50 protein-coding genes and 1 tRNA gene (2 of these 51 running past the window's edge) are annotated in these 57,671 nt (G+C 71.2%); 39 read left to right on the top strand and 12 right to left on the bottom strand.

All coding sequences use genetic code 11. The features are described 5' to 3' along the window. Positions 1-1,321 carry the 3' portion of a M3 family metallopeptidase gene (locus tag HF995_RS09405; protein ID WP_168447503.1) on the top strand. 764 nt of this gene lie to the left of the window's left edge, so 1,321 of the gene's 2,085 nt are visible here — the last part of the coding sequence; the start codon falls outside the window, past its left edge; it ends in the stop codon at positions 1,319-1,321. Between the two features lie 43 nt (positions 1,322-1,364). After that, positions 1,365-2,711 (top strand): M20/M25/M40 family metallo-hydrolase, encoded by a 1,347-nt coding sequence (locus tag HF995_RS09400; protein ID WP_168447502.1) that lies wholly within the window; start codon positions 1,365-1,367, stop codon positions 2,709-2,711. Positions 2,712-2,744: 33 nt separating this feature from the next. Here the strand turns inward: HF995_RS09400 and HF995_RS09395 are convergent, their stop codons facing one another. Beyond that, positions 2,745-2,981 carry a DUF5703 family protein gene (locus HF995_RS09395; RefSeq protein WP_168447501.1) on the bottom strand — a complete coding sequence of 79 codons (237 nt, stop codon included), beginning with the start codon at positions 2,979-2,981 and terminating at the stop codon, positions 2,745-2,747. Between the two features lie 92 nt (positions 2,982-3,073). Here HF995_RS09395 and HF995_RS09390 point away from each other — a divergent pair, with 92 nt between their 5' ends. Further along, positions 3,074-3,424 (top strand): primosomal protein, encoded by a 351-nt coding sequence (locus tag HF995_RS09390; RefSeq protein WP_168447500.1) that lies wholly within the window; start codon positions 3,074-3,076, stop codon positions 3,422-3,424. Position 3,425: 1 nt separating this feature from the next. Here HF995_RS09390 and HF995_RS09385 read toward each other — a convergent pair whose 3' ends face one another. Beyond that, positions 3,426-4,388 carry an aldo/keto reductase gene (locus HF995_RS09385; RefSeq protein ID WP_168447499.1) on the bottom strand — a complete coding sequence of 321 codons (963 nt, stop codon included), beginning with the start codon at positions 4,386-4,388 and terminating at the stop codon, positions 3,426-3,428. A gap of 137 nt (positions 4,389-4,525) precedes the next feature. Between HF995_RS09385 and HF995_RS09380 the strand changes: the two genes are divergently transcribed. Next, a complete protein-coding gene (locus tag HF995_RS09380) occupies positions 4,526-5,392 on the top strand; it encodes an undecaprenyl-diphosphate phosphatase (RefSeq protein WP_168447498.1) in 867 nt (288 codons plus the stop codon). Between the two features lie 51 nt (positions 5,393-5,443). Continuing rightward, positions 5,444-6,724 (top strand): cysteine--1-D-myo-inosityl 2-amino-2-deoxy-alpha-D-glucopyranoside ligase, encoded by a 1,281-nt coding sequence (mshC, locus tag HF995_RS09375; RefSeq protein WP_168447497.1) that lies wholly within the window; start codon positions 5,444-5,446, stop codon positions 6,722-6,724. A gap of 45 nt (positions 6,725-6,769) precedes the next feature. On the opposite strand, the gene HF995_RS09370 is transcribed toward mshC, so the two are convergent. Together HF995_RS09370 and HF995_RS09365 are read right to left on the bottom strand one after the other, a co-directional pair. Next, positions 6,770-7,717 (bottom strand): LLM class F420-dependent oxidoreductase, encoded by a 948-nt coding sequence (locus HF995_RS09370; protein ID WP_168447496.1) that lies wholly within the window; start codon positions 7,715-7,717, stop codon positions 6,770-6,772. Between the two features lie 44 nt (positions 7,718-7,761). Next, entirely contained in the window at positions 7,762-8,727 is a 966-nt protein-coding gene (locus HF995_RS09365; protein WP_434060853.1) for a PAC2 family protein, read from the bottom strand. Positions 8,728-8,895: 168 nt separating this feature from the next. Here HF995_RS09365 and HF995_RS09360 point away from each other — a divergent pair, with 168 nt between their 5' ends. Next, positions 8,896-9,630 carry an HAD family hydrolase gene (locus tag HF995_RS09360; protein WP_168447494.1) on the top strand — a complete coding sequence of 245 codons (735 nt, stop codon included), beginning with the start codon at positions 8,896-8,898 and terminating at the stop codon, positions 9,628-9,630. A 10-nt stretch (positions 9,631-9,640) separates the two neighbouring features. Here HF995_RS09360 and HF995_RS09355 read toward each other — a convergent pair whose 3' ends face one another. Beyond that, a complete protein-coding gene (locus HF995_RS09355) occupies positions 9,641-10,540 on the bottom strand; it encodes a RecB family exonuclease (RefSeq protein WP_168447493.1) in 900 nt (299 codons plus the stop codon). A gap of 52 nt (positions 10,541-10,592) precedes the next feature. Between HF995_RS09355 and HF995_RS09350 the strand changes: the two genes are divergently transcribed. The 10 genes from HF995_RS09350 (at position 10,593) to hisF (ending at position 21,248) form a co-directional block, all read left to right on the top strand. Next, complete coding sequence (locus tag HF995_RS09350; RefSeq protein WP_168447492.1) at positions 10,593-11,807, top strand: site-2 protease family protein; 1,215 nt, start codon at positions 10,593-10,595, stop codon at positions 11,805-11,807. A gap of 37 nt (positions 11,808-11,844) precedes the next feature. Continuing rightward, entirely contained in the window at positions 11,845-12,963 is a 1,119-nt protein-coding gene (locus tag HF995_RS09345) for a tRNA (adenine-N1)-methyltransferase (protein ID WP_210727279.1), read from the top strand. A 67-nt stretch (positions 12,964-13,030) separates the two neighbouring features. Next, positions 13,031-14,689, top strand: coding sequence for a proteasome ATPase (arc, locus tag HF995_RS09340; protein ID WP_168447491.1), 1,659 nt, complete (start codon positions 13,031-13,033; stop codon positions 14,687-14,689). Positions 14,690-14,728: 39 nt separating this feature from the next. Then, a complete protein-coding gene (gene dop / locus HF995_RS09335) occupies positions 14,729-16,339 on the top strand; it encodes a depupylase/deamidase Dop (protein WP_168447619.1) in 1,611 nt (536 codons plus the stop codon). Between the two features lie 77 nt (positions 16,340-16,416). Beyond that, positions 16,417-16,608, top strand: coding sequence for a ubiquitin-like protein Pup (locus HF995_RS09330; RefSeq protein ID WP_098457008.1), 192 nt, complete (start codon positions 16,417-16,419; stop codon positions 16,606-16,608). 7 nt (positions 16,609-16,615) lie between these two features. Next, positions 16,616-17,443, top strand: a complete 828-nt coding sequence (gene prcB, locus HF995_RS09325; protein ID WP_168447490.1) for a proteasome subunit beta — start codon at positions 16,616-16,618, stop codon at positions 17,441-17,443. Next, complete coding sequence (prcA, locus tag HF995_RS09320) at positions 17,440-18,132, top strand: proteasome subunit alpha (RefSeq protein WP_168447489.1); 693 nt, start codon at positions 17,440-17,442, stop codon at positions 18,130-18,132. The genes prcB and prcA overlap by 4 nt, the downstream gene beginning before the upstream one ends. Beyond that, on the top strand, positions 18,129-19,505 hold the full coding sequence (gene pafA, locus HF995_RS09315; RefSeq protein WP_168447488.1) for a Pup--protein ligase: 1,377 nt from the start codon (positions 18,129-18,131) through the stop codon (positions 19,503-19,505). Before prcA ends, pafA begins: the two co-directional genes overlap by 4 nt. A gap of 8 nt (positions 19,506-19,513) precedes the next feature. After that, positions 19,514-20,464: an FKBP-type peptidyl-prolyl cis-trans isomerase gene (locus HF995_RS14135; protein ID WP_168447487.1), complete on the top strand. Its 951-nt coding sequence runs from the start codon at positions 19,514-19,516 to the stop codon at positions 20,462-20,464. A 13-nt stretch (positions 20,465-20,477) separates the two neighbouring features. Next, positions 20,478-21,248, top strand: a complete 771-nt coding sequence (hisF, locus tag HF995_RS09305; RefSeq protein WP_168447486.1) for an imidazole glycerol phosphate synthase subunit HisF — start codon at positions 20,478-20,480, stop codon at positions 21,246-21,248. Between the two features lie 6 nt (positions 21,249-21,254). Here hisF and HF995_RS09300 read toward each other — a convergent pair whose 3' ends face one another. Next, positions 21,255-21,953 carry a TIGR03085 family metal-binding protein gene (locus HF995_RS09300; protein ID WP_168447485.1) on the bottom strand — a complete coding sequence of 233 codons (699 nt, stop codon included), beginning with the start codon at positions 21,951-21,953 and terminating at the stop codon, positions 21,255-21,257. Between the two features lie 67 nt (positions 21,954-22,020). Between HF995_RS09300 and HF995_RS09295 the strand changes: the two genes are divergently transcribed. The 15 genes from HF995_RS09295 (at position 22,021) to pyk (ending at position 41,791) form a co-directional block, all read left to right on the top strand. Next, entirely contained in the window at positions 22,021-23,865 is a 1,845-nt protein-coding gene (locus HF995_RS09295) for an ABC transporter ATP-binding protein (RefSeq protein WP_286189425.1), read from the top strand. Then, positions 23,862-25,715: an ABC transporter ATP-binding protein gene (locus HF995_RS09290; protein ID WP_350308819.1), complete on the top strand. Its 1,854-nt coding sequence runs from the start codon at positions 23,862-23,864 to the stop codon at positions 25,713-25,715. Before HF995_RS09295 ends, HF995_RS09290 begins: the two co-directional genes overlap by 4 nt. 25 nt (positions 25,716-25,740) lie before the next feature. Next, positions 25,741-26,163: a phosphoribosyl-AMP cyclohydrolase gene (gene hisI, locus HF995_RS09285; protein ID WP_168447484.1), complete on the top strand. Its 423-nt coding sequence runs from the start codon at positions 25,741-25,743 to the stop codon at positions 26,161-26,163. Next, the gene (locus HF995_RS09280; protein ID WP_168447483.1) at positions 26,160-27,746 is read left to right on the top strand and encodes an anthranilate synthase component I; all 1,587 of its coding nucleotides are present in this window, start codon (positions 26,160-26,162) and stop codon (positions 27,744-27,746) included. Before hisI ends, HF995_RS09280 begins: the two co-directional genes overlap by 4 nt. Continuing rightward, the gene (locus HF995_RS09275; RefSeq protein WP_168447482.1) at positions 27,743-28,324 is read left to right on the top strand and encodes a Trp biosynthesis-associated membrane protein; all 582 of its coding nucleotides are present in this window, start codon (positions 27,743-27,745) and stop codon (positions 28,322-28,324) included. The genes HF995_RS09280 and HF995_RS09275 overlap by 4 nt, the downstream gene beginning before the upstream one ends. A gap of 123 nt (positions 28,325-28,447) precedes the next feature. Continuing rightward, positions 28,448-28,705, top strand: coding sequence for an HGxxPAAW family protein (locus HF995_RS09270; protein WP_168447481.1), 258 nt, complete (start codon positions 28,448-28,450; stop codon positions 28,703-28,705). Between the two features lies 1 nt (position 28,706). Continuing rightward, on the top strand, positions 28,707-29,336 hold the full coding sequence (locus tag HF995_RS14130) for a DUF4190 domain-containing protein (RefSeq protein WP_168447480.1): 630 nt from the start codon (positions 28,707-28,709) through the stop codon (positions 29,334-29,336). Continuing rightward, positions 29,326-29,790 carry a DUF2752 domain-containing protein gene (locus HF995_RS09260; RefSeq protein WP_168447479.1) on the top strand — a complete coding sequence of 155 codons (465 nt, stop codon included), beginning with the start codon at positions 29,326-29,328 and terminating at the stop codon, positions 29,788-29,790. Before HF995_RS14130 ends, HF995_RS09260 begins: the two co-directional genes overlap by 11 nt. Before the next feature lie 131 nt (positions 29,791-29,921). After that, positions 29,922-30,749, top strand: a complete 828-nt coding sequence (gene trpC / locus HF995_RS09255; RefSeq protein ID WP_168447478.1) for an indole-3-glycerol phosphate synthase TrpC — start codon at positions 29,922-29,924, stop codon at positions 30,747-30,749. A gap of 87 nt (positions 30,750-30,836) precedes the next feature. Then, positions 30,837-32,084 carry a tryptophan synthase subunit beta gene (gene trpB, locus HF995_RS09250; protein WP_168447477.1) on the top strand — a complete coding sequence of 416 codons (1,248 nt, stop codon included), beginning with the start codon at positions 30,837-30,839 and terminating at the stop codon, positions 32,082-32,084. Next, positions 32,081-32,923 carry a tryptophan synthase subunit alpha gene (gene trpA, locus HF995_RS09245; RefSeq protein WP_168447476.1) on the top strand — a complete coding sequence of 281 codons (843 nt, stop codon included), beginning with the start codon at positions 32,081-32,083 and terminating at the stop codon, positions 32,921-32,923. Before trpB ends, trpA begins: the two co-directional genes overlap by 4 nt. Next, positions 32,920-34,059, top strand: coding sequence for a prolipoprotein diacylglyceryl transferase (gene lgt / locus HF995_RS09240; RefSeq protein ID WP_168447475.1), 1,140 nt, complete (start codon positions 32,920-32,922; stop codon positions 34,057-34,059). The genes trpA and lgt overlap by 4 nt, the downstream gene beginning before the upstream one ends. A 183-nt stretch (positions 34,060-34,242) precedes the next feature. Beyond that, on the top strand, positions 34,243-38,817 hold the full coding sequence (gltB, locus tag HF995_RS09235; RefSeq protein ID WP_168447474.1) for a glutamate synthase large subunit: 4,575 nt from the start codon (positions 34,243-34,245) through the stop codon (positions 38,815-38,817). After that, positions 38,810-40,285 (top strand): glutamate synthase subunit beta, encoded by a 1,476-nt coding sequence (locus HF995_RS09230; protein WP_168447473.1) that lies wholly within the window; start codon positions 38,810-38,812, stop codon positions 40,283-40,285. The genes gltB and HF995_RS09230 overlap by 8 nt, the downstream gene beginning before the upstream one ends. Before the next feature lie 72 nt (positions 40,286-40,357). Continuing rightward, positions 40,358-41,791: a pyruvate kinase gene (gene pyk / locus HF995_RS09225; RefSeq protein ID WP_168447472.1), complete on the top strand. Its 1,434-nt coding sequence runs from the start codon at positions 40,358-40,360 to the stop codon at positions 41,789-41,791. A gap of 58 nt (positions 41,792-41,849) precedes the next feature. On the opposite strand, the gene HF995_RS09220 is transcribed toward pyk, so the two are convergent. After that, a tRNA-Leu gene (locus HF995_RS09220) sits at positions 41,850-41,923 on the bottom strand. 138 nt (positions 41,924-42,061) lie between these two features. On the opposite strand from HF995_RS09220, the gene HF995_RS09215 reads away from it, so the two are divergent. Both HF995_RS09215 and HF995_RS09210 read left to right on the top strand, forming a co-directional pair. Continuing rightward, positions 42,062-42,736 (top strand): ANTAR domain-containing response regulator, encoded by a 675-nt coding sequence (locus tag HF995_RS09215; protein ID WP_168447471.1) that lies wholly within the window; start codon positions 42,062-42,064, stop codon positions 42,734-42,736. Between the two features lie 117 nt (positions 42,737-42,853). After that, positions 42,854-43,540, top strand: a complete 687-nt coding sequence (locus HF995_RS09210; protein WP_168447470.1) for a GNAT family N-acetyltransferase — start codon at positions 42,854-42,856, stop codon at positions 43,538-43,540. A 111-nt stretch (positions 43,541-43,651) separates the two neighbouring features. On the opposite strand, the gene HF995_RS09205 is transcribed toward HF995_RS09210, so the two are convergent. Continuing rightward, positions 43,652-44,101, bottom strand: a complete 450-nt coding sequence (locus HF995_RS09205) for a PaaI family thioesterase (RefSeq protein ID WP_168447469.1) — start codon at positions 44,099-44,101, stop codon at positions 43,652-43,654. On the opposite strand from HF995_RS09205, the gene polA reads away from it, so the two are divergent. Continuing rightward, the gene (gene polA, locus HF995_RS09200; protein ID WP_168447468.1) at positions 44,100-46,808 is read left to right on the top strand and encodes a DNA polymerase I; all 2,709 of its coding nucleotides are present in this window, start codon (positions 44,100-44,102) and stop codon (positions 46,806-46,808) included. The genes HF995_RS09205 and polA overlap by 2 nt on opposite strands. An 18-nt stretch (positions 46,809-46,826) precedes the next feature. On the opposite strand, the gene HF995_RS09195 is transcribed toward polA, so the two are convergent. Continuing rightward, on the bottom strand, positions 46,827-47,615 hold the full coding sequence (locus tag HF995_RS09195) for a class I SAM-dependent methyltransferase (protein WP_350308818.1): 789 nt from the start codon (positions 47,613-47,615) through the stop codon (positions 46,827-46,829). A 186-nt stretch (positions 47,616-47,801) separates the two neighbouring features. Between HF995_RS09195 and HF995_RS09190 the strand changes: the two genes are divergently transcribed. After that, positions 47,802-48,827 (top strand): 6-phosphofructokinase, encoded by a 1,026-nt coding sequence (locus tag HF995_RS09190; protein ID WP_168447466.1) that lies wholly within the window; start codon positions 47,802-47,804, stop codon positions 48,825-48,827. A 226-nt stretch (positions 48,828-49,053) separates the two neighbouring features. Beyond that, positions 49,054-50,526 carry a 30S ribosomal protein S1 gene (gene rpsA / locus HF995_RS09185; RefSeq protein ID WP_168447465.1) on the top strand — a complete coding sequence of 491 codons (1,473 nt, stop codon included), beginning with the start codon at positions 49,054-49,056 and terminating at the stop codon, positions 50,524-50,526. A 180-nt stretch (positions 50,527-50,706) separates the two neighbouring features. On the opposite strand, the gene HF995_RS09180 is transcribed toward rpsA, so the two are convergent. Continuing rightward, positions 50,707-52,608 carry an ABC transporter ATP-binding protein gene (locus tag HF995_RS09180; protein WP_286189422.1) on the bottom strand — a complete coding sequence of 634 codons (1,902 nt, stop codon included), beginning with the start codon at positions 52,606-52,608 and terminating at the stop codon, positions 50,707-50,709. Between the two features lie 123 nt (positions 52,609-52,731). Here HF995_RS09180 and coaE point away from each other — a divergent pair, with 123 nt between their 5' ends. From coaE to HF995_RS09165, 3 genes are all read left to right on the top strand, one after another. Then, the gene (gene coaE / locus HF995_RS09175; RefSeq protein ID WP_168447464.1) at positions 52,732-53,349 is read left to right on the top strand and encodes a dephospho-CoA kinase; all 618 of its coding nucleotides are present in this window, start codon (positions 52,732-52,734) and stop codon (positions 53,347-53,349) included. A gap of 49 nt (positions 53,350-53,398) precedes the next feature. Further along, positions 53,399-55,492 (top strand): excinuclease ABC subunit UvrB, encoded by a 2,094-nt coding sequence (uvrB, locus tag HF995_RS09170; RefSeq protein WP_168447463.1) that lies wholly within the window; start codon positions 53,399-53,401, stop codon positions 55,490-55,492. Between the two features lie 180 nt (positions 55,493-55,672). Beyond that, positions 55,673-56,692: a TerC family protein gene (locus tag HF995_RS09165; RefSeq protein WP_350308817.1), complete on the top strand. Its 1,020-nt coding sequence runs from the start codon at positions 55,673-55,675 to the stop codon at positions 56,690-56,692. Between the two features lie 58 nt (positions 56,693-56,750). Here HF995_RS09165 and HF995_RS09160 read toward each other — a convergent pair whose 3' ends face one another. Next, positions 56,751-57,029: a YciI family protein gene (locus HF995_RS09160; RefSeq protein WP_168447462.1), complete on the bottom strand. Its 279-nt coding sequence runs from the start codon at positions 57,027-57,029 to the stop codon at positions 56,751-56,753. Between the two features lie 71 nt (positions 57,030-57,100). Next, positions 57,101-57,671 carry the 3' portion of an MBL fold metallo-hydrolase gene (locus HF995_RS09155; protein ID WP_210727278.1) on the bottom strand. It continues 125 nt past the right edge of the window, so only the last 571 of its 696 coding nucleotides appear in the window; its start codon lies beyond the right edge, outside the window; its stop codon occupies positions 57,101-57,103.

The raw sequence follows: 57,671 nt of genomic DNA, 5'->3' as shown, positions 1-57,671 counted from the left end.
AGGCGCGGCAGGCGAGCACGACTCGCGGGGGCTCGTCGTCGAGATCGTGCGGCTGCGCGCGCAGCGGGCCGCGCTGCTCGGGTTCCGCGACCACGCGACGTACGTCACGCAGGTGACGACGGCGGGCACGCCGGACCGTGTGCGCGAGGTGCTCGCGCCGCTCGTCCCCGGCGCGGTCGCGAACGCTGCGGCAGAGCTCGCGGACATGCAGGGCGTGCTCGACGCCGAGCTCGGCGACGCGGCAGGCCCGCTCGCGCCGTGGGACGTGACGTGGGCGGGCGAGCGTCTGCGCCGCGAGCGTCACGCGATCGACGACGCTGCGCTGCGTCCGTACCTCGAGCTCGACCGAGTCCTCGAGCACGGGGTGTTCGCGGCAGCGACGGCGTTGTACGGGATCACGTTCCACGCACGCCCGGACCTGCACGGCTACCACCGCGAGGTGCGCGTCTGGGAGGTGCGCGCGCAGGACGGGACCGGCCTCGGGCTCTTCCTGGGCGACTTCCTCGCACGTCCGGCGAAGCAGGGCGGAGCGTGGTCGACTGCGCTCGTCGACCAGTCGCACCTGACGGGGACGCGTCCGGTCGTCCTCAACGTGCTCAACGTCGCACGGCCAGCGCCGGGGCAGCCGACCTTGATGACCTGGGACGACGTCGTCACGGCGTTCCACGAGACCGGTCACGCGCTGCACGTGCTGCTCTCCGACGTGCGCCGGCCCTCGCAGTCAGGCACGGAGGTGCCGCAGGACGTCGTCGAGGTGCCCTCGCAGGTCAACGAGACGTGGGCGTGGGAACCCGCGCTGCTGCGCAGGTACGCGGTGCACCACGCGACGGGCGAGCCGTTGCCCGACAAGACGATCGAGCGGCTGAGGGGCTCGCAGCACCACGGTCAGGGCGTCGCGACGACCGAGATGCTCGCCGCGACGTTCCTCGACCTCGCATGGCACTCGATGACCGAGAGCGAGCTGGCCCGAGCGCTCCCGGACGGGGCGGACGGCGTCGAGCGCTTCGAGCAGGCTGCGCTCGCGGCCGCGGGTCTCGACGTGCCGTGCGTGCCTCCCCGCTACCGCTCGACGTACTTCGCGCACGTGTTCGGGGGCGGCTACGACGCCGCGTACTACGCCTACCTCTGGTCGGAAGTCCTCGCCGCGGACCTCGTCGAGTGGTTCCACGAGAACGGCGGCCTGGGCCGCGAGGCGGGGGAGAGGTTCCGGCGCGGGCTGCTCGCCGTCGGCGGGTCCGTCGACCCGATGGTCGCGTTCGAACGGTTCCGCGGACGACCAGCCTCGCCCGTGGCGCTCCTCGCACGGCGAGGGCTCGCGTGACACGGACGCTCGGGCGCTGCTTGCTCCCGGTACCGTGTGACGCATGACCTCCGAGCACGTCGCACCCGCCACACCCCCTGTCGTCCCTCAGGCCGAGGACGAGGTCGTGACGATCTGCCGCGAGCTCCTGCGGATCGACACGTCCAACTACGGGGACGGCTCCGGTCCGGGTGAGCGCACGGCAGCCGAGTACGTCCAGGGCCTGCTCGAGGAGGTCGGGCTCGAGACGACGTTCTTCGAGTCGGCACCGCGCCGTGCGAGCGTCGTCGCGCGCCTCGAAGGGAGCGACCCGAGCCTGCCGGCCCTCGTGCTGCACGGCCACACCGACGTCGTTCCGGCGCACGCGCCCGACTGGACGGTCGACCCGTTCTCGGGCGAGGAGATCGACGGCATGCTGTGGGGCCGCGGCGCGGTCGACATGAAGGACATGGACGCGATGATCCTCGCGGTCGTGCGGCAGATGGTGCGCGAAGGGCGCAAGCCTGCGCGCGACGTCGTGCTCGCGTTCTTCGCGGACGAGGAGGCGGGGGGGCCGTTCGGCGCCGGCTGGGCGGTCGAGCACCGTCCCGAGCTGTTCGCCGGTGCGACCGAGGCGATCAGCGAGGTCGGCGGGTTCTCGGTCGAGCTCGGCGGACGACGCGCGTACCTCCTGCAGACAGCCGAGAAGGGGCTCGGCTGGCTCCGGCTCGTCGCGGACGGCCGTGCGGGCCACGGTTCCCAGGTCAACCCTGACAACGCCGTAGCGCACCTCGCGGGTGCGGTCTCCCGCATCGCGGCCCACCCGTGGCCGCTCACGCTCACACCGACGGTCCAGGCGCTCCTGCGCGGGGTCGCGGACCTCACGGGCCTGCGCTACGACGCCGAGGACCCGCGCGCGGTCGACACGCTCGTCGAGGCGCTCGGGTCGGCGGGCCGTTTCGTCGGGGCCACCCTGCGCAACACGGCCACGCCGACCCAGCTCGACGCCGGCTACAAGGCCAACGTGGTGCCGGGCACCGCCACCGGCGTCCTCGACACGCGCTTCCTCCCGGCCGAGCGGGACTCGATGCGTACCGTCCTCGAGGAGCTCGCCGGACCGCACGTGCGCATCGAGGTGATCCACGAGGACATCGGCCTGGAGGCACCGATCACCGGCGCGCTCGTCGACCGCATGGTCGACGCGGTCCTCGCGGAGGACCCGGGCGCCGTCGTGCTGCCCTACATGCTCTCTGCTGGCACGGACAACAAGTCGCTCGCGCGCCTCGGCATCACGGGTTACGGCTTCGCTCCGCTGCAGCTGCCGCCGGAGCTGGACTTCGCCGGCATGTTCCACGGCGTCGACGAGCGCGTGCCCGTCAGCGCGCTGCGCTTCGGCGTGCGCGTCCTCGACCGGCTCCTCACGCAGGGCTGACGCGGTCCCGGTACGGGTCTGCCGGAGCGGGCGTCAGTCGAACGCCCCCAGGGTGTTCCGGGCCCGGATGATCCGGCGGCGGAGCATGACGCGGCGCTCCCCGCCGACGTAGAGGCTCGACGTCGCGAGCTCCCAGCGGCCGTACTCGGCCTCTTCCGTGAGCATGCGTGCCGCGTCGTGGCGTGAGACGTCGCGCGCGATCGACACGATGCGGTACTCGTACTCCCCGTGGCGGGGGACCGGGGTGCGGCGGTCGGAGCGAGCGGTCATGGGCGGTTCCTCCCGGTTGACGGATCGGTCGGACGGCGGCGGGACGACCCGCCGACTGCCATTGTGCACGCGAGAGGGTTACCGTTGCTGCCATGACCGTCGAACCGCGTGCCGCCCTGGATCGTCTCGTCGCCGCCTTCGAGGCGCACCTGGGCGCGATCGTCGGCCGACGCGGAGAGGACGACCCTGCGGTCGACGAGGCGTACTACGTCCTCGCGGACGCCTTCGACGTGTACGACGAGGCGATCGCCTCGACGTACGGCGAGGCGCTCCCGTTCTACGTCGCGGAGGACGACGACGAGGATGACGACCTCGACGACGACCTGGACGACGACGACATCGACGAGGACGACCTGGACGATGCCGGGAGCGACCTCGACGACGACGAGCTCGAGAGCCTGAGCGAGGACGAGGTCGAGGAGCTCGCGAACCGCGACCGCTGAGTCAGCGCCGCTCGGGATAGCCGGTCGCGGGGGCACTGACCTCGTCGAGAGCGGCACTCACCTCAGGGGGCAGCTCGAGATCGAGGGCGGCGAGCGACGTCCGCAGCTGACCGGGCGTGCGTGCGCCGACGAGCGCGCTCGAGACGCTGGGGCGCCCACGCAGCCAGGCGAGCGACACCTCGAGGATCGAACGGCCGAGCCCGTCGGCGGCGATCGCCACGGCCTCGACGATCCCGCTCGACTCCTGGTCGAGGTACGGCTGCACGAACCCTGAGAGGTGCGTCGACGCGGCACGAGAGTCTGCGGGGATCGTGCGGCGGTACTTGCCGCTCAGCACGCCGCGGCCGAGCGGCGACCACGCCACGAGGCCGGACCCGAGCGCGAGCGCTGCGGGGACGACCTCACGCTCGACACCGCGCTCGAGCAGCGAGTACTCCATCTCCACCGCGGCCAGCTCGAGGCCGGCCTGCTCGAGGAGCGTCGCAGCGCGCGCCTGCTGCCACGCGGGATGGTTGGACAGCCCGACGTACCGGGCGCGACCTGAGTCGACGGCTCGCTGCAGCGCCGAGAGGGTCTCGTCGAGCGGGGTGCGCGGGTCGGGGTTCTGGACGAGGAACAGGTCGACGTGATCGGTGCCGAGGCGCTGCAGCGACGCGTCGAGCGAGCCGAGCACGGCGCCGCGGGACGCGTCGAGGACGTTGCCGCGCGACGTCGACCGGACGCCAGCCTTCGTGCAGAGGACGACGTCTTCGCGGCGGACCTCGGCGAGGAGGCTGCCGACGACCTCCTCGCTCGTCCCGTCGGCGTACGACGCCGACGTGTCGATGAGCGTCCCGCCCGCGTCGAGGAAGTCACGGAACTGCTCCGCGGCGTCGATCTCGTCGGTGTCCCGTCCCCATGTCATCGTCCCGAGCCCGAGCTCGGAGACGCGCATCCCGGTCGTGCCCAGCTGCCGCAGCTCCATGCGGGCAGGTTACCGGTCGCGTCCCGTCCGGGCGGTGCAGGCGCGGCGGCGTCGGCACGCGGTCGTCACACGTTCCGCACGTGACGCACTCGCGCCGCCAGGCCGCGCGCCAGCCGTGGCCCGTAGAGTGTCGGCTTGTGAATGTCTGGGAAGCGATCGTCCTCGGCCTCGTCCAGGGCCTCACCGAGTTCCTGCCCATCTCGTCGTCGGCGCACCTGCGCATCGTGGGCGAGCTGATCGGGTCCTCGGACCCGGGAGCCGCATTCACCGCGATCACGCAGATCGGCACCGAGACCGCGGTGGTCCTGTACTTCCGCAAGGACATCGCGCGGATCTGTGCGGCATGGTGGCGGGCGCTGACGGGCGCGCACGGCACGGGGTGGCGGGCCCGCCTCGGCGAGGGGGACCCGGACGCGCGGATGGCGTGGTGGATCGCGCTCGGCTCGGTGCCGATCGTCGCCGGCGGGCTCTTCCTCGAGGACGCGATCGACGCGACGTTCCGGAACCTCTACCTGACTGCCCTGACCCTCGCGGTCTTCGGCATCCTGCTCGGTGTTGCCGACCGCTTCGCGCGCCAGGAGCGGACGCTCGACACGATCGGCCCGCGGCACGCGATCCTGTTCGGTCTCGCGCAGGCGATGGCGCTCGTCCCGGGCGTGTCCCGGTCCGGCGGGACGATCACGATGGGGCGCTTGCTCGGGTACACGCGTGAGGCTGCGGCCCGCTACTCGTTCCTCCTGGCGATCCCCGCCGTGCTCGGGTCGGGTCTCTACAAGCTCGTCGGTTCGTTCGACGAGCTCGGGACGGCCGGCACGCCGGGCCTGCTGCCGATCCTGGTCGCGACCGTGATCGCGTTCGTCGTCGGCTACGCCGTCATCATCTGGTTCCTCAAGCTCGTCTCGACGCGCTCGTACCTGCCCTTCGTCATCTACCGGCTCGTGCTCGCCGTGGTCGTCGTGATCCTCCTCGGCGCGGGTGCGGTGACGGCGACGGGCGGCGTCTAGACGACTCCTCGCGGGTCCGAGACTGCGGTGTCATCCCGCTAGGCTGGGTCGGTGCACGCCTGGCCCAGACCGCAGATCCCTGTCCTTCCCGACGCTGACGGCGTGATGCCGTCGCTCGTCGACTCGTCGAGCGGCGAGCGCGTCCAGCCCGTACCGGGCGACCGTGCCGGCCTCTACGTCTGCGGCATCACGCCGTACGACGCGACGCACATCGGCCACGCCGCGACCTACGTCTCGTTCGACCTGCTGGTGCGCGCCTGGCTCGACGCGGGCCGCACGGTGACGTACGTGTCGAACGTGACCGACGTCGACGACCCGCTCCTGGAGCGTGCGAACGCGACGGGGGTCGACTGGCGCGACCTCGCGCGTGAGCAGATCGCACTGTTCGCCGCGGACATGACTGCGCTCGGCGTCGTGCCGCCGGACGTGTACCTCGGCGCGGTCGAGACCATCCCGGAGGTCGCCGCCGCCGTCGAGAAGCTCGTCGCCGCGGGCGCGGCGTACCGGGTGCCGAACGAGCCGGGTGCAGGTGGGAGCCAGCCGGAGCTGGGAGACGTCTACGCCGACCTGAGCGTCGACCCGGGTTTCGGTGACGTCGCCCGGCTCGACCGCGACACCATGACCGCGCTCTTCCGCGAGCGCGGCGGTGACCCGGCGCGCGTCGGCAAGCGTGACCCGCTCGACCCGCTGCTGTGGCGCCGAGAGCGTCCGGGCGAGCCCGCGTGGGACGGCTCGAGCCTCGGCACGGGTCGTCCGGGCTGGCACGTCGAGTGCGCGGTCATCGCGCGCGAGGGCCTCGGCGGCGAGTTCCACGTGCAGGGCGGCGGCGCCGACCTGCTCTTCCCGCACCACGAGATGAGCACGTCGCACCTGCGGCTGCTCGCGGACGGCGAGCGTGCGACGTCGCACCTGCACGTCGGCCTCGTGTCCTACCAGGGCGAGAAGATGAGCAAGTCGCGCGGCAACCTCGTGCTCGTGTCGCGCCTGCTCGAGCAGGGTGTCGACCCGATGGCGATCCGGCTCGCGCTGCTCGACCACCACTACCGTTCGGAGTGGGAGTGGTTCGACGCCGACCTCGCGCGCGCACAGGTACGTCTCGCCCGGTGGCGGGAGGCTGTGTCGGGCAACGGCGGCCCCGAGGCCGCGACGACCCTCGCTGCGATGCGTGCGGCGTTGCGCGACGACCTCGACGCCCCGGCGGCCCTGCGGACGGTCGACGCGTGGGCGGAGCGTGCGGTCACCGAGTCGAGCCGTGACGACGTGGCGGTCCACGAGGGCGCACCCGGCGTCATCGCTCGCGCGGTCAACGCGCTCCTCGGCGTCCGGATCTGACCGACGCGTGGGGCCGGGCGGGCCCGGCCCCACGCGGCAGTTGCGTCAGGCGACCTGCGGGATGATCTGCGAGGCCACGAGCTCGATGTGATCGAGGTCGTGGAGGTCGAGGACCTGGAGGTAGAGGCGCTCGACGCCTGACTCGCGCAGCGCGCCGATCGTCTCGACAGCCTCGCTCACGGTGCCGGCGACGCCGTTCTGGCGCAGCTCGTCAGGCTCGCGGCCGATCGCTGCGGCACGCGCCCTGACCTGAGCGTCGTCGGTGCCGACGCAGAGGACGAGCGCGGCAGAGCGGCACAGCGTCGACGCGTCACGGCCGGCGGCCTCGCACGCGGCGTCCACGACGTCGAACCGCTCACGGATCGTGTCCTTCGCAGGAAAGGCCTGGTTGTACTCGGTCGCGAAGCGGGCGGCGAGCGCCGGCGTCTTCGCAGGCCCACCGCCGCCGATGATGATCGGCACGCCCGCACGATCGGGCTGCAGCGGGTCGCGCTGGACAGGCTTGGGCAGGGCAGGGGAGTCCTCGAGCGTGTAGACCTCGCCCGAGTGAGAGAACGTCTCGTCGAGCGGCGTGCCCCACAGCCCGGTGAGGATCTCGAGCTGCTCGGTGAGCATCCCGAAGCGCTTGGCCGGGAACGGCAGGCCGTAGGCCGCGTGCTCGCGCGCGAACCAGCCTGCGCCGAGGCCGAGCTCGACGCGGCCGCCCGACATCTGGTCGACCTGAGCGACCTGGATCGCGAGGACGCCCGGGTGGCGGAACGTGGCGGACGTCACGAGCGTGCCGAGGCGGATCGTGCTCGTCTCGCGGGCGAGGCCGGCGAGAGTCGTCCACGAGTCCGTCGGGCCGGGAAGGCCAGAGCCGTCCCCCATCCGCAGGTAGTGGTCAGAGCGGAAGAAGGCGTCGAAGCCCAGGTCCTCGGCGGCGCGAGCCACCGCGAGCTGGTCGTCGTAGGAGGCGCCCTGCTGGGGCTCGGTGAAGATGCGGAAGTCCATGCCACCAAGCCTCGCACGAGCGGGAGAGGTCGACTGCGGGCACGTCAGCCGGTCGGCGGCGACGCTTCTCCCGGGCTGGCCTCGGGCTCGTCGGGCTCGTCGGGCCCGTCGTCATCGGAGGTTGCGGGGCCAGGGAGGGTGCCGCGGGGCGTGCCGGCGTGGCCGCCGCCGTCCTTCGAGCCAGGACGTGCGCGACGCGGGTCACCTGGCTGGTCGCCGCGCTCACGGCGCCGCAGGTACCGCTCGAACTCCCGCGCGATCGCCTCTCCGGTGGCTTCGGGCAGCTCGACCGTGTCCTTGGCCTGCTCGAGCTGCGCGACGTACTGGGCGATCTCTTCGTCCTCCTCGGCGAGCTCGTCGACGCCGTGCTCCCAGGCGCGTGCGTCGTCGAGCAGGTCACCGAGCGGGACGTGGACGCCGAGGAGGTCCTCGAGCTTGACGACGAGTGCGAGCGTCGCCTTGGGCGACGGCGGGTGCGCGACGTAGTGCGGCACGGCTGCCCACAGGGACAGGGCCCGCAGGCCGCCCTCCTGGGCGGAGTGCTGGAGCACGCCCACGATCCCGGTGGGGCCTTCGTACGCGCTCTGCTCGACGTCCAGGAGCGCCTGGACCGCAGGATCCTCGGAGGTCGCCGAGACGGGGATCGGGCGGGTGTGGGGCACGTCGGCGAGCAGGCCGCCGACGGTGATGACCGTGCGCACGCCCAGCGTGGTGGCGATGCCGAGCAGCTCCTTGCAGTACGTGCGCCAGCGCATCGACGGCTCGATGCCGTGCACGAGCACGAAGCGGCGCCCGTCGAGCTCGGCGACGCTGACCGTCGTCGTCGGCCAGGTCAGCACGCGGCGGCCGTCGTCGTCCGTCGACACCACGGGCCGGTTGACCTGGAAGTCGTGGTACTCCTCGGGGTCGAGCTCGTCGACCTTCTGGGCACCGAGGACCTCAGCGAGGTGCAGGACGGCGGAGGTCGCGGCGCTGCCCGCGTCGTTCCAGCCTTCGAACGCCGCGATCATCACGGCACCCTGGTCGGAGCCGGCCGCGCTGTCGCTGGCGGGCGACACGTCGATCTCGGGCAGCAGGCTTCCGAGATCGTCGGGGAGTTCCGGGAGGATCGGTTCGTCCATCTCTCCAGCCTAGGGGCTGCGGGCGGTCGGGCTCGCGGGATGAGGCACGATGGAGGCATGCCTTCTTCTCTTCCGCAGCAGACGTCTGCCCTCGTCGACCCCGCGACGGGGCGAGCGCTGCCCGCCGCGGTCCTGTGGGACATGGACGGGACGCTGATCGACACCGAGCCGTACTGGATCGCGGCAGAGACGGCGCTCGTCGCGGAGTCCGGCGACACGTGGACCCACGAAGACGCGCTCTCGCTCGTCGGCTCGGACCTGCTGGTGGCGGCGCGTGTGCTCCAGGAGCGCGGCGGTGTGCGGCTCGGGCGCGCGGAGATCGTCGAGCGTCTCGTCGGGTCGGTGAGCGAAGCCATGGCCCGCGAGATGCCCTGGCGGCCAGGCGCGCGCGAGGTTCTCGAGCGGCTGCGCGTCGCGGGTGTGCCGTGCGCTCTCGTGACGATGTCCTACCAGGTGCTCGCCGCGCGGCTCGTCGCGGCGGTGCCGGAGGGGACGTTCGCCGCGGTCGTCACGGGGGACCAGGTCAGCCGCGGAAAGCCGGACCCCGAGCCGTACCGCGTCGCGGCGGAGCGGCTGGGCGTGGACGCCTCGTCGTGCGTCGCGTTCGAGGACTCGCCGCCCGGGCTCGCGTCTGCGGCCGCTGCGGGTGCCCGGGTCGTCGGCGTGCAGTCGGTCGTGCCCCTGCCGCAGCGTCCGGGGCTGAGCCGGGTGCCGACGCTCGAGCCGGTCGATCTGACGATGATCGCGGCCGTGGCGGCGGGGGACGTGCTGGACCTGCTCGCCGAGGCCTGACGACGGGCGCTCAGGCGAGCCCGAGGTTGAGGCGGATCGCGCCCTCGGGGATCTCGGGCGCCTGGCCACCGAACGCTGGGCACAGGGAGCGGTGCGCGCACCAGTCGCACAGCCGCGACCTGCTCGGCGCGAAGTCCTCCGCCTCCGCGTCCCGGACGATCGACGACCAGACGGAGCGGATGCGCGTCTCGGCGCGCTCGAGGTCCTCGATCGACGGCACGGACCTGAGGACCTGGCCGTCGCCGAGGTACATGAGCTGGAGCATCGCCGGCACGGTCTGTCGTGTGCGCCACACGACGAGCCCGTAGAAGCGCATCTGGAACGCTGCCGACGCGCCGTATTGGGGTCGGGGCGACTTGCCGGTCTTGTAGTCGACGATGCGCACCGCGCCGTCGGGCGCGACGTCGACCCGGTCGACGATGCCGCGCAGGCGCGGCCCGTCCTCGAGCTCGACCTCGACGCGGAGCTCACGGGCTCGCGGCTCGAGCCGGTTCGGGTCCTCGAGCGTGAAGTAGGTGTCGAGCAGGGGACCAGCCGTGCCGAGCCAGCGCTCGGCCTCGTCGGCGTCGGCGAACATCGTCGAGTACTCGGGTCGCTCGTGCAGGAGCTTCTCCCAGGCGCCGGGCACGAGCGCGTGCGCGGCCGCGGACGTCCGCTCGCCGGCGGGAGCGTCGAAGAGGTCCTCCAGGACCGCGTGCACGAGGGTTCCCCGCGCGGCGGCCTGGCTCGGCGGCTCGGGGAGCCGGTCGACCGTCCGGAACCGGAACAGGAGAGGGCACTGCACATAGTCGTTCGTACGCGACGGCGAGAGCGGCGCCCGGCGCGTGCGTCCCGGCTCGTCGGCGGCCGCCGCGGCGCCCGGGGCGACGGCGGGATCGACAGGGGCGGCAGCCAGGATCTGTTCGGTCACCCGTCCAGGGTAGGCGGCGGGACCGACACGGCCGTCGCCCTAGGCTGTCCCTGTGGACCATGCTGACGCACGCACCCCCGCCCAGGGCCGGAGGTGGCGCGCGGGGCGCCGGCACCCCCAGGGCGTCGTCGTCGCGAACATCTCGGGAGCTCCGGTCGTCGTGGCCCCGAGCTGGGTCGTCGGTGCGGTCGTCGTCGCTTTCCTGTACGCGCCCACCGCGCGCAGGAGCCTCGCGCTCCTGCCGAGCCTCGCCTCGGACGCGGGGTCGCTCTCGAGGCTCGTGATCGTCGTCTGCGCGGCGATGGTCGTCGTCCTCTTCGGCTCGGTCCTGCTCCACGAGCTCGCCCACGCCTGGACCGCGCGACGCAGCGGGCACCGCGTCGACGCGGTGGTGCTGTCCGTGTGGGGAGGCCACACCACGTTCGAGGCACGCGACTCGACGCCCCGCAGCCACCTCCTCGTCGCCGCCTCGGGGCCGGTGACGAACCTCGTCCTGGCCGGTGCGCTCTGGCTCGGGTACCTCGCGCTCGACGGGCCCGTCACGGGTGTCCCGCACCTGGTGACGCTGCTCCTGCTGTACTCGGGTGCGTGGGCGAACCTCCTCGTCGGGGGGTTCAACCTGCTGCCCTCCCTGCCACTCGACGGCGGCATGATCCTCGAGGCCGCCGTGTGGTGGGTGACCGGGCGCCGTCATGCGGGCACGCGCGTCGCCGCGTTCCTGGGGCGTGCGCTCGCGATCGGTGTGGTCCTCCAGCTTGTCGTGCGCCCGCTGCTCTCGGATCGCGACGGCCTCGACCCGATGCTCGCGATCCTCGCGGTCATCATCGCCATGACGCTGTGGCGTGGAGCCGACGCGGGTGTCACGTCGGCCCGCCGTGCCGACCGGGTGACGCGTCTGCGTGCGTCCGACTTCGTGCGGTCTGCGGTCGCCACGTCCGTCTCGGCGACGGTCGCGTCCGCGATCGAGGTGCTCGAGCGGGCGGACGCCGACGGCGTCGTGCTCGTCGACCCGGCGGGGCGTGCGGTCGCGCACGCGACGGCGGAGGAGCTGCGCGCCGTGCCGGCGGGTCTCCGCGACCTCGAGGCGTCGTCTGCCGCGACGACGCTCGCACCTGCCCCGACGATCGACGTCACGCTCGAGGGCGCCGAGCTGTTCGCCGCCGTGCGAGCCGCGAGCGTCGCTCCCGTCATGGTCGCGACGCGAGACCGCGTCGTCGTCGGCACCGTGCGCGTGCCCGACGTGATCGCCGCGCTCGAGCGCCGCTGAGACCGGGCGGGCGAGCCGGGCCGCGCACGACCTAGACTTGCCCCTCGTGACCCAGAGCCAGCCCGCTGCGCCGAGCAGCCCCACGCCCGCCACCGACGCGTCGACCGACGCCGCCACGCGAGCCGACGCGCCGCCCGCCGTCGAGGCGCTCGTGCGACCGACGTCCGAGCACGGCCGCCCCGAGGCGACAGGTGCCGCGGTGCGCCGCGGCCCGTTCCGCGCCGGCGAGCGCGTCCAGCTCACGGACCCCAAGGGCAAGCTGCACACGATCGCGCTCCAGGAGAACGCGACCTTCCACACGCACCGCGGCTACTTCCGCCACGACGACATCATCGGCCAGCCTGAGGGCTGCGTCGTGCGGACCACCTCGGGGATCGAGTACCTCGCGCTGCGCCCGCTGCTGAGCGACTACACGCTCTCCATGCCGCGCGGCGCCGCCGTCGTGTACCCGAAGGACGCGGGCCAGATCGTCGCGATGGCAGACATCTTCCCGGGCGCTCGCGTGATCGAGGCAGGCGTCGGCTCGGGTGCGCTCACGCTGTCCCTCCTGCGTGCCGTCGGTGACTCCGGCTCCGTGCACTCGATCGAGCGGCGCGAGGACTTCGCCGCGATCGCGCGCGGCAACGTCGAGGCGTTCTTCGGCGGGCCGCACCCGGCGTGGTCGCTGAGCCGTGGTGATCTCGCGGACGTGCTGCCGCTCGTGGCGGAGCCCGGCACGGTCGACCGCATCGTGCTCGACATGCTCGCGCCCTGGGAGAACCTCGATGTGACGGCGGCCGCGCTCGCGCCCGGCGGTGTACTCGTCTGCTACGTCGCGACGACGACCCAGCTCTCGCGCCTCGCCGAGGACCTGCGGGACCACGGCGGCTTCGCCGAGCCTGAGGCGTGGGAGACGATGGTGCGCAGCTGGCACCTCGAAGGTCTCGCCGTCCGCCCGAACCACCGCATGGTCGGTCACACCGGCTTCCTCCTGACGGCGCGTCGCATGGCCGACGGCGTCGAGGCGCCTGTGCGGCGTCGTCGCCCGTCGAAGGGCAACTACCCGACGACGAGCGAGGAGTGGACGCCGGAGGACCTCGGCGAGCGCACCGTCTCGGACAAGAAGGTGCGTCGTGTCCGCCGGGATGTGGGACAGGCCGCGAACCCCGAGGCGTAGGCGCGTAGGGTCGAGGTGACGAAGGTCGAGCGCGGCCGTCCGGCCGCGCCGTGACGAGGAGGCGACCATGAGCCACGACACGAGCCACGGACCGTCGGACCCGCACGGCGCGAACGCCGACGACCCGCGTCTGACGATGCTCGCCGCGCGCAACGAGCGTCTCGTCGAGGCGCTCACGGCCGCACGCAACCAGATCGTCACGCTGCGTGACCAGCTCGACGACCTCGCGCGTCCGCCTGGCGGCTACGCGACGTTCCTCGCGGCGCGCGACGACTCGACGGTCGACGTCCTGTACTCGGGCCGCAAGATGCACCTCGCGGTCAGCCCGGCTGTCGCCGTGGCGACGCTGCGGCCCGGCCAGGAGCTGCGCCTCAACGAGGCGATGGTCGTGATCGAGGCGGGCGGCTACGAGCCTGTCGGCGAGACCGTCACCGTCAAGGAGCAGCTGGACGAGCAGCGCGTGCTCGTCGTCGGGCGCTCCGACGACGAGCGGGTCGTGCGGCTCGCTGGTTCGCTCGACGGAGCCCACGTGCGCGTCGGCGACCTGCTCGTCGCGGACTCGCGCAGCGGCTTCGTCTTCGAGGTCGTCCCGCGCAGCGAGGTGTCCGAGCTCGTGCTCGAGGAGGTCCCCGACATCGCGTACGAGGACATCGGTGGGCTCGGCCCGCAGATCGAGCAGATCCGTGACGCGATCGAGCTGCCGTTCGACCATGCGGACCTGTTCCGGGAGCACGGGCTGCGACCGCCAAAGGGCGTGCTGCTGTACGGCCCGCCCGGGTGCGGCAAGACGCTCATTGCGAAGGCGGTCGCGAGCTCGCTCGCCCGCATGGTCGCGGCCCGCGACGGCTCGAACAGGGAGATGCGCAGCTTCTTCCTCAACATCAAGGGCCCCGAGCTGCTCAACAAGTACGTCGGTGAGACCGAGCGACACATCCGCTCGATCTTCGCGCGCGCCCGGGAAAAGGCGTCGGACGGGACGCCGGTCGTCGTGTTCTTCGACGAGATGGAGTCCTTGTTCCGCACGCGCGGCACGGGGCTGTCGTCCGACGTCGAGACGACGATCGTGCCGCAGCTCCTCGCGGAGATCGACGGCGTCGAGCGCCTCGACAACGTCATCGTCATCGGCGCGTCGAACCGCGAGGACATGATCGACCCCGCGATCCTGCGGCCCGGCCGCCTCGACGTGAAGATCAAGATCGAGCGGCCCGACGCCGAGGGCGCGCGCGAGATCTTCGCGAAGTACCTGACGCCCGACCTGCCCGTGCACGCCGACGACCTCGCCGAGCACGGCGGGGCCGCTGCTGCCGCTGTCGAGGCGATGATCCAGCGCACGGTCGAGCGCATGTACTCCGAGGACGACTCGAACCGCTTCCTCGAGGTCACGTACGCGAGCGGTGACAAGGAGGTGCTGTTCTTCAAGGACTTCGCCTCGGGCGCGATGATCCAGAACATCGTCGACCGTGCGAAGAAGCACGCGATCAAGGACCTGCTGTCCATCGGCGCGCGCGGCCTGCGCGTCGACCACCTGCTGCGGGCGTGCTCCGAGGAGTTCAAGGAGAACGAGGACCTGCCCAACACCACGAACCCGGACGACTGGGCGCGCATCTCCGGCAAGAAGGGCGAGCGCATCGTCTTCATCCGGACGATCGTCCAGGACGCCAAGCAGGGGGGCAGCGCGTCGAGCCGCACGATCGACACCGTCGGCTCGACGGGCCAGTACCTGTAGCGACGCGGCTAGGCTGGCGCCGTGACTCTGCGGCGTGTGATGGGCATCGAGACCGAGTACGGCGTCGTGACGCCGGGCAACCCTAGGGCGAACGCGATGCTCATGTCGTCGCAGGTCGTCAACGCCTACCGGGCGCTGTCGGCGCAGCGCAGGCCGGCGCGGTGGGACTACGGCGACGAGGACCCGCTCTCGGACGCGCGCGGCTACCGCCTCAACCGTGCCGCGGCGCACCCGTCCCTGCTCACGGACGACCCGTCGCGGCCGGCGCCGAGCGGCCCGTCGTACCCGGAAGCGGACGCGGGTGACGCGGCCGTGCAGTCGGTCCAGCAGGTCGAGCGTCCGGTCGTCCCGGAGTACGACGACCCGAGCGCGGCGAACGTGATCCTCACGAACGGCGCTCGGCTGTACGTCGACCACGCCCACCCCGAGTACTCGTCGCCCGAGGTCATGTCGCCCCGTGACGCCGTCGTGTGGGACGTGGCCGGCGAGCGGGTCGTGCGCGCTGCGGCGCGCGAGCTCGCGCAGGTCGGCATCGACGTCGTGCTCTACAAGAACAACGTCGACGGCAAGGGCGCGAGCTACGGCACTCACGAGAACTACCTCGTCGACCGCGCCGTGCCGTTCTCGACGATCACGGACCTGCTCACGAGCTTCCTCGTGACGCGCCAGGTGTTCTGCGGCTCGGGCCGCGTCGGGCTCGGGCCGACGGGACAGGAGGCGGGCTTCCAGCTCTCCCAGCGCGCGGACTACATGGAGGCGGAGGTGGGTCTGGAGACGACCCTGCGTCGCCCGATCGTCAACACGCGCGACGAGCCGCACGCCGACCGCGCCCGCTGGCGCCGCCTGCACCTGATCATCGGTGACGCGAACCTGCTCGAGACGGCGACGTACCTCAAGCTCGGGACGACGAGCCTCGTGCTGTTCGTCCTGGAGAACCTCGACCGGGTGCCCGGCGCTGCGGCGCGGCTCGACGCGCTGCGGCTCGCCGACCCGGTGCCCGACGTCGCGACCGTGAGCCGGGACCTGACCCTCACCGTCCCGCTCCTGCTCGCCTCGGGCGAGCGTCGCACGGCACTCGAGATCCAGACGGAGCTGCTCGCGGTCGCCCGTGACGCGTGCGGCGCGCTCGGCTCGAGCGACGCCGAGACGCTCGACGTCCTCGACCGCTGGGAGGACGTGCTCGCGCGGCTGCGCCGCTCGACGTCGGAGTGCGCACGCGACGTCGAGTGGGTCGCGAAGCTGCGCCTCCTCGAGCGCATGCGCGAGCGTGAGGGCCTCGCGTGGGACCACCCGCGGCTCGCGGCTCTCGACCTGCAGTGGAGCGACGTGCGGCCCGAGCGTGGTGTCTATCAGCGCCTCCTCGCGGCGGGTGCGGTCGACCGGGTGGCCGACGACGCTTCGGTCGAGCGCGCGGTCGTGCACGCTCCGCTCGACACGCGTGCGTACTTCCGCGGGGGCGTCATGGAGCACTTCGCGGACGCGGTGAACGCGGCGAGCTGGGACGCGGTCGTCCTCGACGTGCCGGGAGCCGCAGCGCTCCAGCGCGTGTCGATGCTGGACCCGCACCGCGGCACCGCGGAGCACGTCGGTCCGCTGTTCGCCGCGCACGCCCACGACGTCGCAGGATTCCTCGCGGCGCTGACGTCCTGACCGTGGCGCGGGCACGCCTCACCGTCGCGTCCCCGATGGGGTTAGATGGAGTGAAGCACCTGCACGAAGGAGGAGTCATGGCCGGTCAGGAACGTGTCAACCAGTCCCACGACGACGCAGCCCCGGAGAACGAGCCGGCCCCGCCCGCAGCGCCCGCGGCGCAGTCGCGCGACGCGGAGGTCGACGCCCTCCTCGACGAGATCGACGACGTCCTCGAGACGAACGCCGAGTCCTTCGTCCGCGGCTTCGTCCAGAAGGGCGGCGAGTGATCTGCCGATGAGCGCTGACGCACCAGGAGGGCTGCCCGCGTCCTTCATGCGACCGGGTTCGTCGTCGTTCGTCGACTTCCTCGCCGACCACGCCCCGCACCTGCTTCCTGGCGCGCGCCCGGGCGGCGTCCCGCAGGACGTCGGCGTGCCGCACGCGACGACGATCGTCGCGCTGCGCTTCGACGGCGGGGTCGTCATGGCGGGGGACCGCCGTGCCACTGCGGGCTCGCACATCGCGAGCCGCGACATCGAGAAGGTCTTCCCCGCGGACGAGCTGTCTGCTGTCGGCATCGCCGGGACGGCAGGTCTCGCCGTCGAGCTCGTCCGGCTGTTCCAGCTCGAGCTCGAGCACTACGAGAAGATCGAGGGCACGCTCTTGTCGCTCGACGGCAAGGCGAACCGGCTCGCGACCATGATCCGCGGCAACCTGGGTCTCGCGATGCAGGGCCTCGTCGTCGTCCCGCTCTTCGCGGGCTACGACGCTGACCGTGGGGCGGGCCGGATCTTCTCGTACGACGTGACGGGCGGGCGCTACGAGGAGCAGGACTTCCACGCTGTCGGCTCGGGCGCGATGTTCGCGCGCGGCTCGCTCAAGAAGGAGTGGCGTCGCGGCCTGGGCCGCGACGCGGCCGTCCGCGCTGCCGTCGGTGCGCTCTTCGACGCGGCGGACGACGACTCGGCGACCGGCGGCCCTGACTCGCTGCGCGACATCTGGCCGGTCGTCGCGGTCGTCACCGCGATCGGCTACGAGCGGGTCGTCGACGCGGAGCTCGAGGCCGCGACCTCCGCGATCGTCGCGGACCGCCGCTCCCGACGGACGGAGGTGCAGCCATGACGATGCCGTTCTACGTCTCGCCCGAGCAGCTCATGAAGGACCGGGCGGACTTCGCGCGCAAGGGCATCGCTCGCGGCCGCAGCGTCGTCGTCCTCGGGTACGACGGCGGGATCGCGTTCGCGACGGAGAACCCTTCGCGTGCGCTGCACAAGATCTCGGAGATCTACGACCGCATCGCGTTCGCCGCGGTCGGCAAGTACAACGAGTTCGAGAACCTGCGCGTCGCAGGCGTGCGCTACGCGGACCTGCGCGGCTACTCGTACGACCGTGGTGACGTGCAGGCGCGTGGGCTCGCGAACGCCTACGCGCAGACGCTCGGCACCGTCTTCACGACCGAGTCGAAGCCGCTCGAGGTCGAGATCGTCGTCGCCGAGGTGGGGGACTCGCCCGCGACCGACCAGATCTACCGGCTTTCCTACGACGGATCGGTCACGGACGAGCACGACCACGTCGTCATGGGTGGTGACGCCGAGGAGCTCGCCGAGGCCGTCGCGGCGGCGTGGCGCCCAGCGATGACGCTCGCCGAGGTGACGCGTCTCGCCGCGTCCGTCCTCGCCAAGGGCGACGACCGTGACCAGGTCGCTGCGACGCAGCTCGAGGTGGCCGTGCTCGACCGGCGGCGACCGCGCCGTGCGTTCCGCCGCGTGCTGGCCGCCGAGCTCGCCTCGCTCATCGAGGGGGACGCATGACGACCGACGCGACCAGCACCCGCCGCATCTTCGGCCTCGAGACCGAGTACGGGGTCACGTGCGCGACGACGGGCGACGACCGGCTGACGGCCGACGAGGTCGCCCGGCACCTCTTCCGCAAGGTCGTGGCGTGGGGACGTTCGTCGAACGTGTTCCTGACCAACGGCTCTCGCCTCTACCTCGATGTCGGGTCGCACCCCGAGTACGCGACCGCGGAGTGCGACGACCTGCGCCAGCTCGTGACGTACGACCGCGGCGGCGAGCGCATCCTCGAAGGGCTCGTGGAGGACGCCCAGCAGCGACTGACCGAGGAGGGTGGCTCCGGGACGATCCATCTCTTCAAGAACAACACCGACTCGGCCGGCAACTCCTACGGGTGCCACGAGAACTACCTCGTGCGTCGCAAGGGCGACTTCGCGAAGCTCTCGGACCTGCTCGTGCCGTTCCTCATCACGAGGCAGGTGCTCACGGGCGCCGGGAAGATCCACCAGACCCCGCAGGGCGCGCGGTTCTGCTTGTCCCAGCGTGCCGAGCACATCTGGGAAGCGGTCTCGAGCGCGACGACCAGGTCGCGCCCGATCATCAACACGCGCGACGAGCCGCACGCCGACGCCGAGCTGTTCCGGCGGCTGCACGTGATCGTCGGCGACTCGTCGATGTCCGAGACGACGACGATGCTCAAGGTCGGTGCGACCGACCTCGTGCTCCGCCTGATCGAGTCTGGGGCCAGGTTGCGGGACCTCGCCCTGGACAACCCGATCCGGTCGATCCGCGAGATCAGCGCCGACGTGTCCGGCCGCGCCCCGGTCGAGCTCGCGAGCGGTCGTGTCGTCACGGCGATCGACCTGCAGGAGGAGTACCTCGAGAAGGTCGTCGCGCACCTGGACACGCACGGGGCGTCCGAGACCGACAGGAAGGTCGTCGACCTGTGGAGCCGCGGCCTCGCCGCGCTGCAGGACGGCGACATGACGCCGGTCGAGCGTGAACTCGACTGGGTCATCAAGCACAAGCTGATCGAGCGCTACCGGGCGAAGCACGGCCTGGACCTCGGCGACCCGCGGGTCGCCCGGCTCGACCTCGCGTACCACGACATCTCTCGTTCCGAGGGGATCTACAACCTCCTCGCCGAGCGCGGCCTCGTCGAGCGCGTGACGACCGACGCCGAGATCCTCGAGTCGACGTCGATCCCGCCGCAGACGACGCGGGCCAAGCTGCGGGGCGACTTCGTCAAGGCCGCCCAGAACGCGCGGCGCGACTACACGGTCGACTGGGTCCACCTCAAGCTCAACGACCAGGCGCAGCGGACCGTCCTGTGCAAGGACCCCTTCGCGAACGTCGACGAGCGCGTCGAGCGCCTCATCGAGGCGATGTGAGGAGATCTGTGACTGCTCCGCGGGCCGTGCGCCGCGTCTGCTCCGGTGTCGTCGTCGCGGCGCTCGCCGTCGCCTCCCTCGTCGCGTGCACGTCGTCCGACGAACCGGACCGGACGGTGACCGTCTCGGGGTCGTTCGGCGGTGTGCCGCAGCTCGAGTTCGCGAAGCCGCTCACCGTGACCGAGCCGTACATCGAGGTCGTCTGGGAGGGGGACGGACCGGAGGCGGTCGAGGGGTCGACCGTCCTGCTGAACCTCTTCGGCCAGGACGGCCGGGACGGCACGCAGATCGTCGACACGTACGACGAGCTGCCCCGGGTCCACGAGGTGACGGTCGACTCGCTCGGCGGCCGGCTGCACAGTGCGCTCCTGGGCCAGGAGGCCGGTGCTCGCGTGCTCGTCGTCGAGGAGGTCGACGACACCCCTGTCGTGCTGGTCGCAGACCTCATCGCGGGCCGTGCGGTCGGCGACGAGGTCGACGTGCCCGAAGGTCTGCCGTCGGTCGCGCTCGACGACTCCGGAGCCCCGACCGTCACGCTCCCCGACTCGGGCCCGCCTGAGTCGCTCGTCGTGCAGCCGCTCGTGCGCGGTGTCGGCAACCAGGTCAAGGCAGGGCAGACAGTCATCGTGCAGTACACGGCGGTCGCGTGGTCGTCGGGCGAGGTCATCGACTCGTCGTGGCCGGAGGGCAGGGCTCCGTTCACGACGATCGTCGGTGACTCCCGCCCGGTCGCCGCGTGGGACGAGGGGCTCATCGAGCAGACCGTCGGCAGCCAGGTGCTCGTCGTCGCCCCGCCCGCGTGGGCGTACGGCGGGACCGACTCGGCATGGGCCGAGGAGACGGTCGTGTTCGTCGTCGACATCCTCTACGCCGGTACGCTTGCGGCGCCCGAGGACACCGGGACGCAGGAGAGCGACGAGGGGACGGGCAGCGACGAGCAGCCCGCCGAGGACGAGTGAGGGAACAGCTTCGATGAGCGTGTCGATCAGGGTCATCCCGTGCCTGGACGTGGACCAGGGCCGCGTCGTCAAGGGCGTGAACTTCGAGAACCTGCGCGACGCGGGCGACCCTGTCGAGCTGGCCCGCCGCTATGACGCCGAGGGTGCCGACGAGATCACGTTCCTCGACGTCTCCGCGTCGTCGGGCAACCGCGAGACGACGTACGACGTCGTGCGCCGCACGGCTGAGCAGGTGTTCGTCCCGCTCACCGTCGGCGGCGGTGTGCGCAGCACCGAGGATGTCGACAAGCTGCTCCGTGCAGGCGCCGACAAGGTCGGCGTCAACACCGCGGCGATCGCCCGCCCTGAGCTCATCAGCGAGATCGCGGCACGGTTCGGCTCCCAGGTCCTCGTGATCTCGGTCGACGCGCGCCGCTGCCAGGAGGGTACGCAGACCGCGTCGGGCTACGAGGTCACGACGCACGGTGGCCGCCGGGGCACGGGCATCGACGCGATCGAGTGGGCCGCCCGCGCGGCGGAGCTCGGCGCGGGGGAGATCCTCCTGAACTCGATGGACGCCGACGGCACGACGGCTGGATTCGACCTGGACATGCTGCGCGACGTGCGCCGGACGGTCTCCGTGCCGCTCATCGCGAGCGGCGGCGCGGGGGAGCCCGCGCACTTCACCCAGGCCGCCCGGGCCGGTGCGGACGCGGTGCTCGCGGCGAGCGTCTTCCACTTCGGCACCCTGACGATCGGTCAGGTCAAGGACGACATGCGTGCGGCGGGGATCCCGGTCCGCTGACCGGGGTCAGGGGAGCGGGCAGCGTGCGGCGATCACCGCGACGTCGTCCGCATCCCCCTCGACGGTGAGGCGGGTGCGCGCGCCCCGGCGGAACGCGTGCAGCACGAGGTCACCGAGGTCGCCGCGCACGACGACCGTGCCGTTCCCCTCGCGCGGCCGGTGCACGACGGCGCGAGGACCGTCGTCCCTGACGTAGACGAGGCCGACGGGTACGCGCATGAGCATCATCGGCGCCGCACGGCGCAGCGCCTGCCAGATCGTGTCGGCCTCGTCGGGGGAGAGGCTGCGGGACGGCGGGAGCGGGCCTGGCGTCGGCGCGTCGGGCGCCGCGAGCGAACCGTCCTCGGCGAGCGCTCCCGCGCGCCGGACGTCCTCGCCGTGCACGAAGAACTCGAGCAGGTTGACCGAGTCGCCCGCGAAGCCCCACGGGCTCCACGCGGCCGGCGCCTGGGCGAACTCGTCGAGCGTCGCGGCGTACTCCTCGGGGTCGAGGCACCGTTCGACCGCCGCGTCGAACGCCTCGGAGCCGACCCGGCCGACAGGTCCGGGGACCGCCCTGAGGTGGCTGAGCGCCGCGGACTCGCGGTGCAGGAGGTGGACCGCGAGGTGGCGGGACCGCCACCCCTCGCACAGCGTGGGCGCGTCCGGGCCGACGGAGAGCAGGAGTGCGGCCAGGGTCTCGCGTTCGTGCTGGTGCCAGGTCATGCATTCATCGTGGCACGGCTCGTGACACGATGACGTCAGCCGGGTCGTCGTCGAGGGGAGTGTCTGCATGCGTCGTCCGCACGCCCTGCCGGGCTCCCGGGCACGGCAGTCGATCGTGCTCATGGCGCGCGGCATCCGAGACGAGTGGCGCACCTACGTCCTCGCGATCGGTGTCTCTGCGGTCGGCGGCGCGATGACGGTGGGCGTGTCGGTCGTGCTCGGTCGGGCGACCGACGAGGTCGTCGTCCCCGCCCTGTCCGGTGCGGACGTCACGTCGGGCGACGTGTGGCGCGCGGGCGGTGCGATCGCCGCCGCAGCGCTCGTCCTCGCGCTGACCGTCGCAGGGCGCCGCATCTTCGCGGGCATCGGTTTTGCGAAGCTCGGCGCGAACCATCGACGCGCCGTCACGCACCGCTTCCTCGAGCTTCCCGTGTCCTGGCACCGGTCGCAGCCGACCGGGCAGCTTCTCGCGCACGCGAGCTCGGACGCCGAGGCGGCGACGGGGGTGTTCAACCCGCTTCCGTTCGCGCTCGGCGTCGCGGTCATGCTCGTGGTCGCGACGGTCCAGCTCTTCGCCGTCGACGCGTGGCTCGCTGTGGCCGCCCTGAGCGTGCTGCCACTCGTCCTCGCGGTCAACGTGGTGTTCCAACGACGCATGACGCCCGCCGTCACGGTGTCGCAGCAGCTGCGCGGCGAGATCTCTGACGCCGCGCACGAGAGCTTCGAGGCGGGGCTCCTCGTCAAGGCGCTCGGGACTGCGGGACGCGAGGAGCGCCGGTTCGACGCCGTCGCGCAAGAGCTGCGCGCCGCCAACGTGCGCGCCGGGCGGGTGCGTGCGTACTTCGACCCGGTGATCGAGCTGCTCCCGTCGCTCGGGACCCTGCTCGTCCTCGGCGTGGGGGCGTGGCGCGCGAGCGCGGGCGCGGTAGGCACGGGGGAGATCGTCGCGGCGGCGTACCTGCTGACGATGCTCGCGGTGCCCGTCCGGGCGTTCGGCTGGGTGCTCGGCGAGCTGCCGCGCGCGCTCGTCGCGTACGACCGCACCAGCCGCGTGATCGACGCCGACGGGGACCTCGTCCCCGGACGCGGCGCCCTGCCGCCCCGCGACGGTCACGGCGTCGCCGTCGACGTGGACGACGTGGGCCTCGTCGTCGCTACGAGCCACGGGCCGGTGCCGATCCTCGAGGAGGTGAGCCTCCACGTCGCGCCGGGCACGGTCGTCGCCGTCGTCGGGCCGACGGGTGCAGGGAAGACGACGCTCGTGTCGCTCCTCGCGCGGCTGTCCGACCCGACGTCGGGCGCCGTGCGCATCGACGGGGTCGACGTGCGGGACCTGAGCGTCGAGGAGCTGTCGTCGGCGGTCGCGCTCGTGGGGCAGTCCACGTTCGTCTTCGAGGACACCGTCCGCGGGAACGTCACGCTGCAGGACGACGGCGCCCCGGACGCACCGTCGGACGACGCCGTCTGGGCGGCCCTCGACCAGGCGCACGTCGGCGACGTCGTCCGAGCGCTGCCCGGGGGCCTCGACGCCCCGCTCGGCGAGCGTGGCGCGAGCCTGTCCGGTGGCCAGCGGCAGCGTCTCGCGATCGCCCGGGCGCTCGTGCGCAGGCCGCGCCTCCTCGTGCTCGACGACGCGACGTCGGCGGTCGACCCGCGTGTCGAGGGCGACATCCTCGGCTCGCTGCGTGACACAGGCTCGCAGGCCGACCGCCCGACGGTCGTCATGGTCGCCTACCGGATGTCGAGCGTCGCCCTCGCGGACTCGGTCGTGCACGTCGAGGGTGGCCGCGTCGTCGACACGGGCACGCACGCCGAGCTCATGCGTCGCGACGCCGGGTACGCAGCGCTCGCGACCGCGTACGAGGACGAGGCCGCGCGCCGCGCGGACGAGCGCGAGGAGGGGGACGCGTGAGGGCCGGGGTGCGCAGTGCGGAGCAGGGACCTACGACGGACGCGACCGGGCGCATCGCCGCCGCGAGCTCTCTCGGCGTCTGGGCGACGCTGCGTGCGGGGGTGCGCGTCTCGCCCGAGCTCGTCGACGGGATCGCCCTGACGCTCGTGCTCGCGGTGGTCGCGGCAGCGGGCCGTGTGGTCGTGCCGGTCGCGGTGCAGCAGGCGATCGACACGGGGTTCGGTGGTGCGGGCGGGGTCGACGTCGGGCGGGTCGTCGTCCTCGTGCTCCTCGCAGGGGGTCTCCTCGTGCTCGCGGGCGCGTGCTCGACCGTCGTCAACGTCCGCCTGTTCCGCAGCACCGAGGCGGGTCTGGCGACGCTGCGCGTCCGCGCGTTCCGGCACGTCCACGACCTCTCGGTCCTCACGCAGAACACCGAGCGTCGCGGAGCACTCGTGTCGCGCGTGACGAGCGACGTCGACACGATCTCGACGTTCGTGCAGTGGGGTGGCGTCATGCTGCTCGTCTCGACCCTCCAGGTGACCGCCGCGACGGTCCTCATGGCCCTGTACTCGTGGCCGCTCGCGATCGTCGTGTGGCTCGCGTTCCTCCCGCTCGCGCTCGTGCTCGGTCCTGCGCAGCGGCGTGTCGGGGCCGCGTACGCGGTCGTGCGCGAGCGCATGGGAGCGATGCTGGGCGCCATCTCGGAGTCTGTCGTCGGTGCCGAGACGATCCGCGCGTACGGCGCGTCGGACCGCACCCGGCGCCGGGTCGACGCCGCGGTGGCGGGCCACCAGGAGGCAGCGGTCCGTGCGCAGGTGCGTGTCGCGACCGTGTTCGCGAGCGGGACGCTCGTGGCGAACCTCGTCCTGGCTGTCGTCGTGGTCGTGGGGACCTTCCTGGGGCTCGCCGGTGAGGTCACGATCGGAAAGCTCCTGGCGTTCCTCTTCCTCGTGCAGCTCTTTACGGGCCCGGTGCAGATGGCGACCGAGGTGCTCAACGAGATGCAGAACGCTGTCGCCGGCTGGCGCCGCGTGCTGGCCGTGCTGGAGACGCCGCTCGACGTCGTCGACCCGACTGACGGGGTCGAGAGCCCGCGCGGCCCGGCGAGCGTCGAGCTGCGCGGCGTGTCCTACTCGTACCCGGGCGGGCCGCCGGTCCTGCGTGACGTCGATCTCGTGCTGCCTGCGCGGACCCGGGTCGCGATCGTCGGGCGGACTGGCTCGGGCAAGACGACGCTCGCTCGGCTCGTGGTGCGTCTCATGGACCCGACCGAGGGTCAGGTCCTGCTCGACGGCGTCGACCTGCGTCGCCTCACGCTCGCGTCGCTGCGCGAGCGTGTCGTCATGGTCCCGCAGGAGGGCTTCCTGTTCGACGGCACGCTCGCCCAGAACATCGCGTACGGGCTGCGCTCCGGGAGCGCCGCGGAGGGTGACGAGCTCACGCCGCAGTCGCGCGCCGCCGTCGCGGCCGCGGTCGAGGAGCTCGGGCTCACCGAGTGGGTGCGGACGCGGCCGCAAGGGCTCGACTCGCCCGTCGGGCAGCGCGGCGAGTCCTTGTCGGCGGGGGAGCGCCAGCTCGTCGCGCTCGCCCGGGCCCACCTGGCTGGTGCCGACCTGCTCGTCCTCGACGAGGCGACGTCGGCTGTCGACCCGGTCGCGGAGGTGCGTATCGCACGGGCGCTCGAGTCGCTGACCGAGGGCCGCTCGACGATCACGATCGCGCACCGCCTGTCGACCGCGGAGTCGAGCGACCTGGTGGTCGTCGTCGACGAGGGGCGCGTCGTCGAGGTCGGTCGGCACGACGAGCTCGTCGCTGCGGACGGCGTGTACGCGGGCATGCACGCCGCCTGGATCGCTCAGACGCGCTGACCGTCGACCGTGCGATGATCGGCCGGTGAACGACTCGACCCCTGCCCCCGCGCCCGTCCTCGACCCGGCGGTCGCCGCCCGGCTCAAGCGCGACCAGGCCGGCCTCGTGGCCGCTGTCGTGCAGCAGCACGACACCCGTGAGGTGCTCATGCTGGGCTGGATGGACGACGAGGCGCTGCGCCGCACGCTGACCGAGGGGCGCGTGACGTTCTTCAGCCGCTCGCGCGAGGAGTACTGGCGCAAGGGCGACACGTCGGGGCACGCGCAGTACGTGCGGTCCGTCGAGATCGACTGCGACGGTGACGCGCTGCTCGTCCAGGTGGAGCAGATCGGTGCGGCGTGCCACACGGGCGAGCGCACGTGCTTCGCCGCGGGCGGCGACCTGGGCGCGGTGGTCGGAGAGGTCCCCGGCGTCGCCGGGGGTTCGAGCGAGGAGGAGACGCGATGACGGCGGCTGACGAGCGCACGGTGACCGGACCGGGCGAGTCCCTGCCCTGGGGCACGACGTGGCCGTCCGCGGACGACTTCTCGTGGCTCGCGGCGCAGCACCGTCGTGTCATCCCCGTCGTGCGCAGGCTCCTGGTCGACGACGTCACGCCGGTCGGGCTGTACCGCACGCTCGCGGGCGGTCGCCCGGGGACGTTCATCATGGAGTCCGCGCCGCTCGACGGCGGCTGGTCCCGCTGGTCGTTCGTCGGCGTGCGCTCGCGTGCGACCCTGTCGGTGCTCGACGGCGCGGCGCGCTGGTCCGGCGACGTGCCTGCGGGCGTGCCGGCGGACGGTGACGTGCTCGACGTCCTCGCGCGGACGCTCGAGGTGCTCGCGACGCCGTCGTTCGACGGTCTGCCGCCGTTCACTGGTGGGCTCGCGGGTGCTCTCGGCTGGGACGTGGTGCGGCACTGGGAGCCGACGCTGCCGTCGACCGCGCCTGACGAGCTCGGCGTCCCTGAGGTCACGCTGTGCCTCGCGTCCGACATCGCGGCGGTCGACCACCTGACCGGCTCGGTGTGGCTCATCGCGAACGCGATCAACTTCGACGCGACGGACGAGCGGGTCGACGAGGCGTACGCGGACGCGGTCGCACGCCTCGACGCGATGCAGCGCACGCTCGTCGAAGGGCGCGGTGCGGACGTCGCGAGCGTCGCGGTCACGCTCGGAGACGCACCCGAGCCTGTGCTCGAGTTCCGCTCGGAGCGCGCCGACTACGAGGCCGCGATCTTCTCGGGCAAGGAGGCGATCCGCGACGGTGAGGTCTTCCAGGTGGTGCTCTCGCAGCGTCTCGACCTCGACTGCCCGGCGGCGCCGCTCGACGTCTACCGGGCGCTGCGCACGATCAACCCGAGCCCGTACATGTACTACTTCCAGCTGCAGGATGCCGCCGGGGGCGACTTCGCGGTCGTCGGGTCGAGCCCTGAGACCCTCGTCAAGGTCGAGGACCGACGCGTCGTGACGTTCCCGATCGCGGGCTCGCGCCCGCGCGGGGCGACGCCGGAGGAGGACGTGGCGCTCGCCGAGGACCTCCTCAGTGACCCGAAGGAGCGCGCGGAGCACCTCATGCTCGTCGACCTGTCGCGCAACGACCTGGTCAAGGTGTGCTCGCCCACGTCGGTCGAGGTCATCGAGTTCATGGCCGTACGCAGGTTCAGCCACATCACGCACCTGTGCTCGACTGTCGTCGGGCAGCTGCGGCCCGGTGCGTCCGCAGTCGACACGCTCAGGGCGACCTTCCCGGCAGGCACGCTGTCCGGGGCTCCCAAGCCGCGGGCGATCGCGCTGATCGACGAGCTCGAGCCTGCGTCTCGCGGCATCTACGGCGGTTGCGTCGGTTACTTCGACTTCGCGGGCGACATGGACATGGCCATCGCGATCCGTACCGCGCTCCTGCGCGGGGGGCGGGCGAGCGTCCAGGCGGGCGCGGGGATCGTCGCCGACTCGGTCCCCGCGACGGAGTACGAGGAGTCGAGGTCGAAGGCGGCTGCGGCGGTGCGCGCGATCCAGCTCGCCGCGCGGCTGGCGGGCGCGGGCGCATGATCGTGCGGGGGCTGTCCCGCCGGGCGGCCGTGCTCGCGTGCGTCCTGCTCGGCGTCGCGCTGCTCGGCACGGGGCTCCTGGGCTGGGTGCGCGCGGAGGGGACGAGCGCTCTCGACGGCAGGGTGCCGATCGAGGTCGTCGGCTCCGGCGCCGCTCCGGCTGTGACGGCTGCGGGTCTCGCGGTGCTCGCGGCGGGGGTCGCGGCGCTGCTCGTCGGCACGGGCGGGAGGTTTGTCGTGGCGGCGGCACTGGGCGCGGCGGCGGTCGTCGTCGTCGCGACGTCCCTCGGTGTCGTCAGCGACCCCGCGAGCGTCGCGTCCTCCGAGGCGGCACGCCTCACGGGGGTGCCGGTCCTGTCGGCCGAGGCGACGACGACGTCTGCTCCGTGGATCGCGGCGGCGCTCGGCGTCGCCGCGTTCCTCGTGGCGGTCGCCGTGCTGCCGGGTGGTCGAGGGTGGCAGCGACGTTCCGACCGGCACGAGCGCCCGTCGTCTCCCCGCCCTGGCGAGGGCCCTCCTGCGGACGACGACGTCGCTGCGCTGTGGGACGAGCAGTCGCGCGAGCGTGACGCCGGGTAGTGGGCGTGCCACGCTCGTGACTAGGACCTTCGGCTAGGCTCTGAGTGCTGGGCGCACCGCGAGGCGCGGCCGCGACCGTACGAGCGGCCCGAGGGGGCCGCGTCTGGCGAAAGGGCATGCACGATGGCTGAACCGATCGAACCGACACGGGAGACGATGTATCTCCCGCCGGCCGCTCCCCATCACAACCACGGGCACACGACGGCAGCCTGGACCACGACGATCGTCGTCCTCCTCGGTGTCCTCGTCGCCGCCGGTGCTGTTGTCGCGTCGCTCCCGTGGCTCTTCTGGGTCGGTATCGGCATCGCGGCGCTCGGTGTCGTGAGCGGCAAGGTGCTCGCGGTCCTGGGCTACGGGCAGCCTGACCTGGCAGGGCGCTGACGTGTCCGACAACCGACCGTCCTCGGACGACCCGTACGCGACCCCGTCGAGCAGCTCGCCATTGGGCGGCGCCCCGACTCCGGGGTCCGCACCGAGCAGCTCGAACGTCTCGCCCTACGGCGGGTACGTACGACCTGCGGACCAGGGAGCCGCACCCGGCCAGCCGCCGTACGGCGCGCCGCAGCAGCCCTACGGGCAGCAGGCTCCTTACGGTGGCCAGCAGCCTCAGTACGGCGCGCAGCAGCCCTACGGGGCGCAGCAGCAGCCCTACGGACAGCCGTACCCCGGCCAGCCGTACCCGGCCTACGGCGCCATGCCTGACCGCTCGGGCAACCAGCTCGGCGTCTGGTCGCTCGTGCTCGCGATCGCGACCTTCTTCACGGGGTGCTTCCCGGCGGCGATCGTCGGGATAGTGCTCGGGGCGAAGGGCCGCCGTGCAGCGAACGAAGGGCGCGCCGACAACGGAGGGCTCGCCACGACCGGCTGGATCCTCAACATCGTCCTCACCGTGCTGACGGTCCTCGGCATCGTCCTGTTCTTCGTGTTCGTCGCCGCGCTCGGCGGCTGGGACGCCTTCATGGACGGCTGGAACACCGGCTGGGAGACCGAGATCACGAGGAATGCTGTCTGACATCGCTGCTGCGCCGGGAGCATCCGCTCCCGGCGCGACCGCGCGTCCGCAGGCGGGGCGGTTGCGTCGGGTCGCCACGCCCGTCGGCATCGCCGGCGCCGCGATCGTCGGCACGACGCTCCTGGCGACGCGGTCCCCGCACGTCCCCGGCTCCTATGGGATGTGTCCCCTCCTCGCGCTGACGGGGCTGCAGTGCGCGGCGTGCGGTGCGCTCCGAGCGACCCACGACCTCGCGCACGGCGATATCGCGGGAGCCTGGGCGCTCAACCCGTTGTGGGTCGTGGCCGTCCCCCTGCTCGTCGCGCTCTGGGTCGCGTGGACGCGCAGGGCGTGGCGCGGTGAGGTTGCGGGACGGGTCCTGGGATCGACGTCCCTCCCGCTCGTGACCGGCGCCGTGCTGATCGTCTACTCGGTCCTGCGCAACCTCGTCCCCGCGCTCGCCGCAGCGTCGTGAGCTGCGGCGGGTCGCCCCACGTCGTGCGCGTGCTTCCCGCCTGTCGGACGGTGGTCAAGGGCCCTTCGGGACCCGCCTACGATGGGACGGTCATCACACGAGGGACAGACGTCGGGGGAGGGGTGGACCAGATGCCCGCACAGGAGCGGACCGTGCTGGAGGACATCGTCGCGGGGGTCTGCGAGGACCTGGCGGTGCGGCAGTCGCTGACCAGCCTCGACGACCTGAAGGAGCGCGCCGCGCGCATGCCCGGCGCGATCGACTGCGTGCCGCGGCTCCGCCTCGAGGACGCCGTGTCCGTCATCAGCGAGGTCAAGCGGTCGAGCCCGTCCAAGGGTGAGCTCGCGTCGATCGCCGACCCTGCCGCGCTCGCGTCCGAGTACGAGGCTGGCGGCGCGTCGGCCATCTCGGTGCTCACGGAGCAGCGGCGCTTCAAGGGCTCGCTCGAGGACCTCGCCGCGGTCCGCGCGCGCGTCGACGTCCCGGTCCTGCGCAAGGACTTCGTCGTGACGCCGTACCAGGTGTGGGAGGCCAGGGCGTACGGCGCCGACATGGTGCTCCTGATCGTCGCGGCTCTCGAGCAGACGGTCCTGGAGTCGCTCGTCGAGCGTGTGCACTCGCTCGGGATGACGGCGCTCGTCGAGGTCCACACGGTCGACGAGGTCGCCCGTGCGGCTGACGCCGGAGCCCGGGTGATCGGTGTCAACGCCCGCAACCTCAAGACGCTCGACGTCGACCGGACGACGTTCGCGCGGCTCGCGCCCGCCGTCCCTGACGGGATCGTCCGCGTGGCGGAGTCCGGCGTCCGCGGACCGCACGACGTGATGGACTACGCGAGGTCCGGCGCGGACGCCGTCCTGGTGGGCGAGGCTCTCGTGACGGACGCGTCACCCAGGGCCTCGGTCGCGGCGCTCGTCGCGGCCGGTGCGCACCCGTCGCTGCGAGCGGTCCGGCACTAGCACCGGTCGCTGACTGCACCTGAACCACCCGCGACAGCGGGACGATCGCCCGGCGCGCGCCCGCGCCACGCACGTGAGGAGAACGCCGTGGAGAAGTCCCTGCAGAGCCTGCCTGGGCCCTATTTCGGGGAGTTCGGCGGCCGCTGGGTCCCCGAGGCGTTGATCGCTGCGCTCGACGAGCTCGACCTGGCGTACACGCAGGCGAAGGCGGACCCTGCGTTCGCCGCGGAGCTCACCGAGCTGCACCGCTCGTACTCCGGTCGCCCGAGCATCATCACCGAGGTGCCGCGCTTCGCGGAGCACGCAGGCGGGCAGCGCGTGATCCTCAAGCGCGAGGACCTCAACCACACGGGCTCGCACAAGATCAACAACGTGCTCGGTCAGGCGCTCCTGACGAAGCGGATCGGCAAGAAGCGCGTGATCGCCGAGACCGGTGCAGGCCAGCACGGTGTCGCGACCGCGACGGCGGCGGCGCTGTTCGACCTCGAGTGCGTCGTCTACATGGGCGAGGAGGACACGCGACGGCAGGCGCTCAACGTCGCCCGCATGCGTCTGCTCGGAGCCGAGGTCATCCCGGTCGCGAGCGGGTCGGCGACGCTCAAGGACGCCATCAACGAGGCGCTGCGCGACTGGGTGACCAACGTCGAGTCCACGAACTACATCTTCGGTACCGCAGCCGGACCGCACCCGTTCCCCGCGATGGTCCGCGACTTCCAGCGCATCATCTCCGTCGAGGCGCGCCAGCAGGTCCTCGACCTCGCCGGGCGCCTGCCCGACGTCGTGACCGCGTGCGTCGGCGGCGGGTCGAACGCGATCGGCATGTTCGACGCGTTCCTCGACGACGAGTCCGTGCGTCTCGTGGGCTTCGAGGCGGGGGGAGACGGCGTCGAGACCGGACGTCACGCGTCGTCCATCACGGGTGGCGCCCCGGGCGTGCTGCACGGCGCGCGATCGTTCCTGCTCCAGGACGAGGACGGTCAGACGCGCGAGAGCCACTCGATCTCCGCGGGCCTGGACTACCCGGGCGTCGGACCGGAGCACTCGTTCCTCGCATCGATCGGCCGCGCGGAGTACCAGCCGGTCACGGACGCCGAGGCGATGGAGGCGCTGCGCCTCCTCTCGCGCACGGAGGGGATCATCCCGGCGATCGAGTCGGCGCACGCCCTCGCGGGCACGATGCGCATCGGCCGCGAGCTCGCGGCCGCAGGCACGACCGACGCCATTCTTCTCGTGAGCCTGTCCGGCCGCGGCGACAAGGACGTCGGTACCGCCGCGCGCTGGTTCGACCTGCTCGACGCTGACGCCGACCTGACTGCCGAGGGAGGGGACGCATGAGCGCCACCGCAGACCGCATCGACCAGCACCGAGCCGAGGGGCGCGCGGCGCTCGTCGCGTACCTGCCCGTGGGCTTCCCCACGGTCGCCGAGTCGGTCCGCGCCGTGCACACCCTCGTGGACAACGGCGTCGACATCCTCGAGCTAGGGCTGCCCTACTCGGACCCCGTGATGGACGGCGAGACGATCCAGCACGCGGTCACGCAGGCCCTGCTGGCCGGCGCCCGCGTCCGGGACCTCTTCCCGGTCGTGGAGGCGGCGGCGTCGCGCGGCGTCCCGGTCTTGTCGATGACGTACTTCAACCCGGTGTTGCGCTACGGCGTCGAGGCGTTCGCCCGCGATCTCGCCGCCGCGGGCGGGGCGGGGCTCATCACTCCCGACCTGATCCCCGACGAGGCCGGCGAGTGGATCGCCGCCGCGGACGCGCACGACCTCGACAAGGTGTTCCTCGTCGCGCCGAGCTCGACCGACGAGCGCCTCGCACTCACGGCAGCCGCCTCGCGCGGCTTCGTGTACGCGGCGTCGACGATGGGCGTGACGGGCGAGCGCGCGACGCTCGGCTCGCACGCGGAAGAGCTCGTCGAGCGGACGCGCGCCGCAGGTGCAGAACGCGTCTGCGTCGGCCTCGGCGTGTCGCGCCCCGACCAGGCGGCGCAGGTCGCCCGGTACGCTGATGGCGTGATCGTCGGTTCCGCTTTTGTGCGCCCGCTCCTCGGTGACGGCTCGTTCGACGAGCGTCTCGAGGCTATGGGTGCTGTCGCGCGCGGGCTGGCCGAGGGTGTCCGTACGGCCCGCTCCGTGGGTGCGGGCCACGGTGCGCCGCCCGGGAGCCAGGTGTGAGCATCGCCCTCGCGTCCGTCGTCGCGTCGATCCCGAGCCCGTCACAGTCGGTGTGGCACCTCGGGCCCTTCCCGCTGCGCGCGTACGCCCTGGCGATCATCGTCGGCATCTTCGTCGCCGTCGCCCTCACCAACAGGCGCTGGGTCGAGCGTGGCGGCCACCCCGACGAGGTCCTGACGATCGTCTACTGGGCGGTGCCGTTCGGCATCGTCGGTGGGCGGCTCTATCACGTCATCTCCTCCCCGGACGCGTACTTCGGCGCCGGGGGAGACCCGGTGTCGGCGCTGTACATCTGGCAGGGCGGGCTCGGCATCTGGGGCGCGATCGCACTCGGTGCGGTCGGCGCATGGATCGGCGCGCGCCGTGAGCGCGTCAGCTTCTCGTCGTTCGCGGACGCCGTCGCGCCCGGGCTCCTCGTCGCGCAAGCGATCGGTCGGCTGGGCAACTGGTTCAACCAAGAGCTCTTCGGGTCGCCGACGACGCTGCCGTGGGGACTCGAGATCGACCCCGCGGTCGCCGCGCGCGTCGGTGACTTCCCGGCCGGCACCCTGTTCCACCCGACGTTCCTGTACGAGCTCCTGTGGAACCTCGCCGCTGCCGCGCTCCTGATCGTCGTGGACCGCCGCATGAAGCTCGGGCACGGCCGCGCGTTCTGGGGCTACGTGACGCTCTACACGCTCGGACGTGTGTGGATCGAGGCGCTCCGTATCGACGATGCGCAGCTCGTCCTCGGGCTGCGCCTGAACGTCTGGACCTCGGTCGCGCTCTTCGTCGTGGCTCTCGCCGCGTTCGTCCTGCTCGGGCGTACCCGCCCGGGCCGGCCTGCGACCGTCTACCTCGATCCCGACGACCCTCGCCGCGACGGTGCGGCGCAGGCCTCGGTGGACGAAGACGGTTCAGACACCCCCACGGGCCCGGTGGCCCCCACGGATCTCACGGCCGACCTGGCCGTGCCCGGCGTCGTGAACGACGACGATGACGACGACGCCGCACGAGGCGTCGCACCCGGCGAGGCGGAGGACGTCATCCCGACCTCAGCCCCGACCGGACGCAGTGACGCCGACGCGGCGCACGACACGAGCGCGCGTCGAGCGCAGCGCGAGGACAATGCGGGGGCCGACACAGGTCTTCCGTGACCTGCGTCATCAGCGACGCCCTGCACCGACCCAGCGCCCAGCGCGCGGAGCCGGCGCTCTCGCACCGTCAAGGACGAGTAGCATTGGCCCGCCAAGGGCCGAGGGCGTCCCATTCTTCCCCCGAATGAGACACGACCAGGTCACCCCCACCTCCTGACCTGGTCAACAGTGAGGACGGTGTACATGAACAGGTCGCTTACCCGAGGCCCGCAAGGCATCTGGGGCGCACCTCCCGCCGCCCAGGGGCTCTACGACCCGGCGGCGGAGCACGACGCGTGCGGTGTCGCCTTCGTGGCGACCCTGCGGGGCACGCCCGGACGGGACATCGTCGACGCAGGCCTGACGGCGCTGCTCAACCTCGACCACCGCGGTGCGGTCGGTGCGGAGGAGAACAGCGGCGACGGTGCGGGGATCCTCACGCAGATCCCCGACGCCTTCCTGCGCGACGTCATCCACGTGGAGCTTCCCGCGGCCGGGCGCTATGCCGTCGGCATCGCGTTCCTCCCGAAGGACGCTGCCGAGGCCGCCGCGGCCGCCGCCGCGATCGAGAGCATCGCCGCCGAGGAGCGTCTGGACGTCCTCGCGTGGCGCGACGTGCCTGTCACAGCCGACCTCGTCGGACCTACGGCGCGCGCTTCGATGCCGTCGTTCCGCCAGATCGTCGTCGCTGCTCCCGGCCGCGACGTCGCGGGGATCGACCTCGACCGCCTCACCTACCGGCTGCGCAAGCGTGCGGAGAACGAGCTCGGAGTCTTCTTCGCCTCGCTCTCGTCCCGCACGCTCACGTACAAGGGGATGCTGACGACGGCGCAGCTCGAGCCGTTCTTCCCGGACCTCTCGGACCCGCGCTACGCGAGCGAGCTCGCGCTCGTGCACTCGCGCTTCTCGACGAACACGTTCCCCTCGTGGCCGCTCGCGCAGCCGTTCCGTCTCGTGGCGCACAACGGCGAGATCAACACGGTCCGCGGTAACCGCAACTGGATGGCGGCGCGCCAGGGCACGCTCGAGAGCGACCTCCTGGGTGACCTTGCCCCGTTGATGCCGGTGTGCTCGCCCGGGTCGAGCGACTCGGCGAGCTTCGACGAGGTGCTCGAGCTCCTGCACCTCGGCGGTCGCTCGCTCCCGCACGCCGTGATGATGATGATCCCCGAGGCGTGGGAGAACAGCGAGGACATGGACCCGGACCGGCGGGCCTTCTACGACTATCACGCGAACCTCATCGAGGCGTGGGACGGTCCGGCGAACCTCAACTTCACGGACGGCACGCTCATCGGTGCGGTCCTCGACCGGAACGGCCTGCGCCCGGGCCGTTTCTGGGTGACCGAGGACGGTCTCGTCGTGCTCGCTTCCGAGGCGGGCGTGCTCGACATCGACCCGTCGACGGTGGTCCGCAAGGGTCGGCTCGAGCCGGGCAAGATGTTCCTCGTCGACACGGGGGCGGGTCGGATCATCGAGGACGAGGAGATCAAGGCCCAGCTTGCTGCTGCGCACCCGTACGCGCAGTGGGTCAAGGAGAACGAGGTCTATCTCGACCAGCTCCCGGACCGCGAGCACGTCGCCCACAGCCCGGCCTCGGTGCTGCGTCGTCAGCGCGCGTTCGGCTTCACGCAGGAAGAGGTCAGGGTCATCCTCGCCCCGATGGGCGAGAGCGGCGCCGAGCCCCTCGGTGCGATGGGCTCCGACACTCCCGTCGCCGTGCTGTCGAAGCGGCCGCGCCTCCTGTTCGACTACTTCACCCAGATGTTCGCGCAGGTGACGAACCCGCCGCTCGATGCGATCCGTGAGGAGCTCGTGACGTCGATCGCGGGTGCGATCGGCCCCGAGCCGAATCTGCTCGCGGAGATCCCGGAGCACGCGCGCAAGCTCATCCTGCCGTTCCCCGTGATCGACAACGACCAGCTCGCGAAGATCGTCCGCATCGACCGTGACCCGAAGCTCGCCGGCGTCTTCAAGGCGGAGCGTGTGCGCGGTCTCTACCGCGTCGACGGTGGCGGACCTGCTCTCGAGGAGCGTCTCGAGGAGATCTTCGACCAGATCGACGACGCGATCGCGGAGGGTGCGAACTTCATCGTGCTGTCCGACCGGGACGGCAACGCGCACATGGCGGCGATCCCGTCGCTGCTGCTGACGTCCGCGGTCCACCACCACCTGCTGCGACGACGCACGCGCACGCAGGTCTCGCTCGTGGTCGAGGCAGGCGACGTCCGCGAGGTGCACCACGTCGCGCTCCTGATCGGGTTCGGTGCGGCAGCCGTCAACCCGTACCTCGCGATGGAGACGGTCGAACGGCTCGCCGAGGACGGCTTCATCGACGTCACGCCGCAGAAGGCCGTCGCGAACGTCATCAAGGCGCTCGGCAAGGGTGTCCTGAAGGTCATGAGCAAGATGGGCATCTCGACCATCTCGTCCTACCGTGGCGCGCAGACGTTCGAGGCCGTGGGCCTCGCTCACGAGCTTGTCGACCGGTACTTCACCGGCACGACGTCGCGGCTCGGCGGCATCGGCATCGACACCGTCGCGGCGGAGGTCGCACAGCGGCACCAGGACGCCTACCCGGCGTCGGGCAACCCGCTCGCGCACGAGAACCTCGCGACCGGTGGCGAGTACCAGTGGCGCCGCGACGGTGAGGAGCACCTCTTCGACCCGGAGACGGTCTTCCGCCTGCAGCACTCGACGCGCACGCGCCAGTTCGACGTCTTCCGCGAGTACACGCGTCGCGTCGACGACCAGGCGGAGCGTCTCATGACGCTGCGCGGCCTGCTGACCTTCGCGCCGGACCGTGCACCCGTCCCGCTGGACGAGGTCGAGCCGGTCAGCGAGATCGTCAAGCGGTTCAACACGGGCGCCATGTCCTACGGATCGATCTCGCAGGAGACGCACGAGACGCTCGCGATCGCGATGAACGCGCTCGGCGGCCGGTCCAACACGGGCGAGGGCGGCGAGGACCCGGAGCGTCTGCACGACCCGCGCCGACGCAGCAAGGTCAAGCAGATCGCGTCCGGACGTTTCGGCGTGACGTCGGAGTACCTGACGTTCGCCGACGACATCCAGATCAAGCTCGCCCAGGGCGCCAAGCCCGGCGAGGGCGGTCAGCTGCCCGGTCACAAGGTGTACCCGTGGGTGGCGAAGACGCGTCACTCGACGCCCGGCGTCGGGCTCATCTCGCCGCCTCCGCACCACGACATCTACTCGATCGAGGACCTTGCGCAGCTGATCCACGACGCGAAGAACGCCAACCCCTCGGCTCGCATCCACGTCAAGCTCGTGTCGGAGTTCGGCGTCGGCACCGTGGCGACGGGTGTCTCGAAGGCGCACGCCGACGTCGTGCTCATCTCGGGCCACGACGGAGGGACGGGTGCGAGCCCGCTGACGTCCCTCAAGCACGCGGGCACGCCGTGGGAGATCGGGCTCGCGGAGACGCAGCAGACTCTCGTGCTCAACAACCTTCGCGACAGGATCGTGGTACAGGTCGACGGGCAGCTCAAGACGGGGCGCGACGTCGTCGTGGCGGCGCTCCTCGGCGCGGAGGAGTTCGGGTTCGCGACCGCCCCGATGGTCGTCTCGGGCTGCGTCATGATGCGGGTCTGCCACCTCGACACGTGTCCCGTGGGTGTCGCCACCCAGAACCCCGAGCTGCGCGCGCGGTTCACCGGGAAGCCTGAGTTCGTCATCAACTTCTTCGAGTTCATCGCGCAGGAGGTGCGCGAGCACCTCGCCGCGCTCGGTTTCCGCTCGATCGAGGAGGCTGTCGGGCAGGTCCAGGCTCTCGACACGCGCAAGGCGGTCAACCACTGGAAGGCCGCCGGTCTCGACCTCGGCCCCGTGCTCGAGGTGCCGAGGCCCGTCGAGGGGGCGTCCTTGCGCTGCACGACGACGCAGGACCACGGGCTCGACCGTGCGCTCGACAACGTCCTGATCGAGAAGGCGCGCGGCGCGCTCGAGGACGCGATCCCGGTCAAGATCGAGGTGTCGGTCCGCAACGTCAACCGCACGATCGGCACGATGCTCGGGCACGAGCTCACCAAGCGCTACAAGGGCGCCGGCCTGCCGGACGACACGATCGACGTCACGCTCACGGGCTCGGCCGGGCAGTCGCTCGGTGCGTTCATCCCGCGCGGCGTGACCTTGCGCCTGTTCGGCGACGCGAACGACTACGTGGGCAAGGGGCTCTCGGGTGGCCGCATCGTCGTCCGGCCCGACCGGACGGCCGTGCTCGGCGGCAGAGCGAACGTCATCGCGGGCAACGTGATCGGCTATGGCGCGACGTCGGGGGAGATCTTCCTGCGCGGGCTCGTCGGCGAGCGCTTCGGCGTGCGCAACTCGGGTGCGACCCTCGTCACCGAGGGCGTGGGCGACCACGCGTGCGAGTACATGACGGGCGGCACCGTGATGGTCCTCGGGCCCACGGGACGCAACGTCGGCGCGGGCATGTCGGGCGGTACCGCCTACGTGCTCGACCTCCGGCGCAGCTCGATCAACCGTGCGGCGCTCGCCTCTGACGAGCTGCAGCTCTCTGCTCTCGACGACGAGGACGCCGCTCTCGTCGAGCAGCTCCTGCGCAAGCACCTCGACGAGACCGGCTCCCCGGTCGCCGCCGAGCTCCTCGCGGACCTCCCGGCCGCACGAGCGCGGTTCACGCGCATCCTTCCGACCGAGTTCGCCCGGGTGCGCAGCGCCCTGGCGCAGGCCGAGTCCGTCGGGCTCGACCCGGGCGCCCCTGGCGTCTGGGACCACATCCTGGAGGTGGCCCGTGGCTGACCCACGCGGATTCCTGAAGGTGCGGGAGCGTCAGCTCCCGGCCGACCGCGCTGTACCCGTCCGGCTGATGGACTGGCGCGAGGTGCACGAGTACCGGGCGATGAACCCGGAGGACCAGCAGATGCTCAAGAGGCAGGCGGGTCGCTGCATGGACTGCGGCATCCCGTTCTGCCACACGGGCTGTCCCCTCGGCAACCTGATCCCGGAGTGGAACGACCTCGTGCGTCGCGGCCAGTACCGCGACGCCGCCGAGCGTCTGCACGCCACGAACAACTTCCCGGAGTTCACCGGGCGCATCTGCCCGGCTCCGTGCGAGTCTGCGTGCGTCCTGGGCATCAACCAGCCCGCGGTGACGATCAAGAGCGTCGAGGTCTCGATCATCGACGAGGCGTTCGCGCGCGGTCTCGTGGAGCCCGTCGTGCCCCAGCGTCTGACCGGCCACACGGTCGCCGTCGTCGGCTCCGGGCCTGCTGGCCTCGCGGCTGCCCAGCAGCTCACGCGTGCTGGCCACACGGTCGTCGTGCTCGAGCGAGACGACGCGATCGGCGGCCTGCTGCGGTACGGAGTGCCCGACTTCAAGCTCGAGAAGCGGCACATCGACCGCCGCGTCGAGCAGATGCGCGCTGAGGGGACTCGTTTCCGCACGGGTGTCGAGGTCGGCGTCGACATGACGTGGGCCGAGCTGCGCACCCGGTACGACGCGGTGGTCGTCGCGACCGGCGCGACGGTCCCGCGCGAGCTGCCGATCCCCGGCCGCGAGCTCGAGGGTGTCCACTTCGCGATGGAGTACCTGGTCCAGGGCAACCGCCTCGCTGCCGGGGGGACGGTCGAGGACCCGATCAGCGCGAAGGACAAGCACGTCGTCATCATCGGTGGTGGCGACACGGGTTCGGACTGCCTCGGCACGGCCCTGCGTCAGCGCGCCGCGTCGGTCACGACCCTCGCGATCGGCAAGCAGCCGCCGACCGAGCGTCCGGCGAACCAGCCCTGGCCCACGACCCCGACGCTCTTCGAGGTGTCCAGCTCTCACGAGGAGGGCGGCGAGCGCACCTTCCTGGCGTCGACCGTCGAGTTCCGCGGTGACGACCAGGGGCGCGTGACGCACCTCGTGCTCGCGACGACCGAGTACCTCCCGGACGGCCGGCGCGTGCCGACCCCCGGGACCGAGCGGATCGTTCCTGCCGACCTCGTCCTGATCTCGATGGGCTTCACAGGGCCGGAGACGGCTGCGCTCACCGAGCAGACGGGGGCGGACCTGACCGGACGCGGCGTCGTCGCTCGCGACGACTCCTACGCGACGTCGATCCCCGGTGTGTTCGTCGCAGGGGACGCGGGTCGCGGTCAGTCGCTCATCGTCTGGGCGATCGCCGAGGGCCGGTCCGTCGCTGCGTCGGTCGACGCCTTCCTGCAGGGCGCCACGGAGCTGCCTGCCCCGATCCCGGCGAGCGCCGTCGCGCTCAGGCCGTAGAGGCTTGCGGCGTCGCCGCGGCCTGACCATCGTCCTACCATTCGTCCTTCGCAAGTGAACTAGGCTGGAGCCATGCGCAGAGCAAAAATCGTTTGCACCATCGGACCCGCGACCGCCTCGGCCGAGCAGATTCAGAATCTGGTCGACGCAGGCATGGATGTCGCCCGGATCAACCGGAGCCACGGAGCTCCCGACGAGCACGAGCTCGTCTTCCACAACGTGCGTGCCGCCGCTGCTACGGCGAACCGGCCCGTCGCCATCCTGGTCGACCTCCAGGGCCCCAAGATCCGCCTCGGCAAGTTCGAGAAGGACGAGAAGTACTGGCTCGACGAGGGTGACATCTTCACCATCACGACCGACGACGTCGTGGGTACCAAGGAGCTGTGCGGCACGACCCACAAGGGTCTGCCGAACGACGCCCGTGTGGGCGACCCGATCCTGATCGACGACGGCCGTGTCCTCGTCCGCATCATCGAGGTCGACGGCCCGCGCGTCGTCACGCGTGTCGAGGTTGCTGGTCCCGTCTCCAACAACAAGGGCCTCAACCTCCCCGGCGTAGCCGTCTCGGTCCCCGCGATGTCCGACAAGGACGAGACCGACCTGCGCTGGGCGATCCGCCTGGGCGCCGACATCATCGCCCTCTCGTTCGTCCGTTCGGCCGCCGACTACAACGACGTCCGCCGGATCATGGAGGAGGAGGGCCGCATCCTCCCCGTCATCGCCAAGGTCGAGAAGCCGCAGGCTGTCGAGAACCTCGCCGAGATCGTGGACGCGTTCGACGGCATCATGGTGGCGCGTGGCGACCTGGGTGTCGAGCTCCCGCTCGAGCAGGTCCCGCTCGTCCAGAAGCGCGCGGTCGAGCTCGCTCGCCGCAACGCGAAGCCCGTCATCGTGGCGACGCAGGTTCTCGAGTCGATGATCTCCGCGCCGCGTCCGACGCGCGCCGAGGCCTCCGACTGCGCGAACGCCGTCCTCGACGGTGCCGACGCGGTCATGCTGTCGGGCGAGACGTCCGTCGGTGACTACCCGATCGAGGCCGTCCGCACCATGGCCCGCATCATCGAGAGCACCGAGGAGCTCGGTCGCGAGCGCATCGCGCCGCTCGGCTCCACGCCGGGTACCCGCGGTGGCGCCATCACGCGTGCCGCTGCCGAGATCGGCGAGACGCTCGGGGTCAAGTACCTCGCGACGTTCACGCAGTCCGGTGACTCTGCTCGCCGCATGTCGCGTCTGCGCTCGCCCATCCCGCTGGTCGCCTTCACGCCGGACCCCTCGGTCCGCAACGTGCTCGCGCTGAGCTGGGGCGTCCACGCTGAGCTCGTCGACTCCGTCAAGGACACCGACGGCATGGTCAACCTCGTCGACCAGACCCTGCGCAGCAAGGGCCTGGGCGAGGTCGGCGACTACGTCGTCGTCGTCGCGGGCGCGCCCGTCGGGGTCGTCGGCTCGACCAACTCGATCACCGTCCACAAGATCGGCGACGAGGCCAACGGCCGCATCGCCTGACCGGATGACGAGAGATGCCCCCCGACCGCTCGGTCGGGGGGCATCTCTCGTGCTGCGGTGCCCCGGGTGGGATTCGAACCCACACTGGATCGGGTTTGAGCCGAACGCCTCTGCCGGTTGGGCTACCGGGGCCGCGCCCACTATGGAACCACACGTGCGCGTCGAAGTCCGCATCACCGCAGCGCGACGGCTCGCACGCCGTCGAGCATGTCCTCACGATCACGCACCGAGATGCGTGGTCCTACCAGCACGAGCAACTAGGATGACCCTGTGACCGACAACGACGAGACCACCCGTGAACCCCTCCAGCTCGACCTGCCGCCCCTGACGGCCCCCGAGCAGGAGGCGCCTGCCGCTACCCTGTCCAAGGTGCGCCGCGCCGTGGTCGCCGAGGACGAGGCGCTGATCCGCATGGACGTCGTCGAGACGCTCCGCGAGGCCGGCTACGAGGTCGTCGGAGAGGCTGGTGATGGTGAGACTGCCGTCGCGCTCGCCATCGAGCACAAGCCCGATGTCGTGGTCATGGACGTGAAGATGCCAGAGCTGGACGGCATCTCTGCCGCCGAGCGGATTGGCAAGGCGCACGTCGCGCCCGTCGTGCTGCTGACGGCCTTCTCCCAGACCGAGCTGGTCGAGCGTGCTCGTGACGCTGGCGCGATGGCGTACGTCGTCAAGCCGTTCAGCCCCGCGGACCTGCTGCCCGCCGTGGAGATCGCGATCTCCCGGTACGCCCAGATCACCGCGCTGTCAGCCGAGGTCGCAGACCTCACGGAGCGTTTCGAGACGCGCAAGCGCGTCGACCGCGCCAAGGGCCTCCTGATGAGCAAGATGGGCCTTTCGGAGCCTGAGTCGTTCCGTTGGATCCAGAAGACCTCGATGGACCGTCGCCTCACGATGCGCGAGGTTGCGGACGCCGTCATCGACCAGGTGGGTGGCAAGGACTGAGGCCCGCCGGAGGGAGTTGTGACCTCTCCGTTATCTGGGTACCTTGGGTGTCGCTCCCGGCGCCTGAGGTGAGGGGAGCGAATCCTCATCTGCAGGGGCTGCTGAAGGAGGTGTTCCGTGGTGCGAGCCGTGATCGACGTACGCCACGCCGGTGCGACAGATCTCCTCGACGTCGCGCTGCTGTGCTCGGCGGCGCGCGAGGAGACAGCGACGCCGTCGCAGATCTGCAGCGCTGACGTCGAGAAGCTGCGCAAGCACCTCGGCGTGCTCCTGTCCGTCCCTGGCGGACGCGTCCTGCTGGCTACGCACGACTCGAACCCCGTGGGCTTCTTGCTCGCGCGTGTCATCGAGGCGAACGTGTACAACGACGCGCCGGTCCTCTACATCGAGGCCGTCTACGTCGACGGGACGTTCCGCAGGCGTGGCGTCGGTCACGCCCTGCTGAGCGCTGCTGCGGAGATCGCGGTCGCCGCTGGGGCCGAGGAGGTCTACTCGGTTCCGGTCCCGGGATCGCGTGGCGTGCAGCGTTTCCTGGCGCGCATGGGGTTCGCGCCCGCCGCGGCGCACCGTGTCGTCCAGACCTCGGCGCTCTTGCGCAAGCTGGGGCCCGAGGGCTCGCTGCGCCGGCCTCCGCGCGCGCTCGAGGACCTCATCGCACGTCGGCGCAAGGCGCGCATCGAGACGCAGTCCGGCCCTGTCGACCTGCGAGAGCTGCGTGCCCGCCTGGGCGAGGAGTCGAGCCCTGCCCGGTCCGCGCGTGGTCGCCGCGTCGCAGGCACGGGGGGCATCCCGCACGCAGGCTGACCGCCCGCGGGGTCAGCGGCACGTGGGGTCAGCGGCACGCCTCGTCCCCTCGGTGCGCTTGGCCGCGATGTCCCGCGCTGACAGACGCTCTGGCCTCGCCCGCACCGCGCCTCAGCGCTCGGCGATGACCATGCACGTCAGCCGAGCAGTGCACAGACGTCGTCCGCCGTCGTCGGTCACGACGATCTCGTAGGACGCGAGCGTCCGCCCGAGGTGGAGCGCGGTCGCGACCGCGGTGACCGTGCCTTCCCTCGCGCTGCGGTGGTGCGAGACGCTCAGCTCGAGCCCGACCGCCGAGCGACCCTGGCCGGCATGCACGAGCGCCCCGTACGAGCCGACGGTCTCCGCGAGCGCTGCGGTTGCCCCGCCGTGGAGGAGGCCCGCCGGCTGCGTGTTTCCCTCGACAGGCATCGTCGCGACGACGCGCTCCGCGCTCAGCTCCGTGACCTCGATGCGCATCCGTTCGATGAGCGTGCCCACCTCGAGGTCCTTGATCGCGGCGAGGATCTCCGCATGGGCGCTGGGGGAGGGCGTGGCGTCGAGCGGCGGCGTGTCAGTCATGGAAGATAGGTTGTCAGGTGTGAGTGACGACGCGCGACCCCGCCTTCTCCTGATCGACGGCCACTCGATGGCCTTCCGGGCGTACTTCGCCCTTCCTGTCGACAAGTTCTCGACGTCGACCGGGCAGCACACGAACGCCGTGCACGGCTTCGTGTCGATGCTCGCGAACCTCATCAAGAACGAGCAGCCGACGCACGTCGCGGTCGCGTTCGACGCGGGTTCGACGACGTTTCGCACGGAGCGGTTCCCTGACTACAAGGGGGGTCGGGAGTCGACGCCGGAGCCGTTCAAGGGGCAGGTGCCGCTCATCCGCGAGGTGCTCGACGCGATGCGCATCACCCACTTCGAGCGCGACATGATCGAGGCGGACGACATCCTCGCGACCTGGTCGAGCCAGGCGGGTGCGCAGGGCTGGCAGGTGCTCGTCTGCTCGGGCGACCGAGACTCGCTGCAGTTCGTGACGCAGGACGTCACGGTGCTGTACCCGGTCAAGGGCGTCTCCGAGCTCGCGCGCATGACCCCCGAGGCCGTCGAGGCCAAGTACGGGGTCACTCCCGAGCGTTACCCCGACCTCGCCGCGCTCGTCGGCGAGTCCGCCGACAACATCCCGGGTGTGCCCAAGGTCGGGCCGAAGACCGCAGCCAAGTGGATCGCACAGTACGGCGACCTCGACGGGGTGCTCGCGCACGCCGACGAGATCAGCGGGGTCGCCGGCCAGAACCTCCGGGACCACCTCGACCAGGTCCGGCTGAACCGGGAGATCAACCACCTCCTCACCGACCTCGACCTCCCTTATGGCCCCGAGGACCTCATCGTCCAGCCGTGGGACCGGGAGGCTCTGCACCAGGTCTTCGACACGCTCCAGTTCCGCACGCTGCGCGACCGCCTTCTCGCGATGATGCCAGCCGAGGACCGTGAGTCCGACGCCGCAGACGCGTCGGTCGTCGAGATCGACGTCCTCGTGCCCGGGGCGCTCGGGAGCTGGATCGCGGCGCGCCGTGGTCAGCCGCTCGGCCTCGAGGTCCGCGGGCAGTTCGCCCCCGGCGCCGGCGACGCCGACATGGTGGCGCTCGGTGACGCGGAGGGCCACGCGATCGTGCTCGACCTCACGCAGCTCGACCCTGCCGACGACAAGGCCCTCGCCGCGTGGCTCGCCGACCCGGACGCTCCGGTCGTCGTGCACGGTGGGAAGGCGCGCGCTCACGCGCTGCGCGGCCGCGGATACTCGCTGCGAGGCGTCACGATCGACACGGAGCTCGCCGCATACCTGTGTCACCCCGACCAGCGCAGCTACGACCTCGAGGACCTCGCTGTGCGCAGCCTGCACCGTGAGATCAGCACCGACGGGTCCGCCAGCGGTCAGGGCGCCCTGGAGCTCGACCTCGAGGGTGAGGCGGGCGCTGCCGCGGACCTCGCCGAACGCGCCGCCGTCCTGCCTCCGCTCGCAGCCGCGCTCGAGAGCGACCTCAAGGACCGGGGGGCGTACGAGCTGCTGACCAGCCTCGAGCTGCCGCTCGCCGGTGTCCTCGAGGGGATGGAAGCGCGCGGTGTCGCCGTCGACGTCGAGATGCTCCGTGAGCTCGAGCGCGAGTTCGGCCAGCAGGTCCAGGCGGCTGCGCAGGACGCGTACCAGGTCATCGGCCGCGAGGTGAACCTGGGATCGCCGAAGCAGCTCCAGGAGGTCCTGTTCGATCAGCTGGACATGCCGCGCACCAAGAAGATCAAGACCGGCTACACGACAGACGCAGCGTCCCTCGCGGACCTGTTCGCCAAGACGCAGCACCCGTTCCTCGAGCACCTCCTCGTGCACCGTGACGTCACGAAGCTGCGCCAGACGGTCGACACGCTCCTGCGGTACGTCGCGAGCGACGGCCGGATCCACACGACCTTCCAGCAGACCGTCGCCGCGACCGGCCGGCTCAGCTCGGCGGACCCGAACCTCCAGAACATCCCGATCCGCACTGCGGCGGGGCGCCGGATCCGGCAGGCGTTCCGCGTCGGTCAGGGCTACGAGACGCTGCTGACGGCGGACTACAGCCAGATCGAGATGCGGATCATGGCGCACCTGTCGGGCGACGAAGGCCTGATCGACGCGTTCCGCTCGGGCGAGGACCTGCACAGCTACGTCGCGTCACGCGTGTTCGGTGTCGCGACGACCGACGTCACGGCGGCGCAGCGATCGAAGATCAAGGCGATGAGCTACGGCCTCGCGTACGGGCTCTCGGCGTTCGGCCTCTCGAAGCAGCTCAACATCGCGGTGGGCGAGGCCCAGGCGCTCATGGACGACTACTTCACGCGCTTCGGCGGTGTGCGGACGTACCTCCACGAGGTCGTCGAGGAGGCGCGGGCGACAGGCTTCACGGAGACGATCCGTGGCCGCCGTCGGTACCTACCGGACCTCACGAGCGACAACAGGCAGCGTCGCGAGATCGCAGAGCGGGTCGCACTCAACTCGCCGATCCAAGGCTCGGCGGCGGACATCATCAAGGATGCGATGCTCGGCGTGCAGCGCGAGCTCGACGCCCAGGGTCTCGGGTCGCGCATGCTCTTGCAGGTGCACGACGAGCTCGTGCTCGAGGTCGCTCCCGGCGAGCTCGCGACGGTCGAGGACCTGCTGCGCACCCAGATGGCAGGAGCAGCGGACCTGTCCGTCCCGCTCGAGGTGTCTGTCGGGCGCGGGCAGACCTGGCACGACGCCGGGCACTGAGCCCGGCGGGGTCCACGGTCAGCGGCGCTCGCACACGAAGATCGCCGTCCCGGGGATCAGGCGCCCGCGCAGCGCGCTCCACCCGCCCCACGTCCTGTCGTGGCCCTCGGGCCACTCAGGCTCCACCACGTCGAGCAGGGTGAGCCCGGCGCCCACGACGTCGCGCACGTGGTCGCCGATCGTCCGGTGGAACTCCGCGTAGGTGAGGCGGCCCGCCTCGTCGCGCTCGGCGTAGGGCGTCCGGTCGAAGTAGGAGCGGTCTGCCGTCAGGCCTCGCTCGGACGGGTCGTCGGGGAACGCCCACCGGATCGGGTGCGTCACCGAGAACACCCACCGCCCCGACGGGCGCAGCACACGTGCGACCTCCCTGTGGACGCGCTCGGAGTCCGCGATGAACGGGATCGCGCCGTAGGCCGTGAATACGGTGTCGAACGACGCGTCTGCGAAGGGGAGGCGGCGGGCGTCCGCCTGCGCCCGGTTCAGGCGTCCGGCGCTGCCGGACGAGCGCGCCGTCAGCATGCCCGCGCTGATGTCCGTCGCGACGACGTCCGCCCCCTGGTCGGCGAGCCACCGCGAGCACTGGGCCGCTCCCGCACCGAGCTCGAGGACGCGGGCGCCCGAGACGTCCCCGAGGAGGTGGGCGTCGGCCTCGCGCAGACCCTCGGGACACCAGCAGAAGTCGTCGTCGCCCAGGAAGTCGCCGTGCTCTGCGAGATACTCGGCGGCGTTCTCGTCCCACCACGAGCGGCCCGCGCGGTGGGGTGCGTCGTCAGGGATGGGGGCGTAACCGGCGCGTCGAAGGTCCACGGACCCATTGTGCCGGGCGGCCCGCCGTGCCTGGAGGTGCAGGACCGCACGCCGGGCGGGACCAACGGCTGAGACCGGAGCGTGGACGGTCGGTAGGCTCGTCGAGGTTTGTCGGTCAGGATGCAGGCGGAGACGTCTGTCACACACCGGTGGACCGACGACAACTGACGACGAGGGAGTGTAGGCATGCGAATCGGTCTTCTCACCGGCGGTGGGGACTGCCCGGGGCTCAACGCGGCGATCCGTGCGGTCGTCAAGCAGGGCCTGGGGGAGTACGGCCATTCGATCATCGGCTTCCGCAACGGCTGGAAGGGCGTCGTCGACGGCGACGTCCTGCCCCTCGAGCGGCAGCACATCCGTAACGTCCTGCCTGTCGGCGGGACCCTTCTCGGCACCGCGCGGTTCCACCCGCGGGAGGAGGACGGCTCGATGGAGGCCGTGCTCGCGACGCTCGAGGCGGAGCGCATCGAGGCTCTCATCTGCATCGGTGGTGACGGCACGCTCCACGCTGCGAGCCGCGTCGCCGACGCGGGCGTCAAGATCGTCGCCATCCCGAAGACGATCGACAACGACGTCGCTGGCACGGACCTGTCGATCGGGTACAACACCGCGGTGACCATCGCGGCGGAGGCGATCGACCGCATCCACACGACGGCCGAGTCCCACAACCGCGTCATGGTCATCGAGGTCATGGGGCGTCACGCGGGGTGGATCGCGGTCAATGCCGGCATCGCCGGTGGTGCCGAGATCGTCCTCGCGCCTGAAGAGCCGTTCGACATGGACAAGATCATCAAGTTCCTCAAGCACCGCCACAAGGCGCACGCGAGCTTCTCGATCGTCGTCGTCGCGGAGGGCGCGCACGCGGTCCCCGGGAGCTCGATGGAGTACGAGGTCCAGCTCGGCAAGTACGGCGAGATCGTCGCCGGTGCCATCGGCGAGCGCGTCGCGGCCGAGATCCAGGCGCGCACGGGGTTCGACACACGCCTCACGGTCCTCGGGCACGTCCAGCGCGGCGGCAGCCCGACGACGACGGACCGCATCCTCGGCTCGCGCTTCGGGGTGGCTGCGGTCGACGCGATCACCCGTGGCGAGTCGAACGTCATGACCGCGCTCCGCGGCGAGGAGATCGTCCTCGTGCCGCTGCCCGAGGTCGCCGGCAAGGTCAAGGCGGTCCCCGCTGACCTGCTGCGCACGGCTCGCGCGCTGGCCTGACGCGTCGCACGACCGTCCAGATCTCCCGGGCGGGACCCACGGTCCCGGCCGGGAGATCTTCTTTGCCCCCGCTCTGCGCATCGGATAGGGTGAACGCGGTGTGTCGTGGCGTCAGGACCGAACAGGTCGTGACCGAGCGGCACCCGGCGGTGCGGCCCAGCCCGTGTCCTGCCTGCAAGCCTTCCTGTTCGAACTACTTCCTGTCCGCATCGGAGCAACTGACTCAATGACCATCTCTACCCCCTCGAAGTCCACGCCGCAGGTCGCGATCAACGACATCGGCACCGAAGAGGACTTCCTCGCCGCCATCGACGCCACCATCAAGTACTTCAATGACGGTGACATCGTCGAGGGCACCATCGTCAAGGTCGACCGTGACGAGGTTCTTCTCGACATCGGCTACAAGACCGAGGGCGTCATCCCCTCCCGCGAGCTCTCCATCAAGCACGACGTCGACCCGGGTGAGGTCGTCAAGGTGGGCGACGCGGTCGAGGCCCTGGTTCTCCAGAAGGAGGACAAGGAAGGTCGCCTGATCCTGTCGAAGAAGCGCGCCCAGTACGAGCGCGCCTGGGGCACGATCGAGAAGGTCAAGGAGGAGGACGGCGTCGTCACCGGCACCGTCATCGAGGTCGTCAAGGGTGGCCTCATCCTCGACATCGGTCTGCGTGGCTTCCTGCCCGCGTCCCTCGTGGAGATGCGTCGAGTCCGCGACCTCCAGCCGTACGTCGGCAAGGAGATCGAGGCCAAGATCATCGAGCTCGACAAGAACCGCAACAACGTCGTCCTGTCGCGCCGTGCCTGGCTCGAGCAGACGCAGTCCGAGGTTCGTTCCACCTTCCTGCAGACGCTGCAGAAGGGCCAGGTCCGCCCCGGTGTCGTCTCCTCGATCGTCAACTTCGGTGCGTTCGTGGACCTCGGCGGTGTCGACGGTCTCGTCCACGTCTCGGAGCTGTCCTGGAAGCACATCGACCACCCGTCCGAGGTTGTCGAGGTCGGCCAGGAGGTCACCGTCGAGGTTCTCGACGTCGACTTCGACCGTGAGCGTGTCTCCCTGTCGCTGAAGGCGACGCAGGAGGACCCGTGGCAGGCCTTCGCCCGCACGCACGCCATCGGCCAGGTCGTGCCGGGCAAGGTCACGAAGCTCGTCCCGTTCGGCGCGTTCGTGCGCGTCGAGGACGGCATCGAGGGCCTCGTGCACATCTCCGAGCTCGCTGTCCGTCACGTCGACCTGCCTGAGCAGGTTGTCAACGTGGGCGACGACGTCTTCGTCAAGGTCATCGACATCGACCTCGAGCGTCGCCGTATCTCGCTGTCGCTGAAGCAGGCCAACGAGGGTGTGGACCCGGAGTCCGAGGACTTCGACCCCGCGCTCTACGGCATGGCTGCGGACTACGACGAGGCCGGGAACTACAAGTACCCGGACGGGTTCGACCCGGAGACGAACGAGTGGCTCGAGGGCTACGAGTCGCAGCGTGAGGAGTGGGAGGCGCAGTACGCCAAGGCCCACGCTCGCTGGGAGGCGCACCGCAAGCAGGTCGCCGAGGCTCTCAAGGCGGACTCCGACGCGGCTACCTCGGGCGAGTCCGGCGGCTCGGCTCCGTCCACCTACTCCTCGACCCCGGTCCAGGAGGAGGTCGCGGGCACGCTGGCGTCCGACGAGGCTCTCGCCGCTCTGCGCGAGAAGCTCACGGGCAACTGATCCCGGCGCCGTCAGGCGCAACGGTCCGAAGGCCGGTCACCGCACGCGGTGGCCGGCCTTCGGCGTACCTGAGCCCTGGCTCTGACCTGGGACGAGAGTCGCGACTGCACGTGCCTCGCGCGGGTGGTCGAGTCGCGGCAGCACGCACCTGGACGGCGCGGCGGTTGCGGGCGGCTGCGGCTAGTCCTCGGAGAACTGGCGGCGGTAGAGCTCCGCGTAGAGCCCGCCCTCGACGAGCAGCTCTTCGTGCGTGCCCTGCGCGACGACGCGCCCGGCTTCGAGGACGACGATCAGGTCGGCGTCCCGCACGGTCGACAGTCGGTGGGCGATGACGATGGACGTGCGGCCGACGAGCGCGGCGTCGAGGGCCGCCTGCACCGCAGCCTCCGACTCGGAGTCGAGGTGCGCCGTCGCCTCGTCGAGCACGACGACGGGCGGCGCCTTGAGCAGCAGGCGCGCGATCGCGAGCCGTTGGCGCTCGCCGCCGGAGAGACGGTAGCCACGGTCCCCCACGACGGTGTGGAGGCCGTCGGGCAGGCTCTCGACGAGGTCGAGGATCCGGGCTGCCCGCAACGCCTCGACGATCTGCTCGTCGGTCGCATCAGGCCGTCCGTAGCGCAGGTTGCCTGCGACCGTGTCGTGGAAGAGGTGCGCGTCCTGCGGGACGGACCCGACGACGTCGTGCACCGACTGCTGCGTGACTCCCCGCAGGTCCTGGCCCGCGATGCGCACGGCCCCGGACGTGGGGTCGTAGAAGCGCGCGAGAAGGTGCCCGATCGTCGTCTTGCCTGCACCCGACGGGCCGACGAGGGCGACCGTCGCCCCGGCGGGCACCGACAACGAGACGTCGACGAGCGTGTCCCCGGGCTCGCTGTCGTCGAGCGTCGCGACCGACTCGAGAGAGGCGAGAGACACGTCGCGCGCCGCGGGGTAGCTGAACGTCACGTGATCGAGCTCGACGCTCGCGCCGCGGCGCGCGACGAGCTCGGCGAGGTCTGTCGCGTCGTCGGCGTCGCGGACCGTCGGCTCGAGGTCGAGGACCTCGAAGACACGCTCAAAGCTCACGAGCGCGGTCATGACGTCGACCTGGGCGTTGGAGATCGCGGTGAGAGGGCCGTAGAGGCGGCCGAGGTAGGCGGTCAGCGCGACGACGACGCCGACGCTCAGCTCGCCCCGGATCGACGCGAGCCCGCCGAGGGCGTACACGACCGCGACTGCGACGGCCGCGACCGTCGTGAGCGTGACGCGGAAGACCGTCGCGTACATCGCTTGGCGCACCCCGATGTCCCGCACGCGAGCTGCAGCCGCCGCGTACGTGCGCGACTCCTCGTCGGGACGACCGTAGGACTTGGCGAGCTGGGCACCCGCCACGTTGAAGCGCTCGTTCATGATTTGTGCGGTGTCCGCGTTGATCGCGTAGCTCTCCCGGGTGATCCGGGCGAGGCGCGGTCCGATCCAGCGCGCGGGGAGGACGAACGCTGGCAGGAGCGTGAGTGCGACGAGGGTGAGCTGCCAGGACATCGAGAGCATCGCGGCGAGGACGAAGACGATCGTCAGAGCGTTCGAGAAGACGTTGGACAGCGTCGACGTGAACGCCTGCTGCGCGCCGAGCACGTCGCCGTTGAGCCGCTGGACGAGCGAGCCGGTCCTCGTGCGGGAGAAGAACGCGAGCGGCATCCGCTGCACGTGGTCGAAGACGGCAGAGCGCAGGTCGAGGATGAGACCCTCGCCGACGCGGGCCGAGCACCAGCGCTGGCCGAGCGCGAGCGCGCCCTGGGCGAGCGCGAGCACCGCGACGGCTCCCGCGAGGCCGAGAACGAGTCCTCGACGCCCTGAGGCGATCCCGTCGTCGATGATCGCGCGGAACAGCATGGGGACGGCGGCGCCGATCGCTGCGTCGACCGCGATCAGGAGGAGGAACACCGTCAGGGTGCGGCGGTACGGCGTCGCGAACGACAGGACGCGGCGGGTCGTGCCACGGCTGAGCCGGTGGCCCCGCACGCTCGGGTCCTGCCGGAAGGAGCGGAGCCCGGCAGGCCCGCCTCCGGCTCCGGCCATGCTCGCCATGCCTGACATCGTCATGCGTCCTCCTGGTCCGTGCACGGCGGGGCGCGTGCGCTCCGCACCCAGGGCACCGAGCCTAGACCGGCTGGTCGGCGACCGGTCCGATTGCCGCCGCCCCGGTACGGGGGCAGGATGAGGCACATGCTTCGCATCGGGCTCACGGGCGGGATCGCCGCAGGAAAGTCGACCGTCGCCGCGATGCTGCGCGAGCGCGGCGCGGTCGTCATCGACCACGACGAGATCGCACGCGAGGTTGTCGCGCCCGGGACGCTCGGGCTCGACCGTGTCGTGGAGCGTTTCGGCGAAGGGGTGCTCGCACCGGACGGGTCGCTCGACCGTGCAGCGCTGGGGCACATCGTCTTCAACGACCTCCAGGCCCGCGCCGACCTGGGGGCGCTGCTCCACCCGGAGATCGCCCGTGTCTCCGCGGAACGTGAGGCCATGGCGGTCGCGGCCGACGGCGACGCGCTCGTCGTGCACGACATCCCGCTGCTCGTGGAGACGGGGCAGGCGGAGGCTCATCACATCGTGGTGGTCGTGCACGCTCCGGCGGACCTGAGGATCCGCCGCCTCGTGGAGGAGCGAGGGAGCTCACTGCCCGACGCGCGGCGTCGCATCGCCGCGCAGGCGACCGACGAGGAGCGTGCCGCGGCGGCCGACGTCCTGATCGACGGCGCTGGCTCGGTCGACGACCTGCGTGCGCAGGTCGACGAGCTGTGGGCCCGCCTGCAGGCCGAGCTGGCCGAGGAGCGGGGCTGACCCACGTCGCCGGTGCGCCCGTGTCAGAGGGGCGGCCTATCGTGGACGCATGCGTCCAGTCACCGATCTCCAGAGAACCGTCGCACCGTTCGAGGTCATCTCGGAGTACACGCCCTCCGGTGATCAGCCCGCCGCGATCGCGGACCTGACGGCGCGCCTGCGCGCGGGGGAGAAGGACATCGTCCTCCTCGGAGCGACCGGGACGGGGAAGAGCGCGACGACCGCCTGGCTCATCGAGCAGGTGCAGCGCCCGACCCTCGTCATGGCGCCGAACAAGACTCTCGCCGCCCAGCTCGCGACCGAGTTTCGCGAACTCTTGCCCAACAACGCGGTCGAGTACTTCGTCTCGTACTACGACTACTACCAGCCCGAGGCATACATCGCGCAGACGGACACCTTCATCGAGAAGGACTCGTCGATCAACGACGAGGTCGAGCGTCTGCGTCACTCGGCGACGAGCAGCCTGCTCACGCGTCGTGACGTCGTGGTCGTGTCGTCGGTCTCCTGCATCTACGGCCTCGGCACGCCGCAGGAGTACGTCGACCGCATGCAGCGGCTCGACGTCGGCCAGATGATCAACCGTGACGACCTGCTCAGGCAGTTCGTGGGGATGCAGTACACGCGCAACGACATGGCGTTCACGCGTGGCACGTTCCGGGTCCGCGGCGACACGGTCGAGATCATCCCGGTCTACGAGGAGCTCGCGATCCGCATCGAGTTCTTCGGTGACGAGATCGAGGCGATCCACACGCTGCACCCGCTCACGGGCGAGGTCGTGCGGTCAGAGCCGAGCATCCACATCTTCCCGGCGACGCACTACGTCGCCGGGCCCGAGCGCATGGAGCGGGCGATCGCCTCGATCGAGGCGGAGCTCGCGGAACGGCTCGCCCAGCTCGAGGGGCAGAACAAGCTCCTCGAAGCCCAGCGGTTGCGCATGCGGACGACATACGACATCGAGATGATGCGGCAGATCGGGTCGTGCTCGGGGATCGAGAACTACTCGCGGCACATCGACGGACGCGAGGCGGGGTCCGCGCCGAACACCCTCCTCGACTACTTCCCCGACGACTTCCTCCTCGTGATCGACGAGTCGCACGTGACCGTCCCGCAGATCGGCGCGATGTACGAGGGAGACATGTCGCGGAAGCGGAACCTCGTCGACTACGGCTTCCGGCTCCCGAGCGCGATGGACAACCGGCCCCTGCGGTGGGAGGAGTTCGTGGAACGCATCGGGCAGACGGTCTACCTCTCGGCGACTCCGGGCGACTACGAGCTCGGCCTGTCCGACGGCGTCGTCGAGCAGATCATCCGCCCGACGGGCCTCATCGACCCGGAGGTCGTCGTCAAGCCGACCAAGGGCCAGATCGACGACCTGCTCGAGGAGATCCGGCAGCGCGTCGAGAAGGACGAGCGCGTCCTCGTGACGACGCTGACCAAGAAGATGGCCGAGGACCTCACGGACTACTTCCTCGACAAGGGCGTACGCGTGAGGTACCTGCACTCCGACGTCGACACGCTCGCCCGGGTCGAGCTGCTCCGAGACCTCCGGCTCGGCGTGTACGACGTCCTCGTCGGCATCAACCTCCTCAGGGAGGGGCTCGACCTCCCTGAGGTGTCGCTCGTCGCGATCCTCGACGCCGACAAGGAGGGCTTCCTCCGGTCGGGCAAGTCCCTCATCCAGACGATCGGGCGCGCTGCGCGCAACGTGTCCGGCCAGGTCCACATGTACGCCGACAAGATCACCCCGGCGATGGCGCTCGCGATCGAGGAGACCGAGCGTCGGCGCGCGAAGCAGATCGCCTACAACACCGAGCACGGGATCGATCCGACCCCGCTGCGGAAGAAGATCGCGGACGTCACAGACATGCTCGCTCGGGAGGACCTCGACACGCAGGAGCTCCTCGCTGGCGGCTACCGCAAGCCCACGCGCGGCGGCAAGACGCCGGTACCGACCGGCACGGCTGCGCCAAGCGACCGGCCCGCGGTGGCGGCCGCTTCTGACCTCGCAGGTCTCATCCAGGAGCTCACCGACCAGATGCACGCCGCTGCAGCCGAGCTGCAGTTCGAGCTCGCCGCGCGCCTGCGCGACGAGATCGGCGGACTGAAGAAGGAGCTGCGCCAGATGAGAAGCGCCACTGCCTGACCCGCACTCATGGATTACAGTGGGCGAGTTGTTGGAGGGGAGTATCCCTGACACGGTGGCGTCGTCACCACGGTGGGCTCGGTAGCCTGCCCGGTGCCATCGGTCCGAGCACGCCGCGCGAAGCGCGGTCCGGGCGGGAGAGACCTCCGGTACACCGCTACGCGTACCGGAGGATCATCGGTGCTTGATATCCACTTGTCTGTCTGGCTGATCTCGGCTGCGGCCATCCTCGGCCTCGTCATCTTCGACTTCTACGCCCACGTGCGGACACCGCACGAGCCGACGTTCCGTGAGTCGGCAATCTGGTCGTCGGTCTACATCGCGCTCGCTGTCGCGTTCGGCATCGTCTTCCTCATCGTGATCGGGCCGGAGCACGGCGGTGAGTTCTTCGCCGGGTACATCACCGAGAAGAGCCTCTCGGTCGACAACCTGTTCGTCTTCCTGATGATCATGACGTCCTTCAGGGTGCCTCGCGCCTACCAGCAGAAGGTTCTTCTCGTCGGTGTCGTGATCGCGCTCGTGCTGCGCACCGTGTTCATCATCCTCGGCGCCGCAGCGCTCAACGCGTTCTCGTGGGTCTTCTACCTGTTCGGTGCGATCCTGCTCTGGACCGCCTGGAAGCAGGTCAAGCCGGAGGAAGAGTCGGAGCACTCCGTCCCCGGCGGCAAGGCCGTCGCACTCCTCAAGCGCTTCGTCCCGACCACGGACGACTACAACGAGGACCGCCTGACCGTGAAGATCGACGGCAAGCGGTTCATCACCCCCATGCTCGTCGTCATGGTCGCGATCGGCTTCACCGACATCCTCTTCGCGCTCGACTCGATCCCGGCCATCTACGGGCTCACGCAGGAGCCGTACATCGTGTTCATGGCGAACGCGCTCGCGCTGCTCGGCCTGCGCCAGCTCTACTTCCTCATCGGCGGGCTGCTCGACAGGCTCGTCTACCTCGCCCAGGGTCTGGGCATCATCCTCGCGTTCATCGGCGTGAAGCTCGTGTTCCACGCGATGCACGTCAACGAGCTGCCGTTCATCAACGGCGGTGAGCACATCACGTGGGCGCCGGAGATCTCGACCACGACGTCGCTCACCGTGATCATCGGCACCCTCGTCGTCGTGACGTTCGCGAGCCTGTGGAAGTCCAAGCGTGACCGGAGGCTCGCCGAGGCTGCTGAGGCCGCCGAGGCTGCCGGTCAGGTCTGAACGGCGGCGGTGCCTGACGCGCGCCCGGCCACCCTCGCGGTGGCCGGGCGCGCGTGGTTCAGGACGCCCAGGGGCCGATGACCGGGTCCCACTCGCGCACGGCGGTCGACTCGATCACACCGGCCGCGGCGAACGGGTCGCCCGCGAGCAGCGCGTCGAGGGAGCCCCGGGACGAGGCCGAGAACAGCAGGAGCGCGCCGCCCTCCGCGAACGGGCCTGACGCGAGCAGGTCCCCGGACTCGAGGCGTGAGCGCAGGTATGCGCGATGCTCCGGCCGGACGCGGTCCCTCGTCTCGGTGTCGTTGGTGTACGTGTACTCGACGGCGTAGACAGTCATGAGGCCATCCAAGCAGGAGCGTGCGGCGCACCGCACGGGACCACCGCCCCTGCGCGCGTCGGGGCTGCCCGTCACCAGCCGCGGGCCGCCCACTGCGCAAGGTGCGGACGCTCGTGCCCGAGGGTTGTGTCGTCCCCGTGCCCGGGGCGCACGACGGTGTCGTCGGCGAGCCGGTCGAACAGTCGCGACCGCACGTCACCGAGGAGCGAGCGGAAGTCCTCCGGGGACGTCGTCTTGCCGATCCCGCCGGGGAACAGCGAGTCGCCGGTGAACACCTGCACCGGGAGGTCAGGGGCAGCGAGCACGAACGCCGTCGACCCCGGCGTGTGGCCCCGCAGCTCGACCGCCCCGAGCGTGAGCGCACCGACCGCGATCGTGTCGAGGTGTCGCAGCCGCCGCGCGACCGCGACGTCGCAAGCACGAGCCACCTCGTCAGCGTCTGCGTCGCCCACGGCGACAGGAGCTCCCGTGACGGCGTGCATGTCCCACAGCGCCCCGACGTGGTCGTGGTGCCGGTGCGTCACGAGGATCGCGTCGAGACGCGCGGACGAGTTGCCCGCTCGGACGAGGGCGAGAAGGGCGTCCGAGTCAGCCGCGGGATCGATCAGGGCCTGCGCGCCGGTCGTCGTGCAGGTGATCAGA

It is taken from the genome of Sanguibacter hominis ATCC BAA-789 (assembly GCF_012396185.1).
Classification (GTDB): domain Bacteria; phylum Actinomycetota; class Actinomycetes; order Actinomycetales; family Cellulomonadaceae; genus Flavimobilis; species Flavimobilis hominis.
The sequence above is the reverse complement of the archived record's forward strand: the minus strand, read 5'-3'. Positions and strand labels throughout refer to the sequence as shown.

Coding starts and splice junctions, on each gene's coding strand:
- HF995_RS09300 (WP_168447485.1), bottom strand. CDS start 21,953: ATGACCTGGCACCAGCACGAACGCGAGACCCTGGCCGCACTCCTGCTC.
- HF995_RS09260 (WP_168447479.1), top strand. CDS start 29,326: ATGCTGTCTGACATCGCTGCTGCGCCGGGAGCATCCGCTCCCGGCGCG.
- pyk (WP_168447472.1), top strand. CDS start 40,358: ATGCGCAGAGCAAAAATCGTTTGCACCATCGGACCCGCGACCGCCTCG.
- rpsA (WP_168447465.1), top strand. CDS start 49,054: ATGACCATCTCTACCCCCTCGAAGTCCACGCCGCAGGTCGCGATCAAC.
- prcB (WP_168447490.1), top strand. CDS start 16,616: ATGAGCGCTGACGCACCAGGAGGGCTGCCCGCGTCCTTCATGCGACCG.
- arc (WP_168447491.1), top strand. CDS start 13,031: ATGAGCCACGACACGAGCCACGGACCGTCGGACCCGCACGGCGCGAAC.
- HF995_RS09205 (WP_168447469.1), bottom strand. CDS start 44,101: ATGACTGACACGCCGCCGCTCGACGCCACGCCCTCCCCCAGCGCCCAT.
- trpA (WP_168447476.1), top strand. CDS start 32,081: ATGAGCGCCACCGCAGACCGCATCGACCAGCACCGAGCCGAGGGGCGC.
- HF995_RS09385 (WP_168447499.1), bottom strand. CDS start 4,388: ATGGAGCTGCGGCAGCTGGGCACGACCGGGATGCGCGTCTCCGAGCTC.
- HF995_RS09270 (WP_168447481.1), top strand. CDS start 28,448: ATGGCTGAACCGATCGAACCGACACGGGAGACGATGTATCTCCCGCCG.
- dop (WP_168447619.1), top strand. CDS start 14,729: ATGGGCATCGAGACCGAGTACGGCGTCGTGACGCCGGGCAACCCTAGG.
- coaE (WP_168447464.1), top strand. CDS start 52,732: ATGCTTCGCATCGGGCTCACGGGCGGGATCGCCGCAGGAAAGTCGACC.
- HF995_RS09280 (WP_168447483.1), top strand. CDS start 26,160: ATGACGGCGGCTGACGAGCGCACGGTGACCGGACCGGGCGAGTCCCTG.
- prcA (WP_168447489.1), top strand. CDS start 17,440: ATGACGATGCCGTTCTACGTCTCGCCCGAGCAGCTCATGAAGGACCGG.
- HF995_RS09400 (WP_168447502.1), top strand. CDS start 1,365: ATGACCTCCGAGCACGTCGCACCCGCCACACCCCCTGTCGTCCCTCAG.
- pafA (WP_168447488.1), top strand. CDS start 18,129: ATGACGACCGACGCGACCAGCACCCGCCGCATCTTCGGCCTCGAGACC.
- HF995_RS09365 (WP_434060853.1), bottom strand. CDS start 8,727: ATGATCGCGGCGTTCGAAGGCTGGAACGACGCGGGCAGCGCCGCGACC.
- HF995_RS09395 (WP_168447501.1), bottom strand. CDS start 2,981: ATGACCGCTCGCTCCGACCGCCGCACCCCGGTCCCCCGCCACGGGGAG.
- hisF (WP_168447486.1), top strand. CDS start 20,478: ATGAGCGTGTCGATCAGGGTCATCCCGTGCCTGGACGTGGACCAGGGC.
- HF995_RS09160 (WP_168447462.1), bottom strand. CDS start 57,029: ATGACTGTCTACGCCGTCGAGTACACGTACACCAACGACACCGAGACG.
- gltB (WP_168447474.1), top strand. CDS start 34,243: ATGAACAGGTCGCTTACCCGAGGCCCGCAAGGCATCTGGGGCGCACCT.
- HF995_RS09370 (WP_168447496.1), bottom strand. CDS start 7,717: ATGGACTTCCGCATCTTCACCGAGCCCCAGCAGGGCGCCTCCTACGAC.
- HF995_RS09360 (WP_168447494.1), top strand. CDS start 8,896: ATGCCTTCTTCTCTTCCGCAGCAGACGTCTGCCCTCGTCGACCCCGCG.
- HF995_RS09330 (WP_098457008.1), top strand. CDS start 16,417: ATGGCCGGTCAGGAACGTGTCAACCAGTCCCACGACGACGCAGCCCCG.
- polA (WP_168447468.1), top strand. CDS start 44,100: ATGGAAGATAGGTTGTCAGGTGTGAGTGACGACGCGCGACCCCGCCTT.
- HF995_RS09295 (WP_286189425.1), top strand. CDS start 22,021: ATGCGTCGTCCGCACGCCCTGCCGGGCTCCCGGGCACGGCAGTCGATC.
- uvrB (WP_168447463.1), top strand. CDS start 53,399: ATGCGTCCAGTCACCGATCTCCAGAGAACCGTCGCACCGTTCGAGGTC.
- HF995_RS09275 (WP_168447482.1), top strand. CDS start 27,743: ATGATCGTGCGGGGGCTGTCCCGCCGGGCGGCCGTGCTCGCGTGCGTC.
- HF995_RS09180 (WP_286189422.1), bottom strand. CDS start 52,608: ATGACGATGTCAGGCATGGCGAGCATGGCCGGAGCCGGAGGCGGGCCT.
- HF995_RS09190 (WP_168447466.1), top strand. CDS start 47,802: ATGCGAATCGGTCTTCTCACCGGCGGTGGGGACTGCCCGGGGCTCAAC.
- trpC (WP_168447478.1), top strand. CDS start 29,922: ATGCCCGCACAGGAGCGGACCGTGCTGGAGGACATCGTCGCGGGGGTC.
- HF995_RS09390 (WP_168447500.1), top strand. CDS start 3,074: ATGACCGTCGAACCGCGTGCCGCCCTGGATCGTCTCGTCGCCGCCTTC.